The following is a 57501-nucleotide window of genomic DNA, read 5'->3' as shown; positions in this document are numbered from 1 at the left end:
AAGGATAATCCACCGGTGTTGTTTGCAGTTGACGGACATCCAGATAGGCACCTGGAATCTTTTCACTGAGAGCCTTCTGGAGTATCGGCACTAATTCTGGGGTTAAATCTTTATTGCTAAGCCGAATTATAATCTGCCCGTAATTGGCCTGCTGAGGTCGCGGATTTACAGTGTACCAAAAGCGCGGGGCTCCCCCTCCGACTGTAGTACTGAGCGCTTGTAAGATCGATTCATCAAGATCTTTACTATTCGCCCCCTGATGTTTTGCAATTGTCTCCCGTATTACCTGCTCCGCTTGCCGGGCTACATTATCTGTAGCATCAATACTCGCATCATTTTGCAGCCAAATATCCACATAGGAGAGGTATTGAACATCATCGGGGAAAAAAGCATTTTTCAGCTGGGTTTTTAATGCAAACCCGGCTATCAAAACGATTAAGAACCCTAACAAAACAAGCTTCCGATTATCTATTGCCCAATTGGCGGTGCGATAATAGAAGCCGGTAAGTCCATGTTTTCTTCTTTCTGCCAAGCTGGGCTCGGCATGCTTTGGCGGACGCAAAATGAGATTCCCAATAAAGGGGAGAAAGGTCATGGATACGATACGTGAAGCAATCAGGGCAGAGGCCATAACAACCGGTAGGCTATGCAGAAAATCCCCTTGATTGCCGGTTAATAGTAAGAAAGGCAGGTAGGCCACTACATTAGTCAGCGTTGCAAAGAATATCGCCTTGGCCAGTAACGTTGGCCCGAGCCAAGCAGCGATAAAGGATGGTTTACCCGCGGCCATTTGTCGTTTAATGGCATCCCCGGCAACGACAGGGTCATCCACCAGTAGCCCCAAAGCAATAATCAGTGCAGCAATAGAGACCTGCTGGATTTCCACCCCCATAAACTGGATAAAACCAAACGTCATCGCCAGGGTAATCGGTATGGAAATCATTAACAGCACAGCAGAACGCCAATCTGAAAAGCCGATGAAGGCGACAATCACGACGAGAATAATGGCTTCAACCAGGGCCTCAATAAAAAGCCCGACACTTTCTTTTACCTGTCGAGGTTGATCAGAGACACGCTCAATAATTAAATCTGGCGGTAAGTCAGCTCTGACCTTATCCAGTAATTGAGTGAGTACCTTGCCCAGCTCACCAATCTGTTCTCCGGCACGCATTTGCACCGACAAATTAACACTGCGATGACGATGCCAGGTTCCATCGTGCTTTGACCTGCTGATGTAATAATTCAATAACTGCGGTGGTGACTCATAACCCATTGAAACATCTAATACACCCCGAAGGTAAACCGGAGTACCCTCCTGGCTCAGGGCTATGGGCACATCCCCTATTTCCTCGTAGTTGGTGAAATCTCCGCTGGGAAATATTGCAACGTCCATATCCTCCACGGTTAGAGTACCGCCAGGGATAGTCGTATTGCGCGCATTGAGTATCGGCGCGATCATATCCGGGCGCAGACCGTATGAGGCAAGCCGTTCCTGAGAGTAAATCAAGTCGACTTGTTGATGCAGTACCCCTGAGCGCAGCACCCGTTTAACCTGGGGCAGAGTACGGATATTGGCAGCAATGAGATCGGAGAAATCATCCAGCTGTCGGTAGCTATATTTTGCCCCGGCCACCGCATCCAGTCTCTCGCGTGTTTGTGCAATATCCCGCACGATAAACGGATTCCAGGCATCGGGGAAAAACTTCTGTGCGCTGAGCCGTTCATTCAGGAATCGCTTTTCCGCGAGCATTAACTCTTCATCACTCTTATCCGTTGTAAAGTCCACACCGATATAACCCGGTCCAGAAAGGATTTTAAAAGCGATGCCGTAGCCCTCATCTTTCAGCCAACGGGAAAATACCCGAAACGCTGCCATGGCATTAGCCCCATACACTGAAAGTGGCAGGGCTACCATAATACTCACGCGCTGTTCCAATCCTTGGCGCTTATATTCTGCACGAACTTCCGATATGGCCTCGCGAATATTCTCGGCCCTGAGACTAATCTCCGTCGCATCGGCACGAGGGCTCGCCACCGCCAAAAGCACCGCTGCAGTATCCCCAAACTCGCTATTGAATAGAGTGGCTTCTGCCCCAGATGGCAACGTACTTTGCGCATCTATCAGCTTTAAATTAATGTCATTAAATGCTTTAGTAACATCGGTATGAGGCGCCAACTGGGTTTGTACTATTGAGACCCCATTAAGAGTGAGTGATTTTATGGCGAAAGAGCGGGCATCAGGCTGGTATAAGTATTCACTCTGGGCGATGGCATTCTCTATACGGCGCGTTACCAATTCCTCTACCTTAATAGCACTCTGCCCGGGCCATTTGGTCGTTGCCGTTGCTATACGAACGGGAATATCTGGGTCCTTACTTTTTGGCATTACCAGGTAGGCAACCAAGCCCCAAAACATAACGCCAACCAACAACGCCCAGGATATAGAGGCATTATCAACAAAAAAACGCGCGGTATTAAAGCGGTGCTCGCTCTCCGCTTCCAGGATTTCTTCTCTGGTTTTTTCGTCCTTAACCGCCATTGTTATTCCCTTAAAGCACTAGGGCACCACCCTCACCATTTGACCATCCTGTAACTGTGCCGTGCCGTTGGAGACCACCCGCTCTCCAACCTCCAGCCCACGCAGGATAACGATACTGTTCCCAAGCACCGCTCCCGGAACCACTCTTCGCAGTTTTGCCCGCAAGACATCTTTATCGACTTCTAAAACAAAAACCGCAAACCCACCCTCTTCATTGGTGGGGGTCACAAGGCAAGACAAAGGGATAACTACACGATTAGGAGGCTCTTGTGTTTTATCCAACACAAGGCTCATTATCATGCCCGTTTTCAGCAGGGCATCGGGATTGGGCACCGTCACCGTTATGGCAAAAACCCTGGTGCGTTCCTCAGCTTTAGGTGAGACCTCTGTAACCTGCCCCGTAAAAATTTTTCCCGCTAAAGATTCTGTATGCATGGATAAAACACTGCCCAACTTGGCATAGCGCAAGATCACATCGGGTACATTAAAGACCACCTTGACGCGGGAGGTGTCGGCAACGACAAAGCCCACCGTATCCCGATGTACCAGGGTCCCAACCTCTATATTGCGCTGTAGTATGACCCCGGTGAGGGGGGAGCGAAGTACCGTGTCATTGAGGTCCTCTTTGGCGTTATCGAGCCGTGCTTTCGAACCCACCACTGCAGCCTGTGAAACCTCGTACTCCTCCCTGGCTGCATCGTAATCTGGTGCGGTAATACTTGCGGTGGCGAACAGGGCTGAGGCACGCTTGTAATCCAAATCCGCTTTGCGCCTTGCGGCCTCTGCTTTACTCACATTCGCCGCGGCTTCCACTACTTTATCGCGGTATTGCTCGTCATTGACTATTGCCAGAGGCTCTCCCTGTATCACCCGGTCCCCGCCCTGCAGTATGCGGGTTTCCCCCAGGGCCCTGCGGGTTGGAATTTCATCGATATAACCCTCTGTGCGAAAAGCCACATTGACCTGGGTATAGGGATTAACCACTGCGGAGTAGGGAAAACCCTCAATGCCCGTTTCAGTGCGCACGACAGTGGTCTGAACAGGCACCGGTTGCTTTTCCGGTGGCTCGCCATGGCAAGCCGCAAGTAAGAGTAAAAGCAGCAACCATGGGGTGGAACGTAGCACCGCTACACCTCCCCAACCGCTTTTTCATATTCGGCCAGCGCACCCCAAACAGATAACACCGCTTTGTTGTAATCGCTGTTGGCGCGCTCAAGCTGGGTTTCTGTTTCCAGGACATTGGTCAGAAGCGTTGTCTGTTCGCGATAGCGGTTAATCATCACCCGCAGCTTTTCCCGATAGGCCGCCTGTAGTTCTCGGGCAACGCCCACCGACTCTTGTGAGGTACGCAGTTTGCGCAAACTATCGCGCACCTCAATTTCGATTTGATTGCGCACTTCGCCCATTTTCACTTCTGCCCCGGCGATCTTACTCGCGCGACTCGCCAGCTCATCGCGTTTACGCCCCCAGTCAAAAAACTCCCAGCGGAAATCCAATGCAACGAATGCCTCTGCATCGGGAATCAGGTTGACGTTATAGAGTTTGATATAGCTGAAGTGGATATCCACATCGGGTATGTATTCTGATTTTTTGACGTCGTAACTGTACTCCGCTTTTTCTATGGCCAGTTGCGACTCAATGAAGTCGGCGCGCTGATCAAAGGCCAGCAGCAGGGAATCATCGGTGTCATAGACGACTTGGTGAGGAAGTGGAAGGTGCTCAACGTTAAATGGCGTTTCCACATCGCGCCCCATTAAAGCATTCAGCCGCTCTTTGGCAGTGATCATTTCATCAACCAGGCGCTGGCGCTCCAGCTGACGCTGGGCTAGTCGGGCGCGTACATCCAGCAACTCGTATTCCAGAGCTACCTGCTGATCGACATAATTGCGCACCAGATCGCTCAGTGAGCTCAAAAAGAGAATGGATTCATCAATGGCCTGTAAATCGCCAAGGATCCTGCCCACCTCGAAATACTGTAACTTCACCAGGTAGGCGACATCCTGCTGGGTCCAGCGCACTTTTTGCACCGCCATCTCGGTGGTGACATAACCTTCACAAATTTCCAGAGCAATGGTGTAAAGCCTGGTTAATGGTTGGCGCGCACTAAAGGAAACAATCTTAGTCGTTCCCTCCTCCGTGGTGATCTCTACATTTTCTGGTGGTATTGGACCGATTTCAGAATCGGGAACAAGGCTACCTTCAGGAAAGGTGTAGCTCTGGGTAGTGAGATTGCGATTGATGGCCGCATCCAGTTCAAGCCGGGGGTAGCGGCGGGTCTTCAAAGCCTCAACCGAATCGCCTGCCTCATCGACTTCCAATGCGGCACCTTGCACCCGCAGGTTTGCCCGGATCGCTGTCTGCACAGCTTCATTGAGTGGGAGCACGGGCTCGGGGACAGAGCTCCAGGCAGCGCCGATAAAGACCCATATTGCGAACCCGCCCTTGAACAACGATCACCCCTTCCTGGCAGCAGCACACACCCGCTCAATATGCAATTATTCAAGTAAGTATATGTGCTTAGTGAACACGTCTGAGTGCATACGCCTATCCCCACGCCATCCGATACTTCACTCTTAATATTTCTATTTTTCATATAGGCTTTATACCTTCCCCGGATGGACCATCGCTTCATGAACTCCCCTACCCCATTAAAAACCCAGGGACGCCACTATGAAGTTTCACCTGCCCTTTTCCATTGGCTAGGCTAATAACTGGCGGCAATCAAAACCGTTTGTTGTTAGCTCCTGAGCAGTTTTATGGCGGCGAAGTTCCTCCCGGTAATTGTGATTCTGATTTGCTTGATCGCCGTGGCCGGGGCGCTCAGCCTGCTGCACTATTTCAACCTGGATGAACAACTGATCGAACTGTTCCAGTGGCTCAACGACCGGGGCTGGCAAACCAGCCTGCTGTTCGTTCTGATCGTTGCTCTGGCAATCGTGCTGTTGCTGCCGGGCATTATTTTTACTATGGGAGCAGGGTTTGTATTCGGTGTTGTAAAAGGGACATTACTTGTGCTGGCAGGGACGGTTCTCGGCGCTACCCTGGCCTTTCTAATCGCCCGCTATCTACTCGGAGAAAAACCATCACGCTGGATTATGTCCCATATCAAACCCGCCACCGTGGGCGAAGTAATAAGGCGTGAGGGCTGGCAGATGATTATGCTGACCCGCTTGGTGCCGCTGTTCCCTTTCAAACTTTCCAATTACTTCTTTGGACTGACACCGGTGCGGCTGAGGGACTTTGTATTAGGCAATGCCCTGGGGGTTATTCCCATCACACTAAACAATGTGTATGTGGGCTCCATCGCCGCAGATCTAACCTCCCTGGGCGAGGTGGAAGAACGCACTACGGTGCAATGGGCGCTATATATCATGGGCTTTGTACTCGCCGTGCTGGCCTTGATCGGCCTGACCCGTATGGCGCGACGCGCCCTGAAGAAGATCGTGAAAGAAGAGGACCTCTAATGCCTTGGATGAAATGGCTACCCTGGCGTTTCTTTGTTCGCCGATTCGCCACCGCCCACGGTTTCCTCGACCCACTGACCCTGATGGCGCATCTGCAGCGCTTTGCAGAACCCTCTGAAGTGAGTGAGCCCATCGAACTCCTGCGTGCGGGGGCGGTGTTCCACGCCCGTGCATTGATCAATAGCAAGGTGATCCAACACAATTTGGATTGGATTTGGCCCTACTGGATACAGCGCCAGTTTGACCCACGTGACAATTCCTTTATCCCCAGAGCCTTTTCAATAACCCACTGCAACCTCAGTCACCGCAATTGGACCGCGGTGGGGCTACCCGACTGCGAGGCATTGCCCGTAGTCGACCCCCGCGGAATGGTAACGCCGTACTACGACGGCTGGTCCATAGATGCCTGGGTGATTGGCGACGGTGGCGAAGAACTCACCCCAGCCTCTCTCACCTACTGTGAGCAGCATCAGGAGCTGGCTGACAACCTCGCTGTAGTCACAGAGTCTGCCCGCAGAGGCCTTAAGCTGCGGAATCATGTTGCGGTGACAGCACAGAGCGGCGTGCCCCACTGCAAAATAAAGCTCAAAGCCAGTTGCCGGGACGGCGGCTGGCTGCTGGTAGCCCTGCGCCCCTGTAACCCTGAAGGGGTCAGCTTTGTGCATAAAGTTCGACTGAATGACGAGGGCAAAGGTTGGCTGATTGAGGACAAACAGGCAGTTTCATTCAGCCAGCCTATCGACAAACACTTAGCATCGAACTATCGCGGTGGAGATATTTACCTGCACCTGAAGGACTTGACCGGCCGAATGCAAGGCGAGTGCGATGTGGGAATGGCCACCGCGGCAGCGATGTTTCGTTTAGAGCGCCACAAGCCCCTAAAGCTCGAGGTCTCAATCCCCCTGGACTCCGAAACCCCAAAAGACACGAAAGCGAAAAGCTGGGAAGAAAGTTTAACGGGCCACTGTGCGCTCAAGGTACCAGACAGAGATTTCCAGTTCCTCTACGACTCTGCCATTCGCACATTGGTCCTGCACTCCCCCAAGGATGTCTACCCAGGCCCCTATACCTACAAGCGATTCTGGTTCCGTGATGCCGCATTTATGATCCAGTCACTGCTCTATGCGGGGTTAATAGATCGTGCAGAACGCGCTTTAGATCAGTTTCCCCAACGGCAGAAGCGGGACGGATTCTTTCACTCCCAGGATGGCGAGTGGGACTCCAACGGCGAAGCACTGTGGATATTCAACTTGTATTGCCAGCTGGCCAACAGGCCCCTCAAACAGTTCTGGTGTGACCCCATCCTCAGAGGTGCCAGATGGATCATCAACAAACGTCTGCCCCAGGATGGCAGCCTTTGTGCCGGACTGCTTCCGGCGGGCTTTAGCGCTGAACACCTGGGCCCCAACGACTGTTACTACTGGGATGACTTCTGGGGAGTGGCCGGGTTACACGCCGCAGCCGAGATTTGCACCAAGGAGGGCATCGACGACAGTGCCCATCGGTTCAACACCGCAGCCAACGACTTACAGCGCACCATCGATGAGAGCCTTAACGGCGCTCAAGAGCGTCTCGGACGCACCGCCATGCCCGCCTCTCCCAACCGGCGCCTGGATGCTGGAGCTATTGGTTCGGTGGTGGCCGGCTACCCACTGCAGCTCTACTCACCGGATAATCCCCGGCTGACCGATCTGGCCGACTTTTTGATCGACAACTGCTTTGTCAGCGGCGGCTTTTTTCAGGACATGATCCACTCGGGCATCAATGCCTATCTCACGTTGCATATCGCCCAGGTCTTACTGCGCGCCGGGGACCGGCGCTGCCTGGAATTGATGCGCAATGTCGCCAAGCTGGCCTCTCCCACTGGCCAATGGCCGGAAGCCATTCACCCCCACTCACTGGGTGGCTGTATGGGGGATGGACAGCATGCCTGGGCGGCTGCGGAGTGGGTCGCCATGCAGCGCAATTGCTTTGTGCGGGAGGAACAGGACGCCTTGATTCTGGTCTCAGGATTACCACCGGAGTGGCTCAAGGATACCTCCGCCAAGGAACCCATTTGCTTCGGCCCGGCACCGACCCGCTTTGGCATGATTTCATTGGAGATCACCCCCGGAATTCACCCGAAGGTATCCTGGACGGCAGACTGGTATGGAAAGCCGCCTGCCATAGCCGTCAACCCTATCGGCTTTCCACCCACACTGGTTGGCGAGGGGCTAGAGTCTGTGGAGTTAAAACCCCTGTGAATATCGTCATGCTGACCAATACCTATCTGCCCCACGTCGGTGGCGTGGCGCACTCGGTCGCCGCGTTTAGTGAGGAATATCGCAGGCGGGGTCACAATGTGTTGATAGTGGCTCCGGAATTCCCAGAGAAAATCGCCGGGGAAAAGAATGTAGTCCGCATCCACGCAATTCAGAACTTCAACGGCAGTGACTTCTCGGTAGCACTGCCTTTCTCACCAGACTTGAGCGATCGGCTGGATCAATTTAAGCCCGACATTGTGCATGCGCACCATCCTTTCCTTCTGGGAATGACCGCCCTCAGGGTGGCCCGACAGCGGGAACTGCCTCTGGTCTTTACCCACCACACACTCTACGAACACTACACCCATTACGTGCCGGCAGACTCACAGGTGCTCAAGCGCTTTGTGGTTGAGCTCGCCACCCGCTATGCCAACCTGGCAAGCCTGGTACTGGCGCCCAGCCACAGTATTGTCAAATTGCTGCGCGAGCGCGGCGTGCAGACCCCTATCGCCGAGGTTCCTACCGGCGTTCAATTAGAGGATTACAACAACGGCGACGGCAGCAAGGTACGCCGCCGCCTGGGCATTCCCGAGTCCGCTTTTGTGGTGGGCCATCTGGGTCGCTTCGGGCAGGAAAAAAACCTGCGCTTTCTCTGCAACGCGGTAGCCCGGTTTATGCGCGATGAGGAAAACAGCCACTTCCTGTTTGCCGGCAGCGGACCTCTTGAGGAGGAACTGCAGGCAATCTTTGCCAGCCGCGGCCTGGCCCAACGGCTGCACATGCCCGGCGCGGTGCTCGGCGAAGCACGGCGGGACATGTACAACGCGATGGATACTTTTGTGTTCGCCTCCACCAGTGAAACCCAGGGACTGGTACTCTCCGAAGCGATGGCCGGAGGTGTGCCGGTTATCGCCCTGGATGCCAACGGCTCACGGGAGATGGTGCGCAACGGCAAAAATGGACTCCTGGTGACGGATGTAAATTTGGATGGCTTTATCGACGCCATTCGCTGGCTTTACCAGCTCCCCCCGGAACAACGTCAAGCCCTCAATCGCGAGGCCCTAAACACCGCACGGGATTTTTCCATGCACAGCTGCGCGCAGCGGGCCCTGGACCTCTATCAACCACTTCTGAAATACGGTTGGGCTATGGATGACTCCCTTTTTGCCCAGTGGATGCGTATGCGTAACCTTATCGGCGCCCAGTGGGAGATTATCGAGGGGCTAACCGGCGCCGCAGGCGCCGCATTTGGCCAGGCGCCAGAGCCGTAATCACAGATTATGATAAGCCGAGTCGGACTATCCATCAGGCGCTGGCGCCGCCGCTTCAGCCGCAGCGAGTGGATCGCCAAGTTGCTGGGACTTTCTACCAGTGGCCGTCAACCCCATGCTCCGGGCTTAATCCTGATCCAAATCGACGGCCTGGCCCACCCGGAATTATTAAAGGCCTTGGCCAGAGGCAGGATGCCTTTTTTGAAGCGTTTGATTCGCAAAGAGCACTACCGCTTGGAGCACATGTTTTCGGGGGTCCCCTCCACCACCCCCGCCGTTCAGGCAGAACTTTTCTATGGCGTGCGCCAGGCGGTACCGGCCTTTGGCTTTCTGGTACACGAAACCCAAAAGCTAGGCCGCATGTACGACCCTGAAGTAGCCGCGCTGGTGGAAAGCCGAGCCATGTTCCAGCAGCGCGATCCGCTGCTGCGCGGCGGAAGTTGTTACCTGAGCCTATTTCGCGCCGGCACCAAAACCGGCGAAGCCCACTTTTGCCCGGCCGATCAAGGCTGGGGGCCGGCCCTGCGCAGCGCCAGCCCATGGACCATCGCAGTCCTTATCCTCAGCAACTTATGGAGCCTGATACGCACGGGCGCGCTAATTTTGGTGGAATTATTACTCTCGCTCATAGACTGCGTGCGCGGGGTCATGCAGGGGCAAAGCTTTATAAAGGAACTGATGTTTATCCCCACCCGGGTCGGCGTCACCATCCTCTCGCGGGAGTTTTGCACTATGGGCGCCAAGGTAGATATCAGCCGTGGCCTGCCCATTATCTATGTCAATTTGCTCGGCTATGACGAGCAGTCCCATCGCCGCGGTCCACGCTCGGCGTTTGCCCACTGGGTTTTGAAGGGCATTGACGATGCCGTGGCCCGAATCTGGCGTGCTGCACATGTCTCTGATCGGCGTCATTACGATGTATGGATTTTTTCCGACCACGGCCAGGAGCAAACCAGGCCCTACGAAGAGATTTATGGCCGCAGCCTTGGCGATGCCCTGTCAGAAACACTCTCTGGGCTCGCCAAGCCACCTGAAATTGAACCTGGCCAGACAAGGCACGGCGTTCAGTTGGAGCGCGCACGCCTGTTTGGCAGCGAGTGGATGGATAAAGAGGATATTGAAAAGCAGGAGCAGCCAACCGAGCAGACTGCTCAGAAAAGGCCATTGGCGCTCACTGCCCTCGGTCCACTGGCCATGCTCTATAACCTGGAGCTGGGGGATATCAGCAGCGAGGAAGTCGCCCGTAAGATCGTTGAGGAGGCCAAAATACCCCTGGTGCTCTATCGGGTGGACCCCACTTCAGCAGATTCCCCGGTACACGGCTGGTGGAAACACGGCCCGGTGCGATTGCCGGAAGATGGCCGCAAGTTGATGGGAGACGAGCATCCCTATCCCGAACAATCTATAGCCGACATGATGAGCCTGTGCAGCCACCCAGACGCCGGCGACTTTATGATGTACGGCTGGTGCTCCACTGAAGAGCAACCGCTGACCTTCGCGATGGAAAACGGCAGCCACGGCGCCGCCGGCCCCAGGGAAACCCACGCCTTTGCCCTGATGCCGCAAGATATCCAACCGCCGGACCCTCGCCTGGGTTATTGGCGCCCGCAGGATCTGCGCACCGCTGCGAGGGCCTACCTGCGCGGCGCCCGCCCCATGAAACTGGATGAACATCAACCGCCGCAAAAAACCCTCAGGGTGATGACCTATAACGTGCACAGCTGCCAGGGAACCGATGGCACCTTGTCACCCCAGCGTATCGCCCGGGTAATCGCCCGCTACCGCCCCGATATAGTCGCCCTGCAGGAGTTAGATGTGAGACGTAAACGCAGCGGGGGGCTCGATCAAGCAGAGCGGCTGGCGCGGCTGCTCGCGATGGATGTGCATTTCCAGCCCGCCATTCACCTCAATGAAGAGCTCTACGGCGATGCCATTCTTACTCATCTACCAGCCAAGTTGATCAAGAAAGGGATTTTGCCGGGGCCACCGGAGGGCAAGGGGCGCCTTTTCAATCCAGCAGCCGATGAACCTCGCGGTGCCATCTGGGTAGAAATTGAGCATAATGGCAGCAAGATCCAGGTGATCAACACCCACCTGGGCCTCTCCCGTATAGAACGCCTGCGTCAGGTGGATGCGTTGCTGGGGCCAGAATGGCTGGGGAACCCACGCTGTAAGGGCGAGCGGATTTTACTCGGCGACTTCAACGCACTGCCCAACTCTGCCGAGTGCAAGCGACTAACTGGTTACCTGCGTGACGCCCAGGAACAAGCCCCCAGACACTCTCCCAAAGGCACTTTTCTCAAGGTGCGTATCGACCATGTTTTCTTGAGTGCCGGCATCGCGGTGAAAAAAGTGCGAGTGCCCCGCACCACACTCACCCGGCAGGCCTCGGATCACCTGCCATTAATTGTTGATATCGAGGTGCCTTTTCGCCCGGGAGCAACTAAACCTACTTGAAAAATCCCCCGAGGCCCTCATTATTAGCAGGAGAAGATTCGACTAAACCCCTAATAAAACTACGGTTTTTCGAATTCATCTCGATTTATAGCCAGCGCTTAAAAGGGATTTACCGACTTGATGGTCCCCACCGCGAGCTATATGATTCCGGTATCGATTAAATAGCAGGAGTCGCTAAATGCAACCGCAAGCTTATACAAATACCCGCGCACTGGACCGCTCGGAATCGGCGAAGGTGTTGCGCAATACCTATGCCCTACTGGCCATGACCGTGCTCTTTAGTGCTGTCACAGCTGGTATCTCCATGGCCGTCGGTATGGGCCGAGGCATGAGCCTGATCTGCTCCCTGGGAGCCCTGGCCCTGATCTGGTTCGTACTGCCGCGCACCGCCAACTCTAGCGCCGGTGTAGGTGTTGTGTTCGCATTCACCGGTCTTCTGGGCGCATCCATCGGTCCATTGCTCAACCACTACCTGGGCCTCGCTGGCGGCGGCCAGATCGTCATGCAAGCTCTGGGTACCACTGCCCTGATTTTCTTTGCTCTGTCTGCTTATGTACTGACTACTCGCAAAGACTTCAGCTTTATGGGTGGTTTCCTGGCCGTCGGCCTGATCGCTGTCCTGGTGTGTTTCCTGGCAGTCATCATCGCGGGCTTCTTCGGCATTCATATGCCTCTGGTCAGCGTTGCCCTGAGTGGTGTTGTTGCCCTGTTGATGTCAGGTTTCATCCTGTATGACACCAGTCGCATCATCAACGGCGGTGAGACCAACTACCTGATGGCCACCGCTTCCCTGTACCTGAATATCTTTAACCTGTTCACCAGCCTGCTGCACATCCTTGGATTCGCATCCTCTGATGACTAAGCACCAGCACTGCTGAGCAAGTCCCAATGCCCCGCTCTGCGGGGCATTTTACTATTTGGCCCCCTATGAAGTTTTCCCTGGCAATATACTCCGCTCCTCACGCCTCCCAATCCGCCGCCAGTGCATTGCGTTTTGCCAAAGTGTTACTGGCTGAGGGACATGAAATCTACCGGATATTTTTCTACTGTGATGGCGTACAAAACGGCAACACGATTGCCGCCCCTCCCCAGGACGAGGCCGACTTGATCCGTGAATGGCAGACGCTACAGCAGAAGCACAACCTGGATTTAGTCGTCTGCATTGCCGCCGCACAGAGGCGCGGTGTATTAAGCCAGCGAGAGGCTCAGCGCCTGGAAAAGCCCGCGGCCAATCTCGCAGAAGGCTTCGAACTGGCCGGCCTCGGTCAGCTCACCGATGCTGTGGCCAACTCTGAGCGCCTGATCACTTTTGGAGGCTAACAATGAGCAATCAAACCCTGGCCCTATGCCGAGCTGCTCCTTACGGCAGTGCCCTAGCCAGAGAGGGCATTGAAGCCGTCCTCGCCTCCGCAGCTATGGAGCAGGAAATTGACTTGCTGTTCCTGGGCGATGGCGTATTTCAACTACTGGACAGCCAAGCCCCAGAGGCCATAGAACAAAAAAGCCTGCGCCGTAATCTCATGGCACTCCCCATGTTTGGTGTCGAGCAACTCTATGTCTGTCAACACAGCCTGGAGGAGAGAGGTATTGGCCCTGATCTAATTCAAATACCCGGCGCAGAGGTGACCCTGGTGGACAACCCCGGAGAGTTGATCGCTACTTTTCAGTGTGTGTTGAGCTTTTAATATGACCTTACATGTTGTCAGTAAATCTCCCTTTAGCTGCCAGGCCCTCCACGATTGCCTGCAGAGCCTTGCCGAGGGCGATGCCCTGCTCTTGATCGAAGACGGGGTCTACGCCCTACAGCACCAAGCCCTTCAGAGTCTGCATAAAACAAAGATCTACTGCCTATCAGCCGATAGCCAAGCCCGCGGATTACAGGCTAGCTCGGCATCTGACTCGGTAGAGATGATCGACGACACCCGCTGGGTGCAGCTGTGCACCGAGCATAATCCCATCGTCAGTTGGTTCCGGTGATACGAACAATGAGCAACCTGAATGTAAATGGCCAGGAAATCCCGTTGGACAAAGAGGGCTACCTGCGCAACTTAAATGACTGGAACCGCGACGTCGCCGAAGAGCTGGCTCGAGCCGAGGAGATAGAGCTCTCGAGTGCACACTGGGAAGTGATTGAGCTACTGCAGGAGTTCTACCGCCAATTCGAGCTCTCTCCCGCCATGCGCCCCTTAGTAAAGTTTATCGGTCAACGTCTGGGCCCAGAGAAAGGGCGCAGTATCTATCTGATGCAGCTATTCCCACCCAGCCCCGCCAAGATTGCCAGTAAGATCGCCGGGCTGCCCAAGCCCACCAACTGTCTCTAGGATGGGCGCTTAGATATGAAGAATGACTCTGCGCTCGCCGTGATGGTGGCGGTGCTCCCACAAGTAGACCCCCTGCCAAGTGCCCAACATAAGTCGCCCATTCAGTACGGGGATGGAAAGACTAGTGGCTGTTAGAGCTGCCTTGATATGAGCCGGCATATCATCCGGTCCCTCGAGAGTATGGGTGTAAAGGGGGTCATCCTCTGGCACCAACCGATTGAGCCAGTGCTCCAGATCCCTGCGCGCGCTGGGGTCTGCGTTCTCCTGAATCAACAGGCTCGCCGAGGTATGTTGAATAAATAGCGTACAAAGCCCCTCCCCCACACTCTGCCTGGAAACCCAATCAGCCACCTGACCAGTAAACTCCTGAAGCCCCTGCCCCGACACCCTTATTGCAATCTCACCTATTGCCATACGGATTCCTATATAATTCGCGCCCGCTCTACCAATGAGACTACCGTATTCTAATATGGCACTGCACCGCGTTAACACCGACGACTATCAACAACAGCTCCATCAAAAGGCCAAGCGCTTGGCCGAGGCCTATCGGGAATTCACCGACCTGGAACCCGAGCTGTTTCCATCGCCGCCCATCCACTACCGGCTTCGTGCCGAGTTCAAGGTTTGGCATGAAGGCGGCGTAGCCCATTACGCTATGTATCGCCAAGGCGAATACAAGAAGCCTTTTATCATCGATACATTCACCGTGGGTTCAGAGCTGATGAATCAGCTGATGCCCAAGGTACTGGAGGCTGTCAACAGCAGCGAGGTGCTGCGCAAGCGCCTATTCTCCGCCGAATTCCTCACCACATTGAGTAGCGACGCGCTCATTACACTCATCTATCACAAAAAACTGGATGAAATCTGGGAGCAAGAAGCCACAGCCCTGCAGGAAAAACTGGGCTTTCCCATACTGGGCCGCTCACGCAAGCAGAAAGTCGTATTAGAGCGCGACTTCGTCACCGAGCAGCTGGATATCGATGGCAAGAAGTATCAGTACAAACAAGTAGAAGGCAGCTTTACCCAACCCAATGGGCACATTTGTCGTTCCATGATTCACTGGGCCAAGAATGCCTGCGGGCAGAACTCCAGCGACCTGCTTGAACTCTACTGCGGAAACGGCAACTTCACCATTCCTCTCAGTGAAAATTTTGAGAAGGTACTGGCCACAGAAATCTCCAAGGTTTCGGTCAATTCTGCCCAGGAAAATATTCATGCCAATGGAGTCACCAACCTGGATATCGTGCGTCTATCCAGTGAGGAATTTACCCAAGCTATAGACAAGGTTCGGCCATTTCGCCGCCTCTCTCACATAGATCTAGCTGACTACAATTTTGACACTGTATTGGTAGATCCACCCCGTGCAGGACTGGATGAGGATACCTGTGCGATGGTTGCGCGCTTTCCTCGTATTTTGTATATCTCCTGCAACCCAGAAACCCAACTGGAAAACCTCAAGCTTTTAAGCAAAACCCATCGTATAGAGCGCTTTGCCCTATTTGATCAATTCCCCTACACAGAACACACAGAAACCGGCCTCATGCTGGTTCGTAAATAAAACCCTCTTGGGCTTATACTTGGGGGCATCACTGTGTTGTCCCCCAAGTCTACTTCGATTCACCTCTTTATCTCTTCCGTAACACAATAAAATGCTTGATAGCTTTCCTTACTGCTGGGAGCAGTAAGTGAAGATATTACATAGACCCTTGAAATATTTTCACGCCTCCAGCCCTACCAACAGTAAAAATAGCCTTTCACCCTGTAAAAACTGAAAATAACAAATTGGCATAGCTCTTGCTTTATTACAGATACAGTTATCTGGAGCATTGAAAAAAACACTTTTTGTCTAGCAAGTTTTAGCAAAGAGTTTAGTGATCCAAAATTCGACCAAAGGAGAGCCCCATGAACAATTCAATGAAGAAACTCAGTTTAGTTCTACTTGCAGCAGTATTCAGTTTTTCTCTCGCAGCCTGTGAGGAACAATCTGCTGAAACCCTCGGAGAGCAAATCGACAACAAAGCTGAGCAAGCCGGCAATCAGATTGAAGATGCTTGTGAAGAAGTTAAAGAGGGGATCAATGCAAAAGATACCGACTGCTAGCTGTTTTGCAAGGGGATATGAAACACCCTTCCAATCCTTATATTGCTAAAAATCTACTCTAGGGAAACGCCCCAGATCGTTTCCCTAGGGATCAATTAATTATTAGATTTTAATTCAAGCAGGCTCCATTCAATAAGAATCCGGGAGCCAACTACAGCAATAGAATACGGAACAAAATTTAAGACATTACAACAAAACACTCATAACTATATTTTTCATGCCCGCAATCACCCAGAACTCAAGAAATCAGCACCTCCAATTCTGATCGACACTGCCCCGATATAAAACCATCCTACAGCTATAAATCACTACCCACCGCTCAACCACAGAATAAAAGCTTGAATTTCTTTAAAAGAAACTCAACGAACAACTTACAAATCCCCAATAGTAGGCACTTAAACCTACCTCAACTCACAGAATTCAATAGGGATAAAAAAATGCCAAATTTACCAGTGAAACCATCAGCATCATCGAACCTATCACAACAATCAATAGAACATGAAATAAACACCATCTACTACCTAAGCTTAAATGCCAGGCTATTTTATAAAACCGGTCTAGATAATATAGGAAATCCAGGCATCAGGGAGACTTTCGAGAATTTGAAAGATTTACATGAGAATGTAAAAAATTTACTTGACGGAGCCTCCTTCAACACATCACTTTCGACAAAAAAGTGGATAATAGAACGGCGACCAATTGCCATAATCATAAAACATCCTCCCAAAAGACTAATCAACAGACTCATTGAATGTGAAAAATTACAGAGTTTTCATCAGCTGAAAGTTATCCAATCCACAGGCGATAGCCACCTAAGAATGGCGCTCTCCGCACTAACAGCAAAGCAACAAACAGCTATCGAGCAACTGGAAAAACACCTTGTGACCCTTAACCAAGAAAAAAACAAAAACACATCATCAGAAAAACTTGGCATGAAAGCTGCTTGAGTTATTGTGTCACAAGCAAAGAACGGAGTAATTTATGAACCTTATGAAAAGCACTCTTAGCGCCGCCATCATCGCAGTATCTTTTTCAGCTGGCGCTATGGCAGGGGAAAAATCAGATCAGAAAAGCTCAACCATGAGTGATGCTTGGCTCGACGGAAAGGCAGAAGCCATCCTACTACTCAATGAGAACCTAAACAATTTTGCCATTGATACTGATGTCAACAGTGGCGTAGTCATACTAACTGGCGAGGTGGAAAGTAATATCGATAAACGTCTCGCAGAGGAGCTAATTACTGGCATTGATGGCGTCAAGAAAGTTAATAACAAACTTACTGTCGTCAACAAAGAAAGCCTTGGAGAAAGCATCTCAAAGGAATATACAGACACCAAGATTGCCACCGTTGTAAAAACACGATTATTGCTTGACCGAGAAGTCTCCGGAACTAAGATTGATGTGTCTGCACAAGAAGGCACGATTACCCTTAAAGGCTCCGTCAAGTCTAGCGCTCAGAAAGACCTAGCGCAGGCCATCGCAGAGAATACCGACGATGTGCAAAAGGTGGTTAATAAGCTAAAAGTAACCGGATAATAAGTCTTGAGGGGCTGCAAAGCAGCCCCTCCACTCTATAAATATTTATCCAAAAATTTTCTACAAGAAACGGATTCTTAATAAAAATCAGCAGTAAGAACGGACAGCATGTATGTGCAAGTGAATGATCCTTAATCGTTTGCCCAATCTAACCGCAATCGAATTTACATAAATTTAGCTCTACCATTTTTGCCAACCCGCAACCCCCCTTCTATCCTTTCATGACGACCTTATAAGGTTTAGTGAGCATTTCTACCCCCGAATCAACCCCACAATATAAAAAGAAGTCATTGCCGAACTATTACTTAGCCATTAGTCAAAGTATAAATTAATCACTAACACCTGAAAACTTAAGGCATAACACTATATGCCTTAGAGCAACTCTACCAACTACTTTGAGCTTCCCAAAGAAGCCACATCACTAGCATCAACATTTTGCTGAGCAGTCTTTTCTTGAGCTACGCCCTCCTCTCTTGGTGCCAATGATTCTGTACTTTCATCAGCTACAACTTGAGCCTGAATCTGTAAATGGGTTAATAAGGGGAAATGGTCAGAACCAAAACCCTGTAAACGTTGAATACTTAGTAGTTTAAAGTGCTTACTGTGGAACAAATGATCCAATGGCCAACGTATAAACCAATATTTAGCATGAAAAGTATTAAACAGGCCTCGCCCAATACGTGGATCTAGCAGCCCACTAACTTTTCTGAATAGTCGTGTAGTACGAGACCAAGTCACATCATTAAAGTCGCCTGCAACGATAATAGGCGAAGTCTTGTTTTTCACTTTTTCTGCAACAACAAGGAGCTCTGCATCCCTCTCTTCAGAAGTGTCATTTTCAGTTGGACTAGGAGGGGCAGGATGCAAAAAATGAGCATTAATCGTATGGCCTTGAGGAGTCTGAACCAGTGTGTGCATAGAAGGCACATTATCTTCAACCAAAAATTGTATTTGACTATCCGACAAAGGGAGCCTGGAATAAACGTGCATCCCATATAAATTTTCAAGAGGACACTTTATCGTATATGGATAGCTTGGTTCTAACGTATCCAGCTGAGATTGCCACCACTTATTCGACTCAAGCGTGAGTAAAATGTCCGGATTATGCCGCTTAACGATATCTAAAAAGTCTGCTGCTCTTCTATTTGAACCTTGTACATTAGCAGTCAAAATACTAATGTTATCGTATTCCTCAAGATTTCCTTCCCGTGAACTTACACGCTCCACTTGAACTGGGAAAAGAAACAAGTGAGGAACTATCCGCCACAACTGACATCCTAAGCAAAAATTACTAACTAGAACCAAGCCGTAAGCCACGGGACTACTGAAATCAAGAAAAATACATTGAAGTATCAAAAGAAAAATTAACAATATTGAGAACTGCAATCTCGGAAAATCAAATCCGCGTATATACCAAGCCTCATACCTTAAAGTAGGTAGCAGGGTAAATATTGCCATTACAACGCTATAGATTACTATGAATATAAACATCAAAATATAAGCTCGGTTAATCTATTGGTTAGATAGAACATACCCATACAAAAAATCCACACTTAACTTCCCCCAGACTAATTCGAAAATTTAGTAGATATCCCAGTGTCGCTTTATTCACTGCTTTCCAACTCAAGTAGATAGTATTGGAATACTTACCTAAAAGCTACATGCACGGATAATATGACCAGTAAATCTAATAGAGTTGAATAAAGATCTACTGAAGAATTTTTAGATCTAGGGGCTAGAAAAATGTAGTTAGTGCTAGGTCATAGAGGAAAGCTTTTACAGGCCGCGAGAATCAACCAGCGCATCACTTGCAGTAATGATTGTGCTTAACTGCTCAAAGAGCACTTATAGTACTCTCGAGAGACTTGAGCCAGTAGTTTTCGCCGTAAATTTAGAGGCCATGTGTTTCAAGGGAGACTCTACACCATTAACCATACCTGAGTAACTTGGGTAGGAATTTCCGCTCTCCGCTCTCCGCTCTCCGCTCTCCGCTCTCCGCTCTCCGCTCACAGAGCATCGTAATACTCTTCATTCTTTATATTCATACTCAACTCAGGGCATTGAAGCTCGAGAGTTATATCAAAGGCCAATATCTATTGGCTTATCTTCAGCGCATATTTTATATCTATAAATTCATATGCTCTGACTCCGTGTTAGGCCGAAACCTAACTATACAGGGTGTCTACCAAACGTGGGTAAGTCTTCCCTTTAACGCCCAAAACAGCGGCGCGCGTTAGCGCGTCCAGCCCGCAGGGCGATGCTGCCTTTGTTTGTTAGGTGCTTGACTGTGGGATTTCGTTTTGCCACAGGTAACACTCTAAATTTGTATCACGTTTAAAGCTCTCAAGTGCCTTTGTACTTATATACCATCGCCTGCAGATTACCAATAACTTAGTTATTGCCTCATCTGAAGGTGGTTGGTTAAAACTGATAGTTAGCTCCATTCCATGGCCTCGCACCTGTTTGTAATCAGGAAGCCCATAAATGCAGGAAAAGAAAATATTCTCATCTTCCTGGTCGTAGAAAGTTGGCCCATCAATCGTAATATCCATGCGTACACCTAGCGCTGCAGGCGTCGGGTACCTAAACTTGTTAAATGTTGCACATATTCGGCTATTGTGATTCCGCCTGCAATACCACCAATCAGTGGCAATGCAACAAATTGTGCATGATAAAAATCCATAGATGGAACTCTCAGACTATTTAAGGCCAAAAGCACAACAGAGATAGCGAGACTTAAAGTAAAGACAGCGTGCTTAGAAACCCCTAACTTCTTAGCAAGGACCAAGCCCACCACCCCTGAAAGTAGCCCTTGAGCAAAATAGCTCTTAATATTTAGAAAGATATCCAAATAGCGCGGCAAATCGAACACACTTGGCGGACGAAAGTAAAGTGACAAGCACAACATTGCACTCACCATAGCGGCCATTAGTACTGTGTATTTACCGATCTTATTCATATGACATTTAACGTCGTGCTCTGGGGAAAACCGGAGCGTAGCGTAGGTTTGTCCCTAGCAGCACTTTGTTAGGAACTCCACACATCACTGAGACCTGAACACTGAATTGCAGATTTTTTCTAGTGGAAAAATATTATTCCTCACGAGCTCGATTTTTTCTCGCATATTTCTCTTATACTCTTCATGGCTTACCTCCCCCACTATATAAACCCACTTCTCCCAGTCTTCGTCTGAGAGTGGCGATCTGTTAATCTTTTTCCAGAACATCTCATTGGCCCCAATCTGGTCTGAGGCTAAAAGTTTGAGAACATCTATTACATTTCCTTCCGTGAGAGATCTAAAAGCTGCGTCCACAATAAAATCAGCAATCGGTGTTTCCTGGCGGAGCTCTTCATCATATAGCTTTTTAAAATTTTCAAATTCTTGACCCATCGAGACTCCTAACGCCCGCAACAGGGGCGACCAATGCGATGCACATTTTTTGCGAAAATGGGAGCGCAGCGACCCGCACAAAACGTGCATAGTGTTGGGCGTCCGGCGGAGGCCCGCAGGGCCGTAGCACCCTGCTTGCATTTGTTAGATTTAGTCGGAGCAAATAGCATGGTTGACTATACCTAGCTCGACATTTGCCCAGCAACCACAAGGATTATTGGACTCAGAGCATTGGCCCACGGCAAAAACGTTGTCAGCCTTACTCTCCGAAACCCTACATTCACCCTGGCACTGTGAGCTACTCAGACACGATTTTCCGGCATCTGAATAGATGACGATGCACATCTCAGTGCCCGACATGCAGACAGGACGAAGCTCCCCACCAACCGCGAGGCACTGCTCTGCTGTTTCAATTGCATTGAATCTCGCAAGTTGTTCTTGCTTATATTTAGAAAGCATCCACTGCTTCATAGCAAACAACATCAAGATTACTAAAACAACGGCTGATATTGACTTGGCCATAGAAATCTAACGCCTAGCACACGGGCGGCCGAAGCAAAGCGTAGGCCGTCCAGCCCACATATTTTGTGGGCAATCGGGCTGCTTTTTGTTATGCATTAGCCTCTCCGCCAGTCTTTAATAGTTGCAATAAATAGGGCTATGAAAATTACTAGAAGGAAAAAGGCAACACCATAGCCCACGGCACCATCTGCTTTTGCTCCTTTGGCCTCCCAATGTCCATAGGTTATAAGCTGGTATAGCATTGCAAAAGATATGAAGCCACTAGTAAATACAGCTAGTAACATATGCCGCAAATTGAAAAGCTTTTTCCCAAAAGCAAGCTCCCCCCATGAAGGAGTCTCAATTTTTCTATCGAGGCCTTTTCGACGCCATCGGCGGTCTTTGAGATTAGACATAGTTTTTATTCATAACGTTGCCAGCAAGGGCAGCCGGAGCAGAGCGTAGGCTGTCCAGCCCAGCCTCCGGCTGGGCGATCTTGCCTGGCCTGGTTATGAGTGACCTCGCACTGTGAATAAAATCATTTCTTTCTAGGGCCGCCAGCAAAGTAGCCAGCCAAAATTAGTATGACGGCAATACCAAGCGTGTACCACTTGCTAACACTAGGGCTATCTGAGGGAACAACCTTGTAATAGCCATTTTCCGGTGTAGATTGCACCCAATTCAGCGGAACAAAATCCACTAACTCAGGAATTCCTGTAGCTATTGCTATCAGTGTGTAAACAAAGATCGAAATCCCTAAGTAAAAAATTATCTTAGCCATTCTCAACCGGCTCCATAACGCCCACAGCAAGCGCGCGCTTTTTGCGTCGCTTTGAATGTGATTGTTAGGCATTTAGTAGCTATGGACTTGCACGCTAACTGCAACAAAGCTATTGCCGCCTTTTTGTTTGTATTGCCATGATTCGTAGCCCGCTGAAATAGCTACAACCTCAAGAACAAAATATTCGCCCAGTTTAATACTGATGTCACCAACTAAATCATTACATTGCGCTGACAGGATTTCATGCTCTGCCATCTCATTTAGAGCGGCCTCACCATTAAATGGTTTGTCACGGCCGAACATTTGATCATGGTCATCGCTGGTTGAGCATATGCAACCATCCTCGATCAGACGCCACATACACTCAATATTAAGTGAGTCTCCATTGGCAAAGTGGATAAGCCAACTTTTTGATGGTTTATCAAACTTTGCCGACTCAATTCTAGAGCCGACTATATTTTGAAGCGGCAATTTACTCATTAATTGGGGTGCCTAACGCTAAGCTAAGCGGACCGAAAAGCCGCTAGGCTTTTTGGGTCCGGTGGAGGCCCGTAGGGCCGGAACGAACTTGAGCGCCTTGTTAGGTTTTTTGGCTTTCAATTTCCTCGACCTTACTGTCGTACAGTGCTTTTGCGCCTGCAATTAGTATTTGTAGCCTCTGTTCTGTGGCAGTTTCTATAAGGTCTGCCACTTCTTCAACCATGTCTATTTTTTCCGCGATTTCGATCTCACTCGACAGGTGCTGCTGAAGCTCAGACCACATATTTTCTTGAGCTTTTCCAATTTGCTCTTTGAATATTTCTAATTCCGCCGCCGCTACCAGTTTTGGATCGTGCTCAGGGTCTTCACACACTGTTTCTAGTCGGCCTTTAAACACTTCAAGAAGGTTTACCGTAATTTGATCTAACCTTGCAGATGAAAATTCATCTACTTTTGATACCAAGTGGCCACCGAAGTCTTGGCCTTTCTCATATGCGGCCTGATTTTTCTTATCTTTATTTCGTTTACCTGAAATCCAATCGAGAAACGCCATATGATTCTCCTTTTGAAACCTAACGCGCCCAACAGGGGCGGCTGAAGCGAAGCGGAAGCCGTCCAGCGGAGGGCCGTAGGCCCGGAGCATACTGCTTGGGTTTGTTAAATGATTTCTCGTAGGGCATTTGCCGCCTTCTTATTGCCAAGGGATTGGGCCAACTCTAGAGGTGATTCTCCACCATCATCTTTGGTAACTTTTGCCCCAAACCTTCTCAGAAGCCGAATGGCATCCGGCTTATCCATCTGACTGGCACAGTGAAGCGGAGTAAACCCGGATTCTCCAATTGCGTCTATATCAGCACCTGCTTCGATCAAAATAGTTATCGCCTCACAATCCCCCCAGTACGATGCTATATGCAACGGAGTATCTCCATAGCCATTTCGGTAGTAGACCGAGTCTATCTGATGCATTGAGAAATCCGGAACACTTTCTATTTGCCTGAAAATTTCTTCAAGGGTTCGCATAGTATTTAACGCTCAGCACACGGGCGGCCGAAGCGTAGCGTAGGCCGTCCAGCCCGCGCTTTTTGCGGGCGATCGTGCTGCTGCTTGTTAAGTACTTTGCCATTCATAAGAAAAAGGCTGCTCCATGTTTTGTGTCCAAGTTACCAGCTTTTTACCAAGGTTGTTTAGTTCTTGGTTAGATATACTGGAAAAGAAATGTGCAATCGCCGTAGATTCGTCTTTATTTTCGGAGTTGTTATTGGTACGAATTTCTATATTTAGTTCTCCGAGTTTTTTGTAAGTTACTTTGCACAAAACATAAGCGTAGTAATTTGATACCTCTGAACCGTACTTCAGTACAACCTCACCTTTGCCAAGCTTCGGAAAGAAATTTTCAAGCTGCTTTGCGAAGGCAGAAAAGTCATCTGGATAGATATAAAAATCTTGTGTTGTAGCTAGGAGATCATTAGAGGCTGCTAATTCTAGTTGCAACATAGAATCATCATCTTCCCAAACCTTTTTAAATTTTATGAACGCCATACTCTTGTGTACTTAACGCCCACGGCAGGGGCGGCTTACATTATGCGCGATTTGCGCAAAAATGGGAGCGAAGCGACCTGCGCAAAACGTGCATAATGTAAACCGTCCCGCGGAGGCCCGAAGGGCCGTAGCTTCACTGCCCGTGTTTGTTATAGGTTTGCATTCTCTGGTTCATGACCACTGCTTTTCACGAGCAACAAAATTTGAATCAAGACCAATGGCGGCATGAGCGATAGCAGAAAGCCAAAAAATGTTGACCTACCTACATGTGTGGTTTTGTCTTTAGCGATCGTGTACACAATATAGGTTCCAAGGATTACACCCAGTAACCAGAAAAAAGTATTTGTGTAGTATGCCAGTACTGTCAAATTTATATTCACCTACTTAGACCTTGCTCTTACCTATAACGCCTGGCGCAACGGCGAAGCACATAGTGCTGAGTCCGGCAGCCGATGGCTGCGTATTGCCGCCGCTTGTTAGGCTGCTTAAAACATTTCACTGTAATTATATTTAGCAGCCTCTGAAACATAATTCACTGGGTCATCAAATAGCGTTATTAGCTCTCCTCTCAAACTTTCAATATGTTCGTCCCCAATTATATCGCAGACATGTTCTCTAATTCTTGGATTTTCATTGTTAATATTAGACTTGAGGAGGGTGTTCCTATCTTCTGAGTACTTGTAAACCCTATAAGCGAAAGCCCACCCCGAAACCTTATCATCGTTGAACTTAAGTGCAAGCTTCTCTATTTCAGCATTGTCAAGAAAAAAATCACGCTGAGAAATAGCTGCGAATAGGGCTTCCGTCACCTCATCTTTATTATCGCTAAAAACCGCTCTGTGATAATCATCCATAATGAGCTCTAACGCCCAGCACAAGGGCGGCCGAAACAGAGCGAAGCGGCGTGTAGGCCGTCCAGCCCGGCGCTTTCAAGCCGGGCGATCGTGCTGCTGCTTGTTAAGTTTTTAGTGCCCCATTGGATCAAAGTATGCCTCCTAAGTTAGTGCGCTAGCTTGTTTTGACTTAGCCTTTTTCATATAGATCATTGCATTTTCGTGCGTTGAACAATTTATAAGCGCTACGCCAAGATTGTAAAATGCATGCTTGTTATTACTACCTTGATCTATTGCCTTTTTAAGGTACTTAGTCGCTTCTTTATGATTGCCCATATCACATAGAACAGTACCATAGTTGATGAGAGTCATTTCATGATCAGAGTTCGTGCGTAAAGCCTGTTCAAGCAAACCCTTTGCCTCATCAAAATTTTGATGCCACTTGGAGCTATCTTTCCAAGTTTCATCTATCAAAGACTTAGCTTTGTTGTTTATATCTTCAATGTTCATTCTGAAACTTAACGTTGCCAGCAGAGGCTGGCCTACACTGTGTATGCGCGCAGCGCCGGAGCGTACTTCCTGACTTGGTTAGGTGAATTACCGATGAATAAGTTCGCCATTCTTCTTTACAAATACAGGTTCTGTTACTGTAAGTCTCTGTCCATCTCTATAAGCAACGGTTTTTAGCTCTAACTGAAAGAACCTGCCGTCCGAATAAAACCATTTAGTAACTATTGTTTTTACGTTTTCATACTTAGTTCCTGGTGCACCTAATTTACCGAGGTTTGCATGTTCGATTTTACTCATGTCGGTTACATGCGGGTCACCTGCCCCGAAAATAATTAAGTAACACTGTGAAGACTCTTCTTTGTAGCAAAGCGCATAAGCGCTTTTCCACTTATTCCACTTTCCTTGGTCAATGGCTAGCGAAAGTTTCTCTCGTGAAATATTTTTGAATTCAGAGATCCGGCTCAAGGCATCTACAAGATCATACTCACCACAAGCAGTCGCTTGTGAAGCAAGAGTTAAAAAAACAGTTAAAAGTATTGATCTCATATTCACCTAACGCCTCAATAACCGGCGCCGTAGGCGCGAAGTTGATTGACTTGTTAAGCATTTACACATTGCTTGCTACCCATTCCTTAAACGAGGGACAAACCTCTTTGAAATGGTCTTTGGGACCTACCCCTGGATCATAGTCTGTTGGATCGAATTCAATGACTCTATTAGTTCTGCTCGCAGAGTCGATACAATAGTGGATTGCACACCCAACATGGATAAATGGGATTAGTTCCGTTGGCCAAACCCAGTTTGAATCATCTGGGTCATCAGAACGAAAACTCTGATATAGACTTAAGATCGAGTCATCTAAGTCGGTTTTGTGACCGGTAACAATTCCGAGCATGCCATAATCCGGGCCAAAGCCGCCATTTCCTTTTTCTTTGTAGAGTTCAATTAAAGATACAGGGAGTTCTATCTCTGTTTTTACTTTGAACTCTTTCGCTTCCTTTTCGATGCTCATAGCTTCATCTGATGCTTAACGCCTCAATAACCCGCAGCTGGCACGTAGCGAAGCGGAGTGTAAGCTGTCGGGCGCCGAAGGCGCGTAGTTAATTGATTTGTTAGTTGCTTAACTTCCAAGTGCCTCATAGGAGACCCAGGCTAGAACTATAACTAAGCACCCAAAAGCAAACCAGTGATAGTTTTTGGCTGCCTGTAGGTCAACCGCAACCATCGGGACATATAAGAATTTAAGAATACCGCTAGATATAACAACCAACACAGAGGCAAAGACTGGCCACCAGGTTTTAGCGAGGAGAGACCATAGCAAGACTACGGGAACACCAAAAGTTACCAGTAAGCTCTCAAGTGCTGTACCAGCGTAGTGCTGCTTAGAGTAACCACCACAATTTGGACAAATAGCGGGGTGCAACGCGCTGGAATTGAATTTACCCCAATTCGAAATCACCTTTTTATTACAGTGTGGGCATTTATGTTTCATTATCTTCATTAAGAGCAACTAACGCCTTGCTTAGGGGCGCGCACTTTTTGCGCGTCCCGTGGAGGCCCGTCTTTTGGGCCGCAACATACTACAGCAACTTGTTAAGTGTTGTAGTAGTAATTTGCAAGGACTATACCGACAATAAATAAACAACTAAAAGCTGCTTGTTTAATGCTAATGCCTTTCTTATCACTGGCTCTGGCTGAATATTTAGCTATGGCATAAGTAGATATGCCATATAAAAATAGTCCGGCTATGAGTACCAGCCAAGACTTAAATATTACAACCAATACCGGCATTGCAATAGGCAAAAACACATAGCCAATTGCCGTAGATAATTTTTGAAGAGCATCTCTCAGTTCTGGGTGCATAGACACTTAACGCCGCCAACACGGGCCGAAATGTAGCAGCGAAGCTGTGGAATGTAGGTCCAGCCAGCTTTGCTGGCGTTCGTGCTTGGCTTTGTTATGCATTTAAAACTCGTTGATGAGTTCGACAATTTCAAGCTCGGCAACTTTTTGCGAGCCACCCACCAAATATGCTCTTTGGCCTACTTTAACTCTTTCACGAATCATGTCGAAGTAACCATCCTTATCCTCGTAGATTGGCTTTCTAATAATGGCCGTACCTTCATCCAGGGCTTCCCTCTCGCCCCCTACGATGTTTTCTTCAGACAGTGTTTCGAATTCTGGATAAAGCGCAAAGACATATCTGTTTCCCGCGTCAGATTCGAATTTCAAATCACTGCGAAGACCGTTCGAAAGCTTACACTGCGTGTCAAGCTTTCTATACCGAACTCGAAAATAGTAGTCTTCTTTATCGAACATTACTTTGGGCTCTCTGGTGCATAACGCTCAAAGCAGCGGTGCGTTTACGCATCCGCTGCCTTTGCTTGTTATGTTTTTACAACCACTTGCACTGCAGAACTGAAGCTGGTTGTCGTTTAATACAAGACCTTTACCGTACCCTTGGTTTGGTTGCCTGAAGTCGGAAGCCAGAACATTGCCAACTGTAACAGGCAGCTCTCCATTTATTGCCTCGATAGCTTCAGGCCCAACTTTGCTTGAGTGAATGACCACTTGGATAGTACCGTCCCACATTTCTTGCGTGTAGTAAGTGGCAAATCCACCGCAGTACTTTTCTACTTGCTGGCGCATAGCATGATCGTCATTTTTCCATGGATTAAACGCATACCCAAATATGAGCACAACTCCTATTACTAGAACCAAAACCAAAGCGCTTACGATTTTAAGAAATTTGGTAATGATCTTCGATTACTCCTAAAACATAACGCTCAGCACACGGGCGGCCGAAGCGTAGCGTAGGCCGTCCAGCCCGCGCTTTTTGCGGGCGATCGTGCTGCTGCTTGTTAAGTATTTTGCCATTCATAAGAAAAAGGCTGCTCCATGTTTTGTGTCCAAGTTACCAGCTTTTTACCAAGGTTGTTTAGTTCTTGGTTAGATATACTGGAAAAGAAATGTGCAATCGCCGTAGATTCGTCTTTATTTTCGGAGTTGTTATTGGTACGAATTTCTATATTTAGTTCTCCGAGTTTTTTGTAAGTTACTTTGCACAAAACATAAGCGTAGTAATTTGATACCTCTGAACCGTACTTCAGTACAACCTCACCTTTGCCAAGCTTCGGAAAGAAATTTTCAAGCTGCTTTGCGAAGGCAGAAAAGTCATCTGGATAGATATAAAAATCTTGTGTTGTAGCTAGGAGATCATTAGAGGCTGCTAATTCTAGTTGCAACATAGAATCATCATCTTCCCAAACCTTTTTTAATTTTATGAACGCCATACTCTTGTGTACTTAACGTTGCCAGCAAGGGCAGCCGAAGCGGAGCGTAGGCTGTCCAGCCCAGCCTCCGGCTGGGCGATCTTGCCTGGCCTAGTTATAGCTGGCGCGCACTGAACGACCTACTTGCTCTTTGCCAGCCAACTTTGGCTGGCCACTGCCCAATCTTTACGAAGAAAGAAAACCGCACTTTCCCCAACAAATTCCTATCTTACTGGCACCCCACAAAATTGCAGCGGACTACCCGCATCTACCACACTTGAGCAAACACTCAAGGAGCGAAACCACTTGAATATCAACCAATAAAAATTGCTCAATACTGGCCACTATTTAGTGGCACTAAACCTTCAGTTGCCACGAAAAATCAATAAAACCGACCGCCACAATAACGTTCGCATTTGCGGCCGCTGGAGCATAGCGTAAGCCGTCCGGCCGCGATAGCGGCGAACAACATGCGCTTGTTAAGTGTTTCGATACCAAGCATCACTATTGAATTCCTCGGGTATATTTTGTTCAGCTGGATCATCAAACCCCATACTCTCTAATTTATCAAACCATTTATCTCGTTTAGAGCCCGGTAACTCTAGACCACACCATGGACAAAACTTGATAGAAATAGAGCTATTACCGCCGTCATGGATTATGAGACCATATTCATCGAATTTCGGGATATAGGAGACAAGAACGTCTGGACACTCGTAGATACTCTCATGATCCTTACAGTCAAGCTCGACTCTTTTCCCCATTTCTTCGCAACAATGCATAATTATCTTGGACACTTAACGCCGCGTTCAGGGGCTACCAATGCAGCGCACCGTTTTGTGTAAAATGTGAGCGCAGCGAACTACACAAATAAGGTGCATAGCTTTGGGAGTCCCACTGCAACGCTTTGTTAGGAGTTGCCTGGCCACTTTGGAAGAGCCTCTTCAATTACAACTCCGTTTTCAGTGCTTATCTTTAGTTTTAAACGATCTTCAAGCAACTCAATTGAGTACTTTCCTAAAGGACACTTACTCCCTTCATATGATGTGTCTACTTCGAAGGAATAGCTCCCAGCATCCGCTTTCAAAACTGCATACCTGAATTGGCCTTTACTACACCGAAATATGAGCGCCTGCCCTCCGTTAGCGCGTCTTGCCCAATGAAACTCTCGATAGAGTTCAGTACTTTCTGGAGCTTTAGACAATGATCCATACACGGCGATTGTAGTTGCCTGATCCTTCTCAGCGGCAGCAGCAGAATCAACCATTGCCCAACATAAAGCTATCAAGAATAAAGCACGCAATACTCTAAACTCCTAACGTTGCCAGCAAGGGCAGCCGAAGCGTAGCGTAGGCTGTCCAGCCCAGCCTCCGGCTGGGCGATCTTGCCTGGCCTGGTTATAGCTGGCGCGCTCTGAACGACCTACTTGCTCTCTGCCAGCCAACGTTGGCTGGCCACTGCCCAATAAATTTACAGGGAAAAGTACCATACTTTCCCCACCAATTAACTATCTGCCTGGCACTCCACAATGCAGCAGCTAACTTGCAGAACTTGTTGGCTTAAAACGAAGGCACTTGAACGAAACTGCGGTACCAGTTTGAAGGAGAGCACTCTGACGAAGCGTGTTCAGGTAGAGATTGTTACTTGCAGCAACTACAAACTATCTAAAAATTGACCGCCACAATAACGCCTAAAGCACGGGCGCAGCTTTGTTGCGTCCTGTGCCTATATTTGTTAGGGGACAACCATTGTTAAAAATGGAAGTTCACAACCTTGTCGAATACTGACTTCACTTCCCAATAAAGGGACTGGAGAGCCGTCTCTCATAACCAGGACATCACAATTACCATCTTTATGAGATAACTCTATAGAATAGGTGCGCCCTTCCAGCGGTTCAATATCAATGATATTTCGACAATATAAAGTTTTGTAACTGATTGAATTCGGACCAAAACCAGGAGTTTGACGTACAAGACCTTGTACAGAAAAAGAAAATTTTGTACTTGCTTGGACATTAAATGACACGGTGTCGACTTCGGGTATACCAACAGTCATTGAGTTAATAAGGCCAATCAAGCTATTCGCAGGCGTATCACAAGCATCTGTATGTCTATATACCGGAACATTATGGCTATATTGAAAATCCGATTCATTTATTGAAACGTTAATTTGAGCTAGCGGCCCACTTATGGGCTCATTGTATCCAATTTTCACACAACCAGCCAAAACAGCCGGCACCAAAATATTAACTATTCTCTTCATATTTACTTCAATTTTCTAACGCCCGCAGCACGGGAAAGTTTGTAGCGCAGCGGAAAACTTGTCCTGTGCCTGCGCTTGTTAACTGCTATAGCAGATTGTACCTGAATGAGTGCCCGTAGCGCCCCATACGTGTACCACCAAAGAATCTATCGGCAACATTAAACAGTTTTGGAATCTGCAAAAGTTCTCCCTCTAATGCTTGTTGCTGGTACAAGAAAAGCACCGACACATATAGTGCAGCAATTGAATTAAGGCAGTTTTTAAGATTTGCCTTATCAAAGTGCTCATGGCGGTGATGCTTTACCTTATTATGGTCTTGCCACCAAAAGGGAGGATGATTATCGTCCCAATCCGTCCATGGCTTCAAAGTTAAACCATATCTTGGAAGGATAACTTCAAATTCCTTAAAATTTGGCAGAGCGCGCTGCAGTTCACCCTGATAAGCATTGATCGAGTTCGCGGTGCTTTCTGGATTCAAAGCCTTACATAATTGCTTTAATACCACATCGACTTCCGCACTAGCCGATAAGAATAATCTAGCAATCTCAATTGAGAATACGCCGTCGTTCGCAGAAAAGTCTACAAATCGACCAAGTCTATCCAGATCCTCTTCAATGGCTAAAAAGAAATTCCAGTGAATTAGTGTGTCCTGTCTTTGTATGCCCACGATATCTCCTGGCAGTTAACGTTGCCAACAGGGGCGGCCGAAGCAAAGCGTAGGCCGTCCAGCCCAGCTGTCAGCTGGGCAATCCTGCTTGGCCTGGTTAGAAGGCTACTTACGCTGCTGGAGTACAATTTTTTGTTCCTTGTCTTGTGCTTTTACCAGATAAGTATTTGTACCCCATCCTCCGGCCTGTAAATAGTCTTGTACTTTAAGATCGAAAGAAACTCTTTCTCCCGTATACGCTTGATCTTCCTTCACGCCTACAACAGGAGTCAAAATAACTTCCCCAGTATTTCCTTTGAAGTTTTCAGGATTACCAAGCCAGCGCTCACTAAGGAATACTGATTTTATATAAGGTTTCCACATTGGTTTGTTTTTGATAGTTCCTCTCAATCTGTACTCGATAACAGCCTTGGAATTAAATAAGTACAAGTTGGAGTATATTTCTTTGGTTTCTAATACGTCGATTACTAGGTCGTCTTGGTAGCCCCACCACCCAATTTTATACGTTATGGGTACATCAGATTTTGGTTCAGGTATTTTAGGCTCTAGCGCTTTAATCAGGAACCAGTATGTGGCAGCAAGTAGTGCTGCCACTACGCATGCTATAACGATCGTGATTTTGAGTTTTCTCGACATTCTCAAAGCCTTCTAACGCTAAGCTAAACGGCAGGCGAAGCAACGCGTAGCCTGTCCGGTGGAGGCCGCACTTTTTGCGGCCGGAACGTATTTGAGCGCATTGTTATAGCCCACTACTTTAGTGTCTCGGCGACAAAACACTGTAATAGACCTTCGTCTTCATAGAGTTCTCGGTACTTTGCTAGAGGAAGGTTGCCCTCGTTATATTGTTTTTCAAAAAATAACCGCAACCGCCACTCGTCTGGGTCTGGCTTATCAAAATCGAAGTCGATACCTCCAACATCAGCGGTGCGGTACACGTCAACACCGCTGCCATGGGTCACGTACATCCAGTTTGTGCCTGGGATAGATTTTCTCCCCCGGTGCTTGCTTTTAAGGATATCTTCTGCCTTTTCCAGATCAAATGCACGAATCAAAAGCTCCTCTGCCCACGCCTTTTGAGCGTACCAAAGGGGAATTATTTTTTTAATTTTCTCGAGGTTATCCATTATTTTCTTGCGCTATAACATTTATATAGTGATCATCATGACCACTATTATCCTGATTACTATTTCAGAAGCAATCCCACGACAGCCCCTTTGAATCACTTTAAAATCATATAGCTATACAAAAATGATACGAAGGTGCAATGTGGAAATATGGTCACTTCGACCACTATCCCTAAATATACCACTTTACGTAACTCATTGTATTTAATGATTTTTTGAAGCATATTTGCTAAACCTATCAAAATAACGGTCACGATGACCGAAATTCCAGCTCGCATCTGGTCATATTTTTTGCAAGACTGTATATATAACCAGAGTTGGGTGTGTTTAAATGGATGACATTCCTATACCGATCCCCAAAAGCTCCTCTCGATTTATGGATCGATTGCGAACTTTCATGCGATCAAAGTATTTGGCATACAAAACCGAGCAAACCTATTGCTATTGGATTAAAGACTTCATTCGCTTTAATCAGATGCGCCACCCAGAAGCACTAGGCAAGACTGAAGTGAATAACTGGCTCAGTCATTTAGCAACCAATCGATCCGTATCAATCAATACCCAGAAAACGGCTTTAAATGCAGTCGTATTTTTATACAAGCAGTTTATGGGCCTTGAACTAGGTGAGCTCAAATTTCACAGCAGTCATCGTCCCAGGCGGTTGCCAGTGGTTTTCAGCCATGTGGAGGCCACAGATATTTTGGAGCAGCTTACTGGCCCGGCAAAGCTTGCTGCATCTTTGATGTTCGGTTCCGGTCTTAGGGTCATGGAAGCCGTGCGGCTTCGGGTGAAAGACGTTGATTTTACAGAGCAGTGTATATTCGTACGTGAAGCCAAGGGTGAAAAGTGGAGAAGGACCCTACTACCTAAATCTCTTATTGAACCATTAAGGGCCCAAATTCACTATGCTCTCTCGCTCCATCAGCAGGATCTCGTTGAAGGATATGGCGAGGTCTATCTCCCATTTGCGCTAGCCGGAAAGTTCCCAAAGGCTGCCACCAACCCCGTTTGGCAATATATATTTCCTGCTAGAGAGCGCTCGCTCGATCCTCGTAGCGATATCATACGAAGGCATCATATTGGAGAACAACAGATAAGGCGTGCAGTCGCCAAGGCTATTTCGAGCTTGGGTATACGAAAAAAAGCCAGCTGCCACACCTTCAGGCATTCATTCGCTACCAACCTATTACGATCAGGTGCAGACATTCGCAATATTCAAGAACTTCTTGGTCACAATGATATAAGTACTACGATGATCTACACACACGTGATTGGTGTTCATGAACGTGGGATTAGCAGTCCATTAGATTAGATTGAGCCCCGGGCATGATCTCTAAAAACGGCTGAGCTTTAAGTTCTTCTCTCACTCTCTGCTAAAAGACCCGTTGCTTTTTAACAAGGTACTCTGTAGTAAATATTTTCACTGTCAATCTCAAAACCTAAAGACTGATATAATTGACGTGCGCGATTGTTTCTTTTCTCTGTTTTAAGTTCAATACGAATGGCCTGAGTTTCCTTTGCAAAATCTATCGCAGCCTGGATCAGCCTCTTAGAAACGCCCCTCCCCCTATAGCGGCTTGACACCCCTAAGTCATTTAAAATCCACAGGCGTGCAAGAGCAAGGGAAGAAAAGCTGGGATAAAGATTCACAAAACCCATTACCTCAGGACACTCGGAATCTATTGCTATAAAAAGTGTGGAAGCCTGACTGTCGATCAAGTTGCCTAGAAAAGACTCAGTTCCAATTAAGTCCGATTTATAGCCACAAAACACCCTGTATTCATCAAATAATTGAGTCACCTCAGGCACATGATGGCTTTCACATCGTAATATTTTCACAAAGTCCTCTCGCAATTTACAAAAGCATTTCAGCTTACCAAATTAGCTGCAAGTCAGTTCTTGCAACTAATCCAAGGGGACATCAGTAGAGAAATGTCGCAGTCCCAGTAGCAATTAATTCTTCCCGGTCATTACTCAACTCCATACGCGCAACCACGAGTTTATTGCCCGTGCGTAGAATCGAGCCCTCACAGAGAAAGTGCTCCCCCCTTCCGGGCTTTAAATAATCCACGCGCATATCTACCGTACCCAGCTTAGAAAGGCGATCGGCTTTTTCTTTCCAGTGCAGATCCCCCATGCGCTGATATGCAGCAACCATTGCGGTAAGGCCACCGACAGTATCCAGAGCAGTGGCAATTACACCGCCGTGCAAAATATTCGTCCAGACGTTACCTATCAACTCTGGACGCTGTTGAAAGCCGGCGGAAAGAGTAAGTGCCTCTAGGTCTAGGGAGCGCATTTCAAGGCCAATCTGTTGGTTAAAAGGGATCTTTTCAAAAAATCCCTTTACCAGCTCCTGAAATTCATGGGGAGAGGGCTCTGTCATAATCTTGCAACCCGGTTGAGGCCATCCAGTGCGGCACTGCGATAGGCCTCCGCCATGGTGGGGTAGTTGAATGTGGTATTCACGAAATAATCGATAGTGTTATTTGGAGAAGGCTGCTTCATGATGGCCTGGCCAATATGCACGATCTCTGCCGCTTCAGCACCAAAACAGTGGATGCCTAGGATCTCACGGGTCTCGATATGGAATAGAATCTTGAGCATGCCCACGCGCTCGCCGGATATCTGAGCCCGCGCTGTGTGCTTAAAGAGCGCGCGCCCCACCTCATAGGGTACCTTGGCGGCTGTCAGTTCGGATTCGGTTTTACCCACTGAGGAAATTTCCGGTAGGGTATAAATACCAGTGGGCGCATCCTCGATTACACGGTGACCGCGGCCGGCTATGGCTGCCGCTACGGCCCTACCCTGGTCATAGGAGGCACTGGCAAGGCTGGGCCAACCAATAACATCGCCGACGGCAAAGATATTTTCCACCTCAGTACAGTAGTGATCATCCACGCTTAACTGACCGCGATGGTTGGCTTCGAGGCCGACATTTTCCAGTCCCAGGGAGCTGGTATTACCTGTACGGCCGTTACACCAGAGTAGAGCATCGGCATGGATACGCTTACCAGATTGCATTTCCATAATTACGCCCTGTTCATTCGGGAGTACACGCGCATACTCTTCTTGGTGACGAACAGTGACCCCCATATCCCGTAGGTGATAACTCAGGGCATCAGAGATCTCATCATCCAGGAATTCCAATAGGCTACTGCGGGTATTGATCAAATCTACCTTGATGCCGAGACCAGCAAAAATAGAAGCGTATTCACAGCCAATCACGCCGGCGCCGTAGATCATGATGGAATGCGGTGTGTGTTGCATATCCAGAATCATATCGCTGTCGTAGACACGCTCGTGATCGAAGTCTACATCGGCGGGACGATATGGGCGGGAGCCGGTGGCGATAATAAATTTTTTCGCGGTGACAATTTCCATAGCACCATCGGGCAGTTGTACTTCCACGCTATTAGCATCGCGGAAATTTGCCGCCCCAACGATCAATTCAACTCGGTTACGCGCATAAAAAGAAGTGTGCATTTCCACTTGATAGGAAATCACTTTATTGACCGTCTGCATCACCTGGGGAAACGTTAGGCGGCGCGGTTCACCCAGAGCACGAAAAACACTCTGAGTGTTATAGCGCATTAATTGTTTGACAGAGTGGCGCAGTGCCTTGGAGGGAATAGTGCCTTTATGGGTACAATTGCCACCCACTACTTGGCGTTTTTCAATCACTGCGACGCGCATGCCCTTTTTCGCGGCACTCATTGCGGCGGCCTCACCTGCGGGGCCAGAACCAATTACAACCAAGTCAAACTTTTGCTCTGCCATCTATTGCTCTAATTCTTTTTTCCAAAACGGAATGTAAGCCGTACTAGCGACTCACACTCAATATTAAAATCGGCACGATTGGTGCCAATGATATAAAACTACAAGCCCGTTGCTCACGGGCTTGGGGACTGCTTACTTGCGTTTAGTGGCATCGTAAGCAAGATCTTCAGCGGCAGCTTTTTCTTGAAGCTGTCGCTCCTGCTCTTTTTCGCATTTGTCGTCATTGCCACCACAAATGGAGCAATCCTGCTTCATACCAATATTATTCAAACCACCACAGGAACCTTTTAATGGCTTGTTTTGCACCATGGCGCCGAGCGCCATGCCAGCGACAACTAACAACATGGCAACAAAAGCAAAGATAAAAATTGTCATTACTCAGACCTCTCTAGGTAAGGAGCAAAAGCGGAGCTAAACCGCTCTTCAAATCCTTTATCAGTTTTAACCAGCATAAAAACGGCCAGGTTATCCCTCTCAGCCAAATCCAACCCTTCTTTAGCACCAAGTACATTGAGGGCGGTAGCCAAACCATCAGCTTCTGCGCAGCTCTCAGCCACCACAGTGACCGAAGCGAGATTGTGAGTTAATGGCCGCCCGGTACGCGGGTCGATACTGTGCGAATAGCGGATGCCATCGCGCTCATAGTAATTGCGGTAATCGCCACTGGTGGCCACCGCTTTACCACTAACTTCTATAGGCTGCTGAACCATTTGACCGAAGGAGTCTGGAGACTCAATACCAATTCGCCAAGCCTTACCTTTTGGATTCACCCCAAGGGTTCGCAGTTCACCACCGATCTCGACCAGGTAGTTACGAACCCCTTGACGCTCCAATAACAAGGCGACCCGGTCGACGCCATGCCCCTTAGCAATAGCCGACAAATCTATTTCCACCGGCCGTTGGCGGGTGATGGTATTCGGCTGACGAGTTACCGAGAGCGCATCAGATCCCACAACTTTTAGCAGGCGTTCGATATCCGCATCAGCGGGAATCTGCTCCGGCTCAGGCTTGGGGCCAAACCCCCACAAATTGACCAGAGGACCAACGGTCACCTCGAAGGCGCCATTGCTACGACGGTAGATATCCAGGGACATCTCTACAATATCTGCGAGTGGCTGGCTGACCGGGATGGGTTCGCCGATAGGGCCGCGATTTAGCAGCATCAACTCGGAATCGTTGATGTAAGTGGACATCTCCTGATTGACCTGCTGCAGCTCGCTATCAATCAGCTTCTGCAACGCATTGCGGTCTATACCATCGGGAACATCCACTAGGGTGATGTGATAACTGGTGCCCATGGTACGGCCGCTGAGCTGCCAGTTTTCCACCCCTGGAGTACAGGCTGAAAAAATTACAGCCACACAAAGCAAAAACAGGGCCGGAAAAACGGGCCCTGTTTTTGTTTTTTGCGGGGCTTTGATTGCGTTTAGCAAACTAAGCTCTCCGTTTAACCACCGAAGTCATCGAGGAGAATATTTTCATCCTCTACGCCCAAGTCTTTGAGCATATTGATTACCGCGGCGTTCATCATGGGCGGCCCACACATGTAGTACTCGCAGTCTTCCGGAGCCGGGTGGTCTTTCAGGTAATTTTCATACACCACGTTGTGAATGAAGCCCGTGTAACCCGTCCAGTTATCTTCCGGCTGCGGATCGGAAAGCGCCACGTGCCACTTGAAGTTATCAAACTCAGCAGCCAGGCCGTTGTAGTCATCTTCGTAGAACATCTCGCGCAGAGAGCGCGCGCCGTACCAGAAGCTGATCTTGCGCTTGGAGTGCAGACGCTTGAGCTGGTCGAAGATGTGTGAACGCATCGGCGCCATACCGGCACCACCACCGATAAACACCATCTCGTTGTCGGTTTCCTTGGCGAAGAACTCACCGAAGGGTCCGTACACCTTGATCTTGTCACCCGGCTTCAGGCTGAACACGTAGGAAGACATCTGACCCGGCGGGATACCCTCGGTACGGGGCGGCGGAGTCGCGATACGGATGTTGAACTTAACAACACCTTTTTCTTCCGGGTAGTTAGCCATGGAGTAGGCGCGAACCACAGGCTCGGTCACCTTGGACTCCAGCTTGAAGAAGCCAAAGTGCTCCCAGTCACCGCGGTACTGGTCTTCTACTTCGAAGTCAGCAAATTTAACGTGGTGAGCTGGGGCTTCCAGCTGTACGTAACCGCCAGCACGGAAGTCAACGTTTTCGCCTTCGGGCAGACGCAAGGTCAGCTCTTTAATGAAGGTGGCAACGTTGGGGTTGGATTCCACAGTGCACTCCCACTGCTTCACGCCGAACACCTCTTCCGGCACTTCGATTTCCATGTCCTGCTTAACTGCAACCTGACAGGAAAGGCGCTTGCCTTCTTTCGCATCGCGCGGGGTAAAGTGAGCCGCTTCGGTCGGCAGCATATCGCCACCGCCCGCAGTCACTTTACATACACACTGCGCACAGCTACCACCGCCACCACAGGCGGAGGCCAGGAACAGATTATTGGCAGCCAGGGTTTGCAGCAGCTTGCCGCCGGCCGGTACGGTGAGAGTCTTCTCACCGTTAACCAAAATGTTGACGTTGCCGGTGTTTACCAGGCGCGAGCGGGCCGCAAGGATCACCGCCACCAGCGCCAGTACGATGACGGTAAACATCGCTACGCCGAGGATAATTTCAATACTCATTCTATTGTTTTCCCCGCTTAGATATCGATGCCGCCGAAGGACATGAAGCCCAAGGACATCAGACCAACGGTTACGAAGGTGATGCCCAGACCTTTCAGGCCATCCGGTACGTCGCTGTACTTCAGCTTTTCGCGAATACCGGCCAGAGCGGTAATCGCCAGTGCCCAGCCGAGGCCGGCACCGAAGCCGTAGGCAACACTCTCACCGAACGCGTATTCGCGCTCAACCATGAACAGAGAGGCACCCATAATGGCGCAGTTCACGGTGATCAGCGGCAGGAATACACCCAGGGCGTTGTAGAGCGCCGGTACATATTTATCCAGGAACATCTCCAGGATCTGTACCAGTGCCGCAATTACGCCGATGTAGGACAGCAGGCCGAGGAAGCTCAGGTCCACGTCGGGGTAACCGGCCCAGGCCAGCGCACCGTCTTTCAGCAGGTAGGTGTAGATCAGGTTATTGACCGGTACTGTCAGGGTCAGCACCACGATAACCGCAACACCCAGGCCAATCGCAGCTTCGATCTTCTTCGATACGGCCAGGAAGGTACACATACCGAGGAAGAAGGCCAACGCCATGTTTTCAACGAAAACGGCGCGGATAATCAAAGAAATATAATGTTCCATGGATTAGGCCTCCTGCGCTTGGGAATTAGGCGCAATCTTGAACTCGTCTTGCTCAACCTGGGCAGGCTTCCAGGCGCGGATTGCCCAGATGAACAGGCCGATCAGGAAGAATGCGCTGGGCGGCAATAACAGCAGACCATTGGGGATATACCAACCGCCGTTGCTCACGGTGGTCAGGATGTCCACACCGAACAGCTTACCAGCACCGAACAGTTCACGGATTACCGCGAGACCAATCAGGATAACGCTGTAGCCCAGACCGTTACCGAGACCATCGAAGAAGCTGGGCAGCGGCGGATTCTTCATAGCGAAAGCTTCCGCACGGCCCATTACGATACAGTTGGTAATGATCAGGCCAACGAATACGGACAGCTGCTTGGAGATGTCGTAAGCCAATGCCTTGATCAGCTGATCCACCAGGATTACCAATGAGGCAATCACGGTCATCTGAACGATGATACGGATACTGTTCGGGATCTGCTTGCGGATCAGAGATACCGCAACGTTGGAACAGGCCACAACCGAGGTCAGGGCGATACACATTACCAGGGTCACCTGCAGCGAGCTGGTTACAGCCAGTGCAGAACAGATACCCAGGATCTGCAGCGCGATCGGGTTGTTGTTAAAAATCGGCTCTAGCAGAGTCTCTTTAATTTTCATGCTTATGCCTCCCCTGCTTTCAGGTTTTTCAGGAAGGGACCATAACCCTGGTTACCCAACCAGAAGTTCACCAGGTTGCTAACGCCCTTACTGGTCAGAGTCGCACCGGACAGGCCGTCTACTTCGTGAATCGCATTCGGGCTTTTCGGATTAACCTGCCCTTTGATCACGCTGATATCGACGTTGCCCTGGCTGTCGAAGACTTGCTTACCAACCCACTGGGATTTCCAGTTGGGGTTGTCCACTTCGCCACCCAGTCCGGGAGTTTCCTTGTGCTCGTAGAAGCCGAGGCCCGCTACGGTGTCGAGGTTGCTCTCCAGCGCGAGGAAGCCGTACAAGGTACCCCAAAGGCCGTAGCCACGGACAGGCAGAATGATCTTGTCCAGCTTGCCATCTTTCTCCACCAGGTATACCTCTTTGGTATTTTCCCGGCGGATGATCTTAGCGGTGTCCTCGTCTGCCGGCAGTCTCTCACTGGCAGAGGGGATCTTGGAAGCAGCGCGACCACTGCCGCCAGCCGGCGCTTCATCGGTGAACTTACCGGTGTTCAGGTCAACGTATTTGATCTTCACATCGGCGAAGGCTTTCTCGACTTGCGCTTTGTTAGCGTGAGAGTCCTTCAGCAGGCCACCAGCCATCAGTACGTTGCGCTTCATGTCCAGCTCGGCATTCGCCTGCTGGGCAGGCTTCAGCATTACCGCCGCAGTGGAAACCACTACGGAGCACACCAGGCACATTACCAGCGCGACAATCAGAGTACCGGTTACGGAATCTTTATTAGCCACGTGCCAACCTCCGTTTGATATTGGACTGCACCACAAAGTGGTCAAACAGCGGAGCGAACAGGTTAGCGAACAGGATCGCCAGCATCATGCCTTCCGGGAAGGCCGGGTTCACTACACGAATCAGGACAACCATCACCCCGATCAGAATGCCGTACCACCAGCGACCAGTGTTGGTCATGGCAGCGGAAACCGGGTCAGTGGTCATAAAGATCAGGCCGAAAGCAAAACCGCCCACCACCAGGTGCCAGTACCAGGGTACCTGGAACATCGGGTTGGTTTCGGAACCGATCATGTTGAACATAAATGCGGTGGCCATCATACCCAGCAGGGTGCCGGCTACGATGCGCCAGCTGGCGATCTTCATGCCCATCAGGATTACACCGGCAATCAGGATAGCCAGGGTTGAAGTTTCACCGATGGAACCATGTATCTTGCCGAAGAAAGCGTCGAACCAGGTTACCTGGCCAACCGCAGCGTTCACGATACCGTTCTGGATACCTTCGCTGGCCATAACAGACAGCGCAGTTGCACCGGTGTAACCGTCAACCGCAGTCCAGACAGCATCGCCAGACATGGCCGCCGGGTAGGCGAAGAATACGAACGCACGACCGGTCAGTGCCGGGTTGAGGAAGTTTTTGCCGGTACCACCGAACACTTCCTTACCGATCACCACGCCGAAGCTGATGCCCATAGCCACCATCCACAGAGGCAGATCCGGCGGACAGGTTAAAGCAAACAGAATGGAGGTTACGAAGAAACCTTCGTTCACTTCGTGACCGCGCACAGCGGCGAACAGCACTTCCCAGATACCACCCACAATAAAGGTGACCGCATAAATCGGCAGGAAGTACATAGCTCCGTAGACAAAGTTGTCCCACAGGCTCGCAGGGTTATAGGAGGTCAGAGCACCAATAATGGCGTGACGCCAGCCGGACAGATCCGGATTGGTCATACCTTCCAGAATAGTGTTGGCCTGGAAACCGATATTCCACATACCGTAGAAGGCAGGGATCATCGCACAAGCCCACACGGTGATCATAATACGCTTCAGGTCGATACCATCGCGCACATGAGCCGTGGTCTTGGTTTTATCAGCCGGCTGGAACAAGCCAGTATCTATGGCCTCAAAGAGGGCATAGAACTTTTCGAACTTGCCGCCTTTGTGGAATTTCGGTTCGATAGAATCGAGGAATTTACGCAACATACTTACCCCTCCTTCTCAATACGGGTCAGGTTGTCCCGCAAAATGGGGCCGTATTCGTACTTGCCCGGACACACAAAGGTACACAGTGCCAGATCTTCCTCATCCAGTTCCAGAGCACCCAGTTTCTGGGCCATAGCGGTATCACCCACGATCAGGGAGCGCAGTAGCTGGGTCGGCAGTACGTCCAGCGGCATGACCTTCTCATAAGTGCCGACCGGCACCATGGCACGCTCGGAACCGTTAGTACTGGTGGTGAAGTTGAACAGCTTGTTCTTGAACAGGCGCGAGAGGTAAATCGGGAAAACAGAGAAGCGCTTGTTACCGGCACGCAGGTAGTGCAGGAAAGGACGCTCATCGCCCTCTTCCAGGACGGATACCTGATTATGGTAGCGACCCAGGTAACCCAAAGGACCTTCAGCGGTGCGGCCGCCAAATACGGAGCCGGAAATAACGCGATCGTTATCACCTTTCAGCTCACCGGAAGTCAAAGTTTCCAGGCTGGCGCCGAGACGAGTGCGCAAAAGACGCGGCTGCTTGACTTGAGGGCCGGCCAGGGAAACAACGCGATCGGTGAACAGTTTACCGGTGGTAAACAGTTTGCCTACGGCGATCACATCCTGGTAGTTAATGGTAAATACACTGCGAGAACCGGAAACCGGATTCAAGTAGTGAATATGGGTACCGGACAGGCCAGCCGGATGGGGGCCGGCAAAAGCTTCGCGGCGAATATTCGCAGCGTTCGGTACGGGGATGTCTGCATCAGGGGCGGTACAGACGTAAGTGGTTTCAGCCAGCTTGGAAAGAATCTCAACGCCCTGAGAGAAGGCTTTAGGATTCTCGGCAATCACCACTTCTGGATTGGCAGCCAGTGGGTTGGTGTCCATCGCATTGATAAACACCGCTTCCGGCTTGGCATCCAAAGCGGGGACGCGGCTGAACGGGCGGGTGCGCAGTGCGGTCCACATGCCAGACTCAACCAGGTTCTCAACAACCTGCTCACGTGTCAGGCCAGACAGCTTATCTGCGCTGTAGCTCTGGAACTGTTCCGCTGCATCACCGTCTATGCCAATCACAACGGATTGCAGAACACGGCGGGCACCACGATTGATAGCAACAACACGACCGGCGGCCGGCGCTGTGTAGCGCACACCTTCGGTTTTTTTGTCACTGAACAGTAGCTGACCAAGATTGACGCGATCCCCTACAGCCACTGCCATTGTCGGTTTCATCCCGTGATAATCGGGGCCGAGAACAGCAACGGTCTTGATCGCAGGTCCTTTGTGGATGACCTGCTCGGGCGCGCCGGATATGGGTAAGTCCAATCCCCGACGGATCTTTCTCATACGCCTATGCCTAAGTTTCTAGTTTATAAAATTGCAATAAAGCTCACCCGCCCAGGTTCAAACTGAAAAACAGTCAATCCCGGACTGGCGAGCCATACTGTGGAATTCTGTGCTGCGAGGGCTTATGCCGTTTCACCCGTAGACCGGGCGGAAGGAAGCTAACTAATGGTTGTGCGCGCTAACTTCTCGGCGCACGGCCGCCCCGCAAAATCGCGCGCATTATAAAGATGGGGCAAAAGCTTTACCAGCCTGGAAGCGTCCAAAGTGGCTCTGAGATAGGAAATTTCTACTGAAAAAACAGGGATTTGGCGAGAAGTGGGCGGGCGGCTGTGACTGCCGCCCCACCCTTACGGTCAGCCCTGCGGGCCGACCTGCAGACCTTTGGCTGACGCCTTAGTCTTTCTTGGGGAACAACTCGTAACGAACGCCAGCCATGTCTTCCAGGCAGCGAACCACCTGGCAGCTGTAGCCGAACTCATTGTCGTACCAGCAGTAGAGCACCGCATTCTTGCCATCCACGATAGTCGCAGTGGAATCGAATACGCAGGCAACGCGGGAACCAACAAAGTCGCTGGACACCACTTCCGGGGAGTTGGTGAAATCGATCTGCTGACGCAGTGGCGAGTGCAGTGCCACATCGCGCATGTATTCGTTCAGCTCTTCCTTGGTGGTCTCTTTACCCAGATTCAGGTTCAGGATCGCCATGGAAACATTGGGGGTCGGAACACGGATTGCGTTGCCGGTGAGCTTACCTTTCAGCTCGGGCAGCGCTTTGGCAACCGCCTTGGCAGCACCAGTTTCAGTCAGAACCATGTTCAGCGCTGCAGCGCGACCGCGACGCTCACCTTTGTGATAGTTGTCGATCAGGTTCTGGTCGTTGGTGTAGGCGTGTACGGTTTCTACGTGGCCGTGCTCAACACCGTAGCCGTCCATCATCGCCTTCAGGACAGGCACAATGGCGTTAGTGGTACAGGAAGCGGCAGACAGCACCTTGTCTTCCGGCTTGATATCGCTGCTGTTGATACCGTAAACGATATTCTTGATATCGCCCTTGCCCGGCGCAGTCAGAAGCACCTTGGAAGCGCCTGGGCTCTGCAGGTGCTGACTCAGACCTTCTTCATCGCGCCATACACCGGTGCTGTCAACGATAATCGCATCGTTGATACCGTGCTGGGTGTAATCCACTTCCTGTGGGGAGTTGGCGTAGATAATCTTGATTTCGTTACCGTTACAGATCAGGGAGTTGGTCTCCTCGTCTACACGGATAGTGCCCTGGAAAGCGCCGTGTACGGAGTCGCGGCGCAGCAGAGAAGCGCGCTTCACCAGATCGTTGGGGGCCTTGCCCTTGCGCAGTACGATAGCGCGCAGACGCAGAACATCACCACTACCGGCCTTGTCGATCAGCAGGCGGGCAACCAGACGGCCGATACGACCAAAACCGTAGATCACAACATCTTTGGATTCGGGCAGAGGCTTGCCGGCACCCGCTGCGTCGGACAGCTCTTCACGTACAAATTCGTCCACGGACAGGCCGCGGTCATCGCGCATAAATTTGTTGGTCAGGGTTCCCAGGTCGATGTGGACAGGGCCCAGCTCCAGCTTGCAGATAGCTTCCAACACCGGGAAGGTTTCAAACTCGGAGAGTTCGTTTTCCTCAACCTGACGCACGAAGCGATGCGCTTTCATGATGCTCAGTACAGAGCGGTTAACCAGGTTGCGGCCGTACATATAAATGCCGACGTTTTGCTCGCGGTTGAGCTTTCCAATCATCGGGATCATGGATTCGGCCAGCGCTTCACGCTGCTTCCAATCCTTGAAAAAGTCCGCGGGCTTCGGTCGCTTCTGAGTCACTATCGGACACCTCTGCAATGTGTTTAATAGGCAGGAAATCTCGGCCCACAAACCACTCGGGGGCCGTACGGCTGCGCATTATCAGGATTCACCCACGGCTGTGCAACTGCGCAAAAAAAAACCAAAAAAATGTAGTAAAACTACCTTTTTGTTGCCACAAGCTGTCCCGATGCGCAATCTCCCAAAAAAGCCTAGCCGTTTGAGACCAAATTCACCGGCGCAGATATCATAGACTGCAGCCTAATCCGATCGCGGCTACAATAGCCGCCCCTGGCACTACAGCAAATGAAAGCGCGGATATTTAAGGAAAGATGACCGATATACAGCCTCTAACTCCTCCCAAATTTCACGGCGATAGCGACCGGCAATTCTGGGGGCAACTACACGGCGCAGCGGCCGCGCTCGCCATTCTCAATGCTGCCCGCAACAGCCAATCCCCTACTCTGCTGGTCACTCGGGACAGCCTTGAAGCACACCGTTTAGAGGTGCAACTGAAATTTTTTAACAAAGCGCGGAGAGATGGGACCTCACAGAGCGATTTTCAGATCTTCCATTTCCCCGATTGGGAGATCCTCCCCTACGACACCTTCTCTCCCCACCAGGACATTATTTCGGACCGCCTGGCCACTCTCTACCGCCTGCCGCAAATGGGGAGCGGTATCGTCATCGTCCCTGTAAGCACTTTGATGCATCGCCTGCCTCCCAGCGATTATGTGGCCGGCAATGCCCTGATCCTCAATGAGGGGCAACAGTTTGATATCGATATCCAGCGCCGCCTGCTTGAACAGGCCGGCTATCACTGTGTAGATACCGTCTACGAACACGGCGAGTTTGCCGTGCGCGGCTCACTCATGGATATTTTCCCTATGGGCAGCCCGCTGCCCTACCGCATCGACCTGTTCGATGATGAGATTGAGTCCCTGCGCACTTTTGATCCAGAAACCCAGCGCACCGTGGACAAGGTGGAAACTATTCACCTACTGCCCGCTAGGGAATTCCCTATGCATAAAGCCGGCCTTTCCGGCTTCCTGCAAAACTGGCATGAACAGTTTCAAGTTGACCCCAGTCTGGCGCCCATTTACCAGGATATCAGTGCAGGCATTGCGCCAGCAGGCATCGAATATTATTTGCCATTATTTTTCGATAATAACTGCGCGAGCCTGTTCGACTACCTACCAGAAAACAGCCAGGCATTTATTCAGGGGAATATTCAAGCACCAGTAGACAGCTTCTGGCGCGAGGTCAGCAACCGCTATGAAAGCCGCCGCGGCGATCTGACCCGTCCGATCCTGCAGCCCCGCCAAATTCTGCTGGATATCGACGAGTTCAACGGTGCACTCAAGTCGATGCCGAGAGCCATTTTCTCCAACGAGACACTGCCCGAGACTCAGGGCAATCACAACTTTGACACCCAGGTGCCACCGACATTACCAGTGGACGGAAAAGCCGAGCAGCCCATGGCAGCCCTGGAGAGTTATTTGATGGAGTATTCCGGGCGGGTACTCTTTTGTGCCGAGAGCGGTGGGCGCCGCGAGGCACTACTTGAGCTACTCAAAGGCATACGCTTATCTCCACCCACCTTTCAAAGCTGGCAAGAGTTCCTTCAAAGCGATAAATCCATCGGCATCACTGTAGCCCCTCTGGATCAGGGGTTACTGCTCAGCGACCCCGCCATCAACCTGATCGCGGAGCCACAGCTGTTTGGCGAACGAGTGCTTCAACAGCGCCGCCGTAAAAAAGCCAAAGATGATGCTGACAATGCAGTCAAAAATTTGGCGGAACTGCGAATCGGAACCCCGGTGGTACATATCGACCACGGCGTGGGGCGCTATCGCGGCCTGCAACATCTTGAAATCGATGGGCAGCCGGCAGAGTTTCTGACCCTGGAATATGCCGATGAGGCCAAACTCTATGTGCCCGTAGCCAGCCTGCACCTGATCAGCCGATACTCCGGGGCTGACGAAGCCCTGGCCCCCTTGCATAAAATGGGCAGTGAGCAGTGGCAAAAGGCCAAACGCAAAGCGGCCGAAAAAGTACGTGATGCCGCCGCCGAGCTTTTAGATATCTACGCCCGCCGGGAAGCCCGTGTCGGCCATGCCTTTGCCGATCCCAAACTGGCTTATCGCGAATTCGCCGCCGGTTTCCCCTTCGAAGAGACCCCGGACCAACAGCAAGCTATCGAAGCCGTGGTCGGCGATATGCTGTCGAAAAAACCCATGGATCGACTAGTGTGTGGCGATGTGGGCTTTGGTAAAACCGAAGTCGCCATGCGTGCAGCCTTTGTCGCCGCCCACGCCGGCAAACAGGTGGCCATGCTGGTTCCCACCACCCTGCTGGCACAGCAGCATTTCCAATCCTTCCAGGATCGCTTTGCCGACTGGCCCATCAATATCGAGGTCATCTCCCGCTTCCGCTCCGGCAAAGAAGTGGACAGCGTGAAAGAGAAAGTAGCGAGCGGCAAGGTGGACATCCTGGTCGGCACCCACAAATTGCTGCAGAGCGATCTGGATTTCAAAAACCTGGGATTACTGATTATCGACGAGGAGCACCGTTTCGGTGTACGTCAGAAGGAGCGACTCAAGAGCCTGCGCGCGGAGGTGGATATCCTCAACCTAACAGCCACACCGATTCCGCGCACCTTGAATATGGCCATGGCCGGTATTCGAGATCTCTCGGTCATCGCTACCCCACCGGCGCGACGCCTATCGGTAAAGACTTTTGTACGCGAGCGCGACGATGCCCTGGTGAAGGAAGCCATACTGCGGGAGATCCTCCGTGGTGGGCAGGTGTACTTCCTGCATAACGAGGTTAAGAGCATTGAGCGTATTGCCCGGGAACTGCAGGAAATGATTCCCGAGGCCCGTATCGGTATTGGTCACGGCCAGATGCGCGAGCGCGAGCTGGAACAGGTCATGAGTGACTTTTACCACAAGCGCTTCAATGTATTGGTCTGCACCACCATTATCGAGACAGGCATCGACGTCCCTACGGCCAACACTATCCTGATCGAACGTGCGGATAAATTTGGCCTAGCCCAGCTACACCAGCTGCGCGGCCGTGTGGGGCGCTCCCACCACCAGGCCTATGCCTATTTACTCACCCCCAGCAAACGCTCGATGACTGGCGATGCCATCAAGCGCCTGGAAGCTATCAGCGAAGCCCAGGATCTGGGAGCCGGTTTCACCCTGGCCACCCACGACCTGGAAATCCGCGGTGCCGGCGAGTTACTTGGCGAGGAGCAGAGCGGACAGATTCAGAGCGTGGGCTTTAACCTGTATATGGAGATGCTCGATCGCGCAGTGAAGGCCATCCGCGAGGGGCGCACTCCCAATATCGACGAACCCCTGGAATCCCCGGCGGTAGATGTCAATCTGCGAGTACCGGCACTAATCCCCGAGGATTACCTGCCGGATGTGCACGGCCGCCTGATGATGTATAAACGCATCGCCAATGCCGTCGATCGCCAACAGCTCAAAGAGCTTCAGGTGGAAATGATCGACCGCTTTGGCCTGCTGCCCGAACCGGTAAAACACCTGTTCCGCACCACAGAAATTAAACTGAAGGCGGATAAAATGGGGATTCGCAAGCTGGAGGCCTCCGCTGTCCGCGGCCGCATTGAGTTTGCCGAGAACACCCAGGTAGACCCCCTGACTTTAGTGAAAATGGTGCAGACCCAGCCGGGACGCTATCAACTTGCAGGTGCCAACCAGTTGAACTTCAGCCTCGATGAAGAGGGCCCCGAGCGCAAACTACAGGAAATCAACGAAGTGTTGGAGCGACTGGCCCAGTGATAGCACCCTGCAACCGGTGATGGGGTCGATCGACAGGGGAGCAACCCCCTGCCACAATCCCCCGCACAGATACCCAGTTGCAGAATGCCTCCAGGCCCTGACAACAGACAGATGGAAAAAAGTGGTAAACCCATGACCATAAAAAAGATAGCGCACCTCTGCTCTACCTTGGCCCTGGCGCTCTCCGCCGCGGCCACTCAGGCGGCGAACTATGCCGGCAATACCTTTGAGATCGAGATGATCGTATTCGAGCGCCCCCAAGGCATGGCGCAAACCAGTGAAACCTGGCCTGCAGAGCCCAAGCTCTCATACCCAAGTCGCTGGGTGGATTTCAATACCCGCACACATCAAAAGGAAACCTCTAAAAGCCCGGCGGCCCCCACACTTTCAGAACCTAACGGGTCCACCCACGACCCTCGCGGAACGACGAACCTGGACGAGGAGCCTATCGGCTTTGAAGCGATGGGACTCAATGGCAACACTACTGACGAGACGCCACTCTCCCGCTTGATGCTTTCCCCGGTAGCCACCAAGCTGGACAACAAGGTTGCCGCACTGGTGAGAGGCGGGGACCGTATTTTGTTTCACAAAGCCTGGCACCAGGTGCTGGAACAAAAGCACAAGTCTCCAGCGATTCTGATTGACGGTGGTGACGCCTATGCTGGACACCATCAGCTGGAGGGCTCGATCACCTTGAGCGTCTCTCGCTATTTGCACCTAAGTACAAACCTCTGGCTAAGCGACTTTTCAGCTCCGGCATCCGAAAAAGGTATCCGCCTGCCTCTTCGCCCCAGAGTCACACCGACAGCCTCTATTGAAGAGGCCTCCACACACCTTGCCCATGAAGGAAATAATTCTTTCTCCAATCAAGAGCCGCAAGATGCTCTTAGTCCAGCTGCGAGACAAGAACCAATGACCCTTGATGCTTCGCGTCCAGTTGCCGAACAGCCAGTACATGTTATGCGAGCCGCTCATTTACAACATGAGCGCCGTATGCGAAGTGGCCAGCTTCACTATATTGACCATCCGGCATTTGGCATTCTGATTGAAATTCGCACGGTTGCCGGCATCAAAGAAGAGCCCACCGAAGAAATAAGCTCTGACACCCTTTAGAAAACCAGCAAATAAAAAGCCTGCGAAGCTCCACAAAAATATCCCCCTCTTTTATTTTCCTGAAAGGGGGGGGATTTCATTCCTAATAGCGTACCCATTCAAAAGTAAAAACAAATTAATCCCGCAGCAGCCAAACAATATCCACCAAACCCAACGAGACAATCAAACGAATTTGATTGTTCCTAAGGCAATAAAATTTTTCTATAAGAGTGATTCAGAAGGATCTCAATAGTGAATAGACATACAACTGCTAGGAGCAAATCAGGAAATCCTCTTCACCTCAACATTGGCCCACCTTAATATTGACCCACCTTAATATTGACTCACCTTAACACTGACTCACCCTAACGAAATTTACTCGAAGCTATTTGCCACATAAGTAAGTGAAAAATTTAAAAGTAAAACCATAAGCTTTCAAATATCCCCCAACAAATACACCGCATCCAACCCCAGCCATTAAAGCGCACATACCATTAAATCGATTTCATATTTATTAAAGCCGTGAAAAAATTTAATTTTTCTGAATATTTCAAGGGGCTAATTATTAGAGAAAACACAACGCGAAACGGAATCGATGTAATTGGTCACACGCGAAAGGCATATCACCTCAGTAAATAGATTAACCGGGCGAAGGGGGGGGGAGATAGAAAAGCGAGCCAAGCAGCCCGCTTTAGAGGCGCTGGCAGAGTTAGCGGCTGGCTACCGCAAACTCTACACGATAACAGTTCTTTCAACGAGCGATCCGAAAATCACTCACAGGGAACAACATCTTCCGCCAGCAGTCCTTTGTCACCTTGTTGCATTTCGAACTCAACCGCTTGCCCCTCGTTAAGGGTTTTATAACCCTCTCCGCGAATGCTGCGATAGTGAACGAAAATATCTTCAGTTCCTTCTCCACAGGTGATGAAGCCATAACCCCGTGCGTTATTGAACCACTTCACTGTACCTGTAACGCGATCACTCATTGAGAAAACCTCATTATTGTTATTGCGCCTACCTCTATTACCTCACTGCTTATTTCGGCAAGAGGGGCAAACGCCACCCCATTGTTAACAAACTGCTCCATGCAGAATGCTATCTTGCTTCACCCTTTTGAGAGATACCCAAAGGGCGTAACCTGATTCTTAGATAAAACAGCGCCAGTGTCTAGGTTTCTATGTGAAATAAATACTACGTTTTTACCACTAGGCATAATTAACCGTCAAAATCCCGATTAAGCTCCACATATAAACTAAACATTTGTACCTTATCGCACTCCCAATACTCAACTGTCTAACGCGGCTTCACGCGCTAATGAAGGAATATCGGCAATATGAACTGTTGAGGTCGGGAATGCACAGGAGGCGCCATGGCGCTCAATAATATTGAGCACATTCAACAAAACATCCTGTTTGATTTCATGGTACCTCACCCACTCGGTAGTTCTGGTAAAGGTGTATATAAAGAAATCCAGGGATGAGGCAGCAAAACTATTAAAATTAACAATAAGAGTCCGGTTGGCATCTATTTCCGGGTGATGCTGTAACATTTTCTTAACATCCGCCACGATCTGCGCCATCAAATGGGCATCTTTGTAACGGATACCAATAGTTTCAAAAATCCTGCGATTGAGCATCCTTGAAGGATTCTCGACAGATATTTGGGTGAATACGCTGTTGGGCACGTAAACCGGTCGCATATCAAAGGTGCGAATACGGGTTAAGCGCCAGCCAATGTCCTCGACGGTGCCCTCTATCTCTTTGTCCGGCGAGCGAATCCAATCGCCGACCGCGAAGGGCCGGTCCAGATAAATCATCAGACCGCCAAAGAAGTTCGCCAGCAAATCCTTAGCGGCAAAGCCGACTGCCAGCCCGCCAATGCCACCGAAAGCCAAAACACCGCTGACGCTATAGCCCAGGAACTGCATAATCACTATGCCTGCGGTGATGGCGATTGAAGCCCTCACCAGCTTGCCAATGGCCCTAACCGTGGTGGCATCCATCGGTTTGCCAATGTAGCGGGGGTTACACAGGTTGCGCTCCGCACTGTGGGAGAAGCGCCAGGCGAACCAGGAGAGCACCAGGATAAGACCTATCTCGCGGGCGGGCTCTGCCAGGGAAAAAATCTCCGACCCCGTTGCTAGGCCCGCACGCTGGGCGGCAACCGTCAGGCCCAGTAGCCAGATTAATACCTGCCCAGGTGGGGAAAGAGCCCCTACCAGCGCATCATCCCAAGGATTGACGGTCTTCTCAGCCCTGGCAGCCAGCTTTTGCACAAAGCGCCCAAAAATCCATGCCGCCAATGCGGAAGTCAATACAATCAAAAAAACAGAGACTATCCAGACCCGGTTATCACCCAGCCAGGACAACAGCACACTCTCTACGGACTCCACGATTCCCCCTCCACTCATAAAGCTGACTCCACTCCACCCAAATAGGCTTCAGTTGGGTTAAAAGCCAGCACATCTCAATTACTGCATTATTGAAGCTAACCAACTGCGCGTTCTACGCCAGCGCTCACTATTTTCAAGTTCCGCCCAGGAGGTGATTGAGGGCTTGCCGCGCATCGCTTTCAGACGTTCAATGGACTCCGCTGCAGGCTTAAAATTCTGTAGCCCAGTGAGGGACTCCAAAGCCCCGGCACGATTGTTACAGACCACCCCCATATCACAACCCGCCTCCAGTGCAGCTAGGATCCTCTCCCCATAACCGCCGGCTACACCCGCCCCCTCCATCGACAGGTCGTCACTGAAGATGACTCCATTAAACCCGAGTCGCCCCCGCAAAATATCCCTCAGCCAATATCGAGAAAAGCCCACGGGCTGACTATCAATGTTGACGAAGCGAATGTGGGCAGGCATCACAGCATCCAGTTCACCAATACCAATAAGCTCAATGAAGGGCAAGGCATCGGAATCCATAACCCGTTCCAGAGTCCGCTCATCCTGTGGAAGCTCCACATGACTGTCTTCCAATACATGGCCATGCCCGGGAAAATGCTTGCCAGTTGAGGCCATACCGGCCTCATGCATTCCTTGAATGAATGGCCTCGCAATAGCTGCCAAGCGACCGGGGTCTGGACAAAAACTGCGATCCCCAATAACCCGGCTATGACTATCATCCGCATCCAAAACGGGAGCAAAACTGAAGTCCACCCCTACCGCCAGTAACTCCGCAGCGAGTAACCAGCCCACATCCAGCAACTGTGCTGCAGATGCCTCTAAAGATAATTTCTGCATGGAAGGCAGGCGAGTAAAGCCCTCACGAAACCGCTGGACCCGCCCCCCCTCCTGGTCAACAGCCAGGAGAATCTCCGGACGTATAGATCGAATATCGGCAATCAACGCCTGCAGCTGATTGCGGTCCCGGTAATTGCGGGCAAAGAAAATCAAGCCGCCCACAAGCGGGTGACGTAAGAGCTCACAATCCTCATTGGTGAGCTCCTGCCCCTCAATATCAATCATCACTGGTCCAAGTGATGCGGACATATTCAATTCCTCTTATATTCACCAGCTCTATGGCTTAACTGGCCTCCACCTTCAGCATCGCAGAAGCGGCCGGCACAAGACGCTCCAGGGTTTCCGGCAAACTACTCTGAGCACCAAAATCCTCTCTCAGAATAGCCTCTATGGCATCGTAGCTCGACAAGGTGAAGATTGTGGCTCCCAGCATGAAATACAGGCGCCAGTAGAACGTAACGGGATCAACCCCTGGTAAGGCCTCAGCCAGCAGGCCGGCAAAGCGCCGGTAACTTTCACCGTAACGAGACACTATAAAGCGACGTAAGTGCCCCTGAAACTGTGTGTAGGCCAACCCCAGCAGTCGCATAAAGCGCTGCGGATCGAGCCCTCGCTCACTCAAACCGCCCAACCCCACCCTATAAAGGCTTTCTAATAGCCCCTCTACCCTAAGCGGCTGACCAGAAGCAATACGCCGATCGAGTTCTGACTCTAAAGCCTCGGTAAATGGGGTCAAAAAGCGTTCAAAGACCGCCTGGATCAGCTCTTTTTTTGAGCCAAAGTGGTAATTGACTGCCGCCAGGTTAACACCTGCTGTGCTCGTAATCGTTCTGAGAGAAGTTTCCGTAAAACCGCGCTCGGCAAATAGCACTTCAGCTGCGTCCAGTATCCGGCTAACGGTGTCCGTCTGGCTCATATATCAAACCATCATTTAAAACAGTTGTTTAACTCTGGCCAGATTAGCATATTCCTCTGCCAGTCGAACTGTACAAAACACCTTTAGGGGTTCTGATCGCTTATCACCATCGTGCAAGCGCCTGCGGAAAGAAAATTTCTCATAGTTGAAACTGACGTGTTGCTACATCGTTCAAGAGGTAATAACCACTGGTGCAGAACAACTGCTAATACCTCCGCCTGAATACTGCAACTTTAAGATAAGTGCTTTGAGAGGCTACCCGATAGATAGAGGGGCCAAGAAAGGTTAAATCAACTCAGAGACATGAATTCATGAACACATGAACACATGAACAAAAGAAACGGCTGAGGCAACCCATCTTTGCGGCCCAAGTCCATCTGAATTGCAGCTATCAATTAAAAATACAACCTTTAAGGCAGAGCTAAAATACCCTACGAAACAGCCATAAATTGAAAAAATTTAATCTGTAGCGACAAACCACTTCGCGGCATTCACTTTTTTTGACTAATCGATAATTGTTCTCCTGCAAGCTTTTTTAGTGCTGCCCTATCAATTTTGCCAGTGGGATTGAGAGGCATACTATCCAGGATTATTATCACTTCAGGGGCCTTGTAACCGACACGCTCTCTCGCACAATCAATAACACCCTCAACACTTGGCGCAGTGACACCGCTCTTCAGCGTAATAAAAGCCCACACATCCTCTCCATGAAGATCATTGTGAACGCCAACTACTCCAGCGAGATCAACCGCTGGATGCTCCATAACAGCTTCTTCAATTTCCTGGGGTGAGAGGTTTGAGCCATCTCGGACGATAATCTGCTTTTTTCGACCACGAAACCAAAAATAACCATGAGAATCGACACGCATAATATCACCGGTATCAAACCAGCCATTCTCAAGCACCGTTCGAGTTACTCCAGAATTAGCCCAATAACCAGTCATCACCGGCGCTCCACTGAGCCAGAGGTTACCATCTGTATCAGAGGCAACCTCCCTCCCCTCGTCATCACGTAAGCAAGCAATATAACCTGGGGAAACTTTCCCAACGGACCCAGCCTTCTCTATTGAGCTGGAAGGATTGAAAAGGCAATCTGGAGCCTCTGTGAGCCCATAAGTCTCCTGGATCATCAGACCAGTCTTGCGGACAAATTCAACTGCAAGATTGAGCGGAAATTTATCACCACCAGTAACACACAATCGAAGTGACGCGAAGTCTTCACGCCTTGCATCATGGTTGCGCTCCATCGAGATAAAAGCTGCGGGAATCATCACCAGCACAGTTGGCCGGTGAGATCGCAATAAGGAAAGAATTTCTGGCCCCTCAAAACTTTGAGGAATGACAACCATTGCACCTACAGAAAATGCAGCCATGGCTGTTGAAAGTGACCCCACATGTGCAATAGAGGCTCCAGGTAAAACAACATCATTGTGTGATAGATTTAAAGCAGCAGCGAAACTTGCCACAATAGACCCAAAAGAAAACTGACTGTGTGTGACACCCTTCGGCTCTCCGGTACTGCCGGATGTAAAGAAAAGGAATGCACAATCCTCTAAATCTGATGAAGGAGGCCCAACCGCTGGCAATCCAGAATCAACCAAACTTTCAAAATTCCAGGTATTTTCAAGAGCACTCTCAAAAATAAGAATACCTTTACTCAATCCGCCAACAGATTTATTAGATCGAATATCCTCTCTACGCTCCTCACCTACGCACAAGGCTACTGCGCCACTCACTTCAAGAGCACGATCAATTTCGGCTGAGGTGTAGCGATAGTTTAATGGAACTGCAACTAGCCCTAGCTTGATGCATGAGAGAAAAAAAATGAGCATTTCGCCTCGGTTCGGCATCAAAGATGCAAACCGTTCACCTTGACGAAAACCCTTCGCTACCAGCCTCTCAGCCAAAGTATCAATATCTCTTTGCAATTCTCGCCAGGTCCACGCTCGACTGCCGCAAAGTAGTGCTATCTCATCTGGCTTACTGTCTAGTGCGACCTGTAAGAGATTCTTCAAGTCCGCGGGCTTTGGTAGGGGGTCTCCATAAATCGGCACAGTTTGGCGTCCTATTGAGAATACAGGCTAGCTAATAAGTAAAAATACCCCTAATTACAAGCGATCAAATATAAGAATAATAGCAGGCTCATTAATCAGCCTGACACGCATTACAAACCGCTGAAACTGGCACCTGGTGATCAAAGGAGAGTATACGATTGGCAATAGCCAAACATCTTTACCCCCAACAGAAACTTAC

Annotated in this window: 61 protein-coding genes (1 of these 61 only partly in view); 16 read left to right on the top strand and 45 right to left on the bottom strand. The window is 50.0% G+C overall.

The features are described 5' to 3' along the window. The 3 genes in view from ACJJID_RS06260 to ACJJID_RS06250 are tightly spaced (at most 18 nt apart) and all read right to left on the bottom strand, a layout consistent with a single transcriptional unit that may run on beyond the window. Positions 1 to 2539: the 5' portion of an efflux RND transporter permease subunit gene (locus ACJJID_RS06260; protein ID WP_444921944.1), read on the bottom strand. It extends 1151 nt beyond the left edge of the window; 2539 of the gene's 3690 nt are visible here — the first part of the coding sequence; its start codon is at positions 2537 to 2539; its stop codon lies off the left edge, out of view. Between the two features lie 18 nt (positions 2540 to 2557). After that, a complete protein-coding gene (locus ACJJID_RS06255; protein WP_444921943.1) occupies positions 2558 to 3664 on the bottom strand; it encodes an efflux RND transporter periplasmic adaptor subunit in 1107 nt (368 codons plus the stop codon). A 2-nt stretch (positions 3665 to 3666) separates the two neighbouring features. Beyond that, positions 3667 to 4989: a TolC family protein gene (locus tag ACJJID_RS06250; RefSeq protein WP_444921942.1), complete on the bottom strand. Its 1323-nt coding sequence runs from the start codon at positions 4987 to 4989 to the stop codon at positions 3667 to 3669. 306 nt (positions 4990 to 5295) lie between these two features. Between ACJJID_RS06250 and ACJJID_RS06245 the strand changes: the two genes are divergently transcribed. The 9 genes from ACJJID_RS06245 to ACJJID_RS06205 all read left to right on the top strand — a co-directional run bounded on the left by ACJJID_RS06245 (position 5296) and on the right by ACJJID_RS06205 (position 14295). Next, positions 5296 to 6003, top strand: a complete 708-nt coding sequence (locus ACJJID_RS06245; RefSeq protein WP_444921941.1) for a TVP38/TMEM64 family protein — start codon at positions 5296 to 5298, stop codon at positions 6001 to 6003. Then, positions 6003 to 8246 carry a hypothetical protein gene (locus tag ACJJID_RS06240; protein WP_444921940.1) on the top strand — a complete coding sequence of 748 codons (2244 nt, stop codon included), beginning with the start codon at positions 6003 to 6005 and terminating at the stop codon, positions 8244 to 8246. The genes ACJJID_RS06245 and ACJJID_RS06240 overlap by 1 nt, the downstream gene beginning before the upstream one ends. After that, on the top strand, positions 8243 to 9517 hold the full coding sequence (locus ACJJID_RS06235; RefSeq protein WP_444921939.1) for a glycosyltransferase: 1275 nt from the start codon (positions 8243 to 8245) through the stop codon (positions 9515 to 9517). Before ACJJID_RS06240 ends, ACJJID_RS06235 begins: the two co-directional genes overlap by 4 nt. A 9-nt stretch (positions 9518 to 9526) precedes the next feature. After that, on the top strand, positions 9527 to 11974 hold the full coding sequence (locus ACJJID_RS06230; RefSeq protein ID WP_444921938.1) for an endonuclease/exonuclease/phosphatase family protein: 2448 nt from the start codon (positions 9527 to 9529) through the stop codon (positions 11972 to 11974). A 178-nt stretch (positions 11975 to 12152) separates the two neighbouring features. Continuing rightward, positions 12153 to 12836, top strand: a complete 684-nt coding sequence (locus ACJJID_RS06225; protein WP_152453311.1) for a Bax inhibitor-1/YccA family protein — start codon at positions 12153 to 12155, stop codon at positions 12834 to 12836. 26 nt (positions 12837 to 12862) lie between these two features. After that, complete coding sequence (tusD, locus tag ACJJID_RS06220) at positions 12863 to 13294, top strand: sulfurtransferase complex subunit TusD (protein ID WP_444921937.1); 432 nt, start codon at positions 12863 to 12865, stop codon at positions 13292 to 13294. Positions 13295 to 13296: 2 nt separating this feature from the next. Then, a complete protein-coding gene (gene tusC, locus ACJJID_RS06215) occupies positions 13297 to 13659 on the top strand; it encodes a sulfurtransferase complex subunit TusC (protein WP_444921936.1) in 363 nt (120 codons plus the stop codon). 1 nt (position 13660) lies between these two features. Continuing rightward, positions 13661 to 13951 (top strand): sulfurtransferase complex subunit TusB, encoded by a 291-nt coding sequence (gene tusB, locus ACJJID_RS06210; RefSeq protein WP_444921935.1) that lies wholly within the window; start codon positions 13661 to 13663, stop codon positions 13949 to 13951. An 8-nt stretch (positions 13952 to 13959) separates the two neighbouring features. Further along, on the top strand, positions 13960 to 14295 hold the full coding sequence (locus ACJJID_RS06205) for a TusE/DsrC/DsvC family sulfur relay protein (protein ID WP_444921934.1): 336 nt from the start codon (positions 13960 to 13962) through the stop codon (positions 14293 to 14295). A gap of 9 nt (positions 14296 to 14304) precedes the next feature. On the opposite strand, the gene ACJJID_RS06200 is transcribed toward ACJJID_RS06205, so the two are convergent. Further along, a complete protein-coding gene (locus ACJJID_RS06200) occupies positions 14305 to 14709 on the bottom strand; it encodes a secondary thiamine-phosphate synthase enzyme YjbQ (protein ID WP_444921933.1) in 405 nt (134 codons plus the stop codon). A 55-nt stretch (positions 14710 to 14764) separates the two neighbouring features. Here ACJJID_RS06200 and trmA point away from each other — a divergent pair, with 55 nt between their 5' ends. The 4 genes from trmA (at position 14765) to ACJJID_RS06180 (ending at position 17931) form a co-directional block, all read left to right on the top strand. Continuing rightward, positions 14765 to 15853 carry a tRNA (uridine(54)-C5)-methyltransferase TrmA gene (gene trmA, locus ACJJID_RS06195; protein WP_444921932.1) on the top strand — a complete coding sequence of 363 codons (1089 nt, stop codon included), beginning with the start codon at positions 14765 to 14767 and terminating at the stop codon, positions 15851 to 15853. Positions 15854 to 16197: 344 nt separating this feature from the next. Beyond that, positions 16198 to 16395, top strand: a complete 198-nt coding sequence (locus tag ACJJID_RS06190) for a hypothetical protein (protein ID WP_444921931.1) — start codon at positions 16198 to 16200, stop codon at positions 16393 to 16395. Between the two features lie 437 nt (positions 16396 to 16832). Then, the gene (locus ACJJID_RS06185) at positions 16833 to 17342 is read left to right on the top strand and encodes a hypothetical protein (RefSeq protein WP_444921930.1); all 510 of its coding nucleotides are present in this window, start codon (positions 16833 to 16835) and stop codon (positions 17340 to 17342) included. Positions 17343 to 17376: 34 nt separating this feature from the next. Continuing rightward, a complete protein-coding gene (locus tag ACJJID_RS06180; protein ID WP_444921929.1) occupies positions 17377 to 17931 on the top strand; it encodes a BON domain-containing protein in 555 nt (184 codons plus the stop codon). 390 nt (positions 17932 to 18321) lie between these two features. Here ACJJID_RS06180 and ACJJID_RS06175 read toward each other — a convergent pair whose 3' ends face one another. The 24 genes from ACJJID_RS06175 to ACJJID_RS06060 all read right to left on the bottom strand — a co-directional run bounded on the left by ACJJID_RS06175 (position 18322) and on the right by ACJJID_RS06060 (position 33291). After that, on the bottom strand, positions 18322 to 19389 hold the full coding sequence (locus tag ACJJID_RS06175; protein WP_444921928.1) for an endonuclease/exonuclease/phosphatase family protein: 1068 nt from the start codon (positions 19387 to 19389) through the stop codon (positions 18322 to 18324). Positions 19390 to 20204: 815 nt separating this feature from the next. Beyond that, positions 20205 to 20483: a hypothetical protein gene (locus ACJJID_RS06170; RefSeq protein ID WP_444921927.1), complete on the bottom strand. Its 279-nt coding sequence runs from the start codon at positions 20481 to 20483 to the stop codon at positions 20205 to 20207. Between the two features lie 8 nt (positions 20484 to 20491). Continuing rightward, on the bottom strand, positions 20492 to 20890 hold the full coding sequence (locus ACJJID_RS06165; RefSeq protein WP_444921926.1) for a hypothetical protein: 399 nt from the start codon (positions 20888 to 20890) through the stop codon (positions 20492 to 20494). An 84-nt stretch (positions 20891 to 20974) separates the two neighbouring features. Beyond that, a complete protein-coding gene (locus ACJJID_RS06160; protein ID WP_444921925.1) occupies positions 20975 to 21322 on the bottom strand; it encodes a hypothetical protein in 348 nt (115 codons plus the stop codon). A gap of 617 nt (positions 21323 to 21939) precedes the next feature. Next, entirely contained in the window at positions 21940 to 22239 is a 300-nt protein-coding gene (locus ACJJID_RS06155; protein ID WP_444921924.1) for a hypothetical protein, read from the bottom strand. A gap of 122 nt (positions 22240 to 22361) precedes the next feature. Further along, positions 22362 to 22604 carry a hypothetical protein gene (locus ACJJID_RS06150; RefSeq protein WP_444903081.1) on the bottom strand — a complete coding sequence of 81 codons (243 nt, stop codon included), beginning with the start codon at positions 22602 to 22604 and terminating at the stop codon, positions 22362 to 22364. 72 nt (positions 22605 to 22676) lie between these two features. Beyond that, complete coding sequence (locus ACJJID_RS06145) at positions 22677 to 23084, bottom strand: hypothetical protein (protein ID WP_444921923.1); 408 nt, start codon at positions 23082 to 23084, stop codon at positions 22677 to 22679. 100 nt (positions 23085 to 23184) lie between these two features. Next, entirely contained in the window at positions 23185 to 23637 is a 453-nt protein-coding gene (locus ACJJID_RS06140; RefSeq protein WP_444921922.1) for a hypothetical protein, read from the bottom strand. Between the two features lie 104 nt (positions 23638 to 23741). Continuing rightward, positions 23742 to 24050, bottom strand: coding sequence for an ankyrin repeat domain-containing protein (locus ACJJID_RS06135; RefSeq protein ID WP_444921921.1), 309 nt, complete (start codon positions 24048 to 24050; stop codon positions 23742 to 23744). Between the two features lie 141 nt (positions 24051 to 24191). Continuing rightward, the gene (locus ACJJID_RS06130; RefSeq protein ID WP_444921920.1) at positions 24192 to 24578 is read right to left on the bottom strand and encodes a hypothetical protein; all 387 of its coding nucleotides are present in this window, start codon (positions 24576 to 24578) and stop codon (positions 24192 to 24194) included. A 530-nt stretch (positions 24579 to 25108) separates the two neighbouring features. Further along, on the bottom strand, positions 25109 to 25477 hold the full coding sequence (locus ACJJID_RS06125) for a hypothetical protein (protein ID WP_444921919.1): 369 nt from the start codon (positions 25475 to 25477) through the stop codon (positions 25109 to 25111). A gap of 141 nt (positions 25478 to 25618) precedes the next feature. Then, the gene (locus ACJJID_RS06120; RefSeq protein WP_444921918.1) at positions 25619 to 25966 is read right to left on the bottom strand and encodes a tetratricopeptide repeat protein; all 348 of its coding nucleotides are present in this window, start codon (positions 25964 to 25966) and stop codon (positions 25619 to 25621) included. Between the two features lie 87 nt (positions 25967 to 26053). Next, positions 26054 to 26512: a hypothetical protein gene (locus tag ACJJID_RS06115; protein WP_444921917.1), complete on the bottom strand. Its 459-nt coding sequence runs from the start codon at positions 26510 to 26512 to the stop codon at positions 26054 to 26056. Between the two features lie 61 nt (positions 26513 to 26573). Beyond that, positions 26574 to 26978, bottom strand: coding sequence for an SMI1/KNR4 family protein (locus ACJJID_RS06110; protein WP_444921916.1), 405 nt, complete (start codon positions 26976 to 26978; stop codon positions 26574 to 26576). Between the two features lie 581 nt (positions 26979 to 27559). Continuing rightward, positions 27560 to 27829, bottom strand: a complete 270-nt coding sequence (locus ACJJID_RS06105; RefSeq protein ID WP_444921915.1) for a hypothetical protein — start codon at positions 27827 to 27829, stop codon at positions 27560 to 27562. A 102-nt stretch (positions 27830 to 27931) separates the two neighbouring features. Continuing rightward, complete coding sequence (locus tag ACJJID_RS06100) at positions 27932 to 28285, bottom strand: hypothetical protein (RefSeq protein ID WP_444921914.1); 354 nt, start codon at positions 28283 to 28285, stop codon at positions 27932 to 27934. A gap of 27 nt (positions 28286 to 28312) precedes the next feature. Next, the gene (locus ACJJID_RS06095) at positions 28313 to 28615 is read right to left on the bottom strand and encodes a hypothetical protein (RefSeq protein ID WP_444919619.1); all 303 of its coding nucleotides are present in this window, start codon (positions 28613 to 28615) and stop codon (positions 28313 to 28315) included. A 212-nt stretch (positions 28616 to 28827) separates the two neighbouring features. After that, positions 28828 to 29259, bottom strand: coding sequence for a hypothetical protein (locus ACJJID_RS06090; RefSeq protein ID WP_444921913.1), 432 nt, complete (start codon positions 29257 to 29259; stop codon positions 28828 to 28830). A 458-nt stretch (positions 29260 to 29717) separates the two neighbouring features. Beyond that, entirely contained in the window at positions 29718 to 30020 is a 303-nt protein-coding gene (locus ACJJID_RS06085) for a DUF6980 family protein (protein WP_444922608.1), read from the bottom strand. A 128-nt stretch (positions 30021 to 30148) separates the two neighbouring features. Then, a complete protein-coding gene (locus ACJJID_RS06080) occupies positions 30149 to 30541 on the bottom strand; it encodes a hypothetical protein (RefSeq protein ID WP_444921912.1) in 393 nt (130 codons plus the stop codon). Between the two features lie 431 nt (positions 30542 to 30972). Beyond that, entirely contained in the window at positions 30973 to 31500 is a 528-nt protein-coding gene (locus tag ACJJID_RS06075) for a hypothetical protein (RefSeq protein WP_444921911.1), read from the bottom strand. 85 nt (positions 31501 to 31585) lie between these two features. Continuing rightward, positions 31586 to 32167 (bottom strand): hypothetical protein, encoded by a 582-nt coding sequence (locus ACJJID_RS06070; protein WP_444921910.1) that lies wholly within the window; start codon positions 32165 to 32167, stop codon positions 31586 to 31588. A 105-nt stretch (positions 32168 to 32272) separates the two neighbouring features. Continuing rightward, positions 32273 to 32803: a hypothetical protein gene (locus ACJJID_RS06065; protein ID WP_444921909.1), complete on the bottom strand. Its 531-nt coding sequence runs from the start codon at positions 32801 to 32803 to the stop codon at positions 32273 to 32275. A gap of 113 nt (positions 32804 to 32916) precedes the next feature. Further along, on the bottom strand, positions 32917 to 33291 hold the full coding sequence (locus tag ACJJID_RS06060; RefSeq protein ID WP_444921908.1) for a DUF6896 domain-containing protein: 375 nt from the start codon (positions 33289 to 33291) through the stop codon (positions 32917 to 32919). 331 nt (positions 33292 to 33622) lie between these two features. Between ACJJID_RS06060 and ACJJID_RS06055 the strand changes: the two genes are divergently transcribed. After that, on the top strand, positions 33623 to 34603 hold the full coding sequence (locus ACJJID_RS06055; RefSeq protein ID WP_444921907.1) for an integron integrase: 981 nt from the start codon (positions 33623 to 33625) through the stop codon (positions 34601 to 34603). A gap of 80 nt (positions 34604 to 34683) precedes the next feature. On the opposite strand, the gene ACJJID_RS06050 is transcribed toward ACJJID_RS06055, so the two are convergent. The 12 genes from ACJJID_RS06050 to ACJJID_RS05995 all read right to left on the bottom strand — a co-directional run bounded on the left by ACJJID_RS06050 (position 34684) and on the right by ACJJID_RS05995 (position 46214). Beyond that, positions 34684 to 35130: a GNAT family N-acetyltransferase gene (locus ACJJID_RS06050; protein WP_444921906.1), complete on the bottom strand. Its 447-nt coding sequence runs from the start codon at positions 35128 to 35130 to the stop codon at positions 34684 to 34686. 82 nt (positions 35131 to 35212) lie between these two features. After that, positions 35213 to 35677, bottom strand: coding sequence for a thioesterase family protein (locus ACJJID_RS06045; RefSeq protein ID WP_252081947.1), 465 nt, complete (start codon positions 35675 to 35677; stop codon positions 35213 to 35215). Then, entirely contained in the window at positions 35674 to 37071 is a 1398-nt protein-coding gene (gene sthA, locus ACJJID_RS06040; RefSeq protein WP_152453286.1) for a Si-specific NAD(P)(+) transhydrogenase, read from the bottom strand. Before sthA ends, ACJJID_RS06045 begins: the two co-directional genes overlap by 4 nt. 132 nt (positions 37072 to 37203) lie before the next feature. Further along, positions 37204 to 37446 (bottom strand): (Na+)-NQR maturation NqrM, encoded by a 243-nt coding sequence (gene nqrM / locus ACJJID_RS06035; RefSeq protein ID WP_444921905.1) that lies wholly within the window; start codon positions 37444 to 37446, stop codon positions 37204 to 37206. Beyond that, positions 37446 to 38432, bottom strand: a complete 987-nt coding sequence (locus ACJJID_RS06030; RefSeq protein ID WP_444921904.1) for an FAD:protein FMN transferase — start codon at positions 38430 to 38432, stop codon at positions 37446 to 37448. The genes nqrM and ACJJID_RS06030 overlap by 1 nt, the downstream gene beginning before the upstream one ends. Positions 38433 to 38518: 86 nt before the next feature. Next, positions 38519 to 39742 (bottom strand): NADH:ubiquinone reductase (Na(+)-transporting) subunit F, encoded by a 1224-nt coding sequence (gene nqrF, locus ACJJID_RS06025; protein WP_152453280.1) that lies wholly within the window; start codon positions 39740 to 39742, stop codon positions 38519 to 38521. 17 nt (positions 39743 to 39759) lie between these two features. Next, a complete protein-coding gene (nqrE, locus tag ACJJID_RS06020) occupies positions 39760 to 40368 on the bottom strand; it encodes an NADH:ubiquinone reductase (Na(+)-transporting) subunit E (protein WP_020413086.1) in 609 nt (202 codons plus the stop codon). A 3-nt stretch (positions 40369 to 40371) separates the two neighbouring features. Continuing rightward, positions 40372 to 41028: an NADH:ubiquinone reductase (Na(+)-transporting) subunit D gene (locus tag ACJJID_RS06015; RefSeq protein WP_152453278.1), complete on the bottom strand. Its 657-nt coding sequence runs from the start codon at positions 41026 to 41028 to the stop codon at positions 40372 to 40374. Positions 41029 to 41030: 2 nt separating this feature from the next. Next, a complete protein-coding gene (locus tag ACJJID_RS06010) occupies positions 41031 to 41813 on the bottom strand; it encodes a Na(+)-translocating NADH-quinone reductase subunit C (RefSeq protein WP_152453276.1) in 783 nt (260 codons plus the stop codon). After that, complete coding sequence (locus ACJJID_RS06005; protein WP_444904951.1) at positions 41806 to 43017, bottom strand: NADH:ubiquinone reductase (Na(+)-transporting) subunit B; 1212 nt, start codon at positions 43015 to 43017, stop codon at positions 41806 to 41808. Before ACJJID_RS06005 ends, ACJJID_RS06010 begins: the two co-directional genes overlap by 8 nt. Positions 43018 to 43019: 2 nt before the next feature. Continuing rightward, positions 43020 to 44360 carry a Na(+)-translocating NADH-quinone reductase subunit A gene (locus ACJJID_RS06000; RefSeq protein ID WP_444921903.1) on the bottom strand — a complete coding sequence of 447 codons (1341 nt, stop codon included), beginning with the start codon at positions 44358 to 44360 and terminating at the stop codon, positions 43020 to 43022. A 393-nt stretch (positions 44361 to 44753) separates the two neighbouring features. Beyond that, a complete protein-coding gene (locus tag ACJJID_RS05995) occupies positions 44754 to 46214 on the bottom strand; it encodes a glyceraldehyde-3-phosphate dehydrogenase (protein WP_444922613.1) in 1461 nt (486 codons plus the stop codon). A gap of 308 nt (positions 46215 to 46522) precedes the next feature. Between ACJJID_RS05995 and mfd the strand changes: the two genes are divergently transcribed. Continuing rightward, positions 46523 to 50002, top strand: a complete 3480-nt coding sequence (mfd, locus tag ACJJID_RS05990) for a transcription-repair coupling factor (RefSeq protein WP_444921902.1) — start codon at positions 46523 to 46525, stop codon at positions 50000 to 50002. Positions 50003 to 50134: 132 nt separating this feature from the next. Further along, positions 50135 to 51115, top strand: coding sequence for a CsiV family protein (locus ACJJID_RS05985; protein ID WP_444921901.1), 981 nt, complete (start codon positions 50135 to 50137; stop codon positions 51113 to 51115). 749 nt (positions 51116 to 51864) lie between these two features. Here the strand turns inward: ACJJID_RS05985 and ACJJID_RS05980 are convergent. The 5 genes from ACJJID_RS05980 to ACJJID_RS05960 all read right to left on the bottom strand — a co-directional run bounded on the left by ACJJID_RS05980 (position 51865) and on the right by ACJJID_RS05960 (position 57302). Continuing rightward, a complete protein-coding gene (locus ACJJID_RS05980; RefSeq protein WP_020413094.1) occupies positions 51865 to 52080 on the bottom strand; it encodes a cold-shock protein in 216 nt (71 codons plus the stop codon). A 299-nt stretch (positions 52081 to 52379) separates the two neighbouring features. Next, positions 52380 to 53504, bottom strand: coding sequence for a mechanosensitive ion channel family protein (locus ACJJID_RS05975; protein WP_172975356.1), 1125 nt, complete (start codon positions 53502 to 53504; stop codon positions 52380 to 52382). Positions 53505 to 53564: 60 nt separating this feature from the next. After that, positions 53565 to 54581, bottom strand: coding sequence for a beta-N-acetylhexosaminidase (gene nagZ, locus ACJJID_RS05970; protein WP_444921900.1), 1017 nt, complete (start codon positions 54579 to 54581; stop codon positions 53565 to 53567). 34 nt (positions 54582 to 54615) lie between these two features. Beyond that, a complete protein-coding gene (locus tag ACJJID_RS05965) occupies positions 54616 to 55248 on the bottom strand; it encodes a TetR/AcrR family transcriptional regulator (RefSeq protein ID WP_444921899.1) in 633 nt (210 codons plus the stop codon). Positions 55249 to 55739: 491 nt separating this feature from the next. Then, complete coding sequence (locus ACJJID_RS05960) at positions 55740 to 57302, bottom strand: class I adenylate-forming enzyme family protein (protein WP_444921898.1); 1563 nt, start codon at positions 57300 to 57302, stop codon at positions 55740 to 55742. Positions 57303 to 57501: the final 199 nt, after the last annotated feature.

Source organism: Microbulbifer sp. CnH-101-G, from assembly GCF_052466775.1.
This window is presented reverse-complemented; position numbering and strand designations above follow the sequence as displayed.

Bases quoted from the DNA above. Each gene is read 5' to 3' on its own strand.
- ACJJID_RS06245 (WP_444921941.1), top strand. From the start codon at position 5,296: ATGGCGGCGAAGTTCCTCCCGGTAATTGTGATTCTGATTTGCTTGATC.
- ACJJID_RS06240 (WP_444921940.1), top strand. From the start codon at position 6,003: ATGCCTTGGATGAAATGGCTACCCTGGCGTTTCTTTGTTCGCCGATTC.
- ACJJID_RS06230 (WP_444921938.1), top strand. From the start codon at position 9,527: ATGATAAGCCGAGTCGGACTATCCATCAGGCGCTGGCGCCGCCGCTTC.
- ACJJID_RS06225 (WP_152453311.1), top strand. From the start codon at position 12,153: ATGCAACCGCAAGCTTATACAAATACCCGCGCACTGGACCGCTCGGAA.
- tusD (WP_444921937.1), top strand. From the start codon at position 12,863: ATGCCCCGCTCTGCGGGGCATTTTACTATTTGGCCCCCTATGAAGTTT.
- tusC (WP_444921936.1), top strand. From the start codon at position 13,297: ATGAGCAATCAAACCCTGGCCCTATGCCGAGCTGCTCCTTACGGCAGT.
- tusB (WP_444921935.1), top strand. From the start codon at position 13,661: ATGACCTTACATGTTGTCAGTAAATCTCCCTTTAGCTGCCAGGCCCTC.
- ACJJID_RS06205 (WP_444921934.1), top strand. From the start codon at position 13,960: ATGAGCAACCTGAATGTAAATGGCCAGGAAATCCCGTTGGACAAAGAG.
- ACJJID_RS06200 (WP_444921933.1), bottom strand. From the start codon at position 14,709: ATGGCAATAGGTGAGATTGCAATAAGGGTGTCGGGGCAGGGGCTTCAG.
- trmA (WP_444921932.1), top strand. From the start codon at position 14,765: ATGGCACTGCACCGCGTTAACACCGACGACTATCAACAACAGCTCCAT.
- ACJJID_RS06190 (WP_444921931.1), top strand. From the start codon at position 16,198: ATGAACAATTCAATGAAGAAACTCAGTTTAGTTCTACTTGCAGCAGTA.
- ACJJID_RS06185 (WP_444921930.1), top strand. From the start codon at position 16,833: ATGCCAAATTTACCAGTGAAACCATCAGCATCATCGAACCTATCACAA.
- ACJJID_RS06180 (WP_444921929.1), top strand. From the start codon at position 17,377: ATGAACCTTATGAAAAGCACTCTTAGCGCCGCCATCATCGCAGTATCT.
- ACJJID_RS06175 (WP_444921928.1), bottom strand. From the start codon at position 19,389: ATGGCAATATTTACCCTGCTACCTACTTTAAGGTATGAGGCTTGGTAT.
- ACJJID_RS06170 (WP_444921927.1), bottom strand. From the start codon at position 20,483: ATGGATATTACGATTGATGGGCCAACTTTCTACGACCAGGAAGATGAG.
- ACJJID_RS06165 (WP_444921926.1), bottom strand. From the start codon at position 20,890: ATGAATAAGATCGGTAAATACACAGTACTAATGGCCGCTATGGTGAGT.
- ACJJID_RS06160 (WP_444921925.1), bottom strand. From the start codon at position 21,322: ATGGGTCAAGAATTTGAAAATTTTAAAAAGCTATATGATGAAGAGCTC.
- ACJJID_RS06155 (WP_444921924.1), bottom strand. From the start codon at position 22,239: ATGTCTAATCTCAAAGACCGCCGATGGCGTCGAAAAGGCCTCGATAGA.
- ACJJID_RS06150 (WP_444903081.1), bottom strand. From the start codon at position 22,604: ATGGCTAAGATAATTTTTTACTTAGGGATTTCGATCTTTGTTTACACA.
- ACJJID_RS06145 (WP_444921923.1), bottom strand. From the start codon at position 23,084: ATGAGTAAATTGCCGCTTCAAAATATAGTCGGCTCTAGAATTGAGTCG.
- ACJJID_RS06140 (WP_444921922.1), bottom strand. From the start codon at position 23,637: ATGGCGTTTCTCGATTGGATTTCAGGTAAACGAAATAAAGATAAGAAA.
- ACJJID_RS06135 (WP_444921921.1), bottom strand. From the start codon at position 24,050: ATGCATCAGATAGACTCGGTCTACTACCGAAATGGCTATGGAGATACT.
- ACJJID_RS06130 (WP_444921920.1), bottom strand. From the start codon at position 24,578: ATGTTGCAACTAGAATTAGCAGCCTCTAATGATCTCCTAGCTACAACA.
- ACJJID_RS06125 (WP_444921919.1), bottom strand. From the start codon at position 25,477: ATGGATGATTATCACAGAGCGGTTTTTAGCGATAATAAAGATGAGGTG.
- ACJJID_RS06120 (WP_444921918.1), bottom strand. From the start codon at position 25,966: ATGAACATTGAAGATATAAACAACAAAGCTAAGTCTTTGATAGATGAA.
- ACJJID_RS06115 (WP_444921917.1), bottom strand. From the start codon at position 26,512: ATGAGATCAATACTTTTAACTGTTTTTTTAACTCTTGCTTCACAAGCG.
- ACJJID_RS06110 (WP_444921916.1), bottom strand. From the start codon at position 26,978: ATGAGCATCGAAAAGGAAGCGAAAGAGTTCAAAGTAAAAACAGAGATA.
- ACJJID_RS06105 (WP_444921915.1), bottom strand. From the start codon at position 27,829: ATGCACCCAGAACTGAGAGATGCTCTTCAAAAATTATCTACGGCAATT.
- ACJJID_RS06100 (WP_444921914.1), bottom strand. From the start codon at position 28,285: ATGTTCGATAAAGAAGACTACTATTTTCGAGTTCGGTATAGAAAGCTT.
- ACJJID_RS06095 (WP_444919619.1), bottom strand. From the start codon at position 28,615: ATGCGCCAGCAAGTAGAAAAGTACTGCGGTGGATTTGCCACTTACTAC.
- ACJJID_RS06090 (WP_444921913.1), bottom strand. From the start codon at position 29,259: ATGGCGTTCATAAAATTAAAAAAGGTTTGGGAAGATGATGATTCTATG.
- ACJJID_RS06085 (WP_444922608.1), bottom strand. From the start codon at position 30,020: ATGCATTGTTGCGAAGAAATGGGGAAAAGAGTCGAGCTTGACTGTAAG.
- ACJJID_RS06075 (WP_444921911.1), bottom strand. From the start codon at position 31,500: ATGAAGAGAATAGTTAATATTTTGGTGCCGGCTGTTTTGGCTGGTTGT.
- ACJJID_RS06065 (WP_444921909.1), bottom strand. From the start codon at position 32,803: ATGTCGAGAAAACTCAAAATCACGATCGTTATAGCATGCGTAGTGGCA.
- ACJJID_RS06060 (WP_444921908.1), bottom strand. From the start codon at position 33,291: ATGGATAACCTCGAGAAAATTAAAAAAATAATTCCCCTTTGGTACGCT.
- ACJJID_RS06055 (WP_444921907.1), top strand. From the start codon at position 33,623: ATGGATGACATTCCTATACCGATCCCCAAAAGCTCCTCTCGATTTATG.
- ACJJID_RS06045 (WP_252081947.1), bottom strand. From the start codon at position 35,677: ATGACAGAGCCCTCTCCCCATGAATTTCAGGAGCTGGTAAAGGGATTT.
- sthA (WP_152453286.1), bottom strand. From the start codon at position 37,071: ATGGCAGAGCAAAAGTTTGACTTGGTTGTAATTGGTTCTGGCCCCGCA.
- nqrM (WP_444921905.1), bottom strand. From the start codon at position 37,446: ATGACAATTTTTATCTTTGCTTTTGTTGCCATGTTGTTAGTTGTCGCT.
- nqrF (WP_152453280.1), bottom strand. From the start codon at position 39,742: ATGAGTATTGAAATTATCCTCGGCGTAGCGATGTTTACCGTCATCGTA.
- nqrE (WP_020413086.1), bottom strand. From the start codon at position 40,368: ATGGAACATTATATTTCTTTGATTATCCGCGCCGTTTTCGTTGAAAAC.
- ACJJID_RS06015 (WP_152453278.1), bottom strand. From the start codon at position 41,028: ATGAAAATTAAAGAGACTCTGCTAGAGCCGATTTTTAACAACAACCCG.
- ACJJID_RS06005 (WP_444904951.1), bottom strand. From the start codon at position 43,017: ATGTTGCGTAAATTCCTCGATTCTATCGAACCGAAATTCCACAAAGGC.
- ACJJID_RS06000 (WP_444921903.1), bottom strand. From the start codon at position 44,360: ATGAGAAAGATCCGTCGGGGATTGGACTTACCCATATCCGGCGCGCCC.
- mfd (WP_444921902.1), top strand. From the start codon at position 46,523: ATGACCGATATACAGCCTCTAACTCCTCCCAAATTTCACGGCGATAGC.
- ACJJID_RS05985 (WP_444921901.1), top strand. From the start codon at position 50,135: ATGACCATAAAAAAGATAGCGCACCTCTGCTCTACCTTGGCCCTGGCG.
- ACJJID_RS05980 (WP_020413094.1), bottom strand. From the start codon at position 52,080: ATGAGTGATCGCGTTACAGGTACAGTGAAGTGGTTCAATAACGCACGG.
- ACJJID_RS05975 (WP_172975356.1), bottom strand. From the start codon at position 53,504: ATGAGTGGAGGGGGAATCGTGGAGTCCGTAGAGAGTGTGCTGTTGTCC.
- nagZ (WP_444921900.1), bottom strand. From the start codon at position 54,581: ATGTCCGCATCACTTGGACCAGTGATGATTGATATTGAGGGGCAGGAG.
- ACJJID_RS05965 (WP_444921899.1), bottom strand. From the start codon at position 55,248: ATGAGCCAGACGGACACCGTTAGCCGGATACTGGACGCAGCTGAAGTG.